Annotated in this window: 33 protein-coding genes, 1 pseudogene and 1 other annotated feature; of the genes and pseudogenes, 21 read left to right on the top strand and 13 right to left on the bottom strand. The window is 47.4% G+C overall.

All coding sequences use genetic code 11. The features are described from left to right. Together SHEWPOL2_RS12200 and SHEWPOL2_RS12205 are read right to left on the bottom strand one after the other, a co-directional pair. Positions 1–2,079, bottom strand: a 2,079-nt coding sequence (locus SHEWPOL2_RS12200) for an FtsX-like permease family protein (protein WP_037428582.1), incomplete at its 3' end; no start/stop codon positions are given. Positions 2,080–2,082: 3 nt separating this feature from the next. Next, the gene (locus tag SHEWPOL2_RS12205) at positions 2,083–2,832 is read right to left on the bottom strand and encodes an ABC transporter ATP-binding protein (protein WP_037428583.1); all 750 of its coding nucleotides are present in this window, start codon (positions 2,830–2,832) and stop codon (positions 2,083–2,085) included. A gap of 52 nt (positions 2,833–2,884) precedes the next feature. Between SHEWPOL2_RS12205 and SHEWPOL2_RS12210 the strand changes: the two genes are divergently transcribed. Together SHEWPOL2_RS12210 and SHEWPOL2_RS12215 are read left to right on the top strand one after the other, a co-directional pair. Beyond that, complete coding sequence (locus tag SHEWPOL2_RS12210) at positions 2,885–3,484, top strand: arylesterase (RefSeq protein ID WP_037428584.1); 600 nt, start codon at positions 2,885–2,887, stop codon at positions 3,482–3,484. Positions 3,485–3,628: 144 nt separating this feature from the next. Further along, positions 3,629–4,696: a DUF3083 family protein gene (locus tag SHEWPOL2_RS12215; RefSeq protein ID WP_037428585.1), complete on the top strand. Its 1,068-nt coding sequence runs from the start codon at positions 3,629–3,631 to the stop codon at positions 4,694–4,696. A 100-nt stretch (positions 4,697–4,796) separates the two neighbouring features. Here SHEWPOL2_RS12215 and SHEWPOL2_RS12220 read toward each other — a convergent pair whose 3' ends face one another. Next, positions 4,797–5,528 (bottom strand): AcvB/VirJ family lysyl-phosphatidylglycerol hydrolase, encoded by a 732-nt coding sequence (locus tag SHEWPOL2_RS12220; protein ID WP_037428586.1) that lies wholly within the window; start codon positions 5,526–5,528, stop codon positions 4,797–4,799. Between the two features lie 7 nt (positions 5,529–5,535). Further along, complete coding sequence (gene mprF, locus SHEWPOL2_RS12225; RefSeq protein ID WP_037428590.1) at positions 5,536–8,088, bottom strand: bifunctional lysylphosphatidylglycerol flippase/synthetase MprF; 2,553 nt, start codon at positions 8,086–8,088, stop codon at positions 5,536–5,538. Positions 8,089–8,484: 396 nt separating this feature from the next. Between mprF and SHEWPOL2_RS12230 the strand changes: the two genes are divergently transcribed. Both SHEWPOL2_RS12230 and SHEWPOL2_RS12235 read left to right on the top strand, forming a co-directional pair. Further along, entirely contained in the window at positions 8,485–11,202 is a 2,718-nt protein-coding gene (locus SHEWPOL2_RS12230) for an SO2930 family diheme c-type cytochrome (RefSeq protein WP_083848328.1), read from the top strand. A 137-nt stretch (positions 11,203–11,339) separates the two neighbouring features. Then, entirely contained in the window at positions 11,340–12,521 is a 1,182-nt protein-coding gene (locus SHEWPOL2_RS12235; protein ID WP_037428591.1) for an SO2930 family diheme c-type cytochrome, read from the top strand. Between the two features lie 443 nt (positions 12,522–12,964). On the opposite strand, the gene SHEWPOL2_RS12240 is transcribed toward SHEWPOL2_RS12235, so the two are convergent. The 3 genes from SHEWPOL2_RS12240 to SHEWPOL2_RS12250 all read right to left on the bottom strand — a co-directional run bounded on the left by SHEWPOL2_RS12240 (position 12,965) and on the right by SHEWPOL2_RS12250 (position 17,789). Then, positions 12,965–13,984 carry an AraC family transcriptional regulator gene (locus SHEWPOL2_RS12240; RefSeq protein WP_037428594.1) on the bottom strand — a complete coding sequence of 340 codons (1,020 nt, stop codon included), beginning with the start codon at positions 13,982–13,984 and terminating at the stop codon, positions 12,965–12,967. A 193-nt stretch (positions 13,985–14,177) separates the two neighbouring features. Continuing rightward, positions 14,178–15,194 (bottom strand): protease SohB, encoded by a 1,017-nt coding sequence (sohB, locus tag SHEWPOL2_RS12245; RefSeq protein WP_037428596.1) that lies wholly within the window; start codon positions 15,192–15,194, stop codon positions 14,178–14,180. A gap of 111 nt (positions 15,195–15,305) precedes the next feature. After that, the gene (locus SHEWPOL2_RS12250) at positions 15,306–17,789 is read right to left on the bottom strand and encodes a VolA/Pla-1 family phospholipase (RefSeq protein ID WP_037428598.1); all 2,484 of its coding nucleotides are present in this window, start codon (positions 17,787–17,789) and stop codon (positions 15,306–15,308) included. 261 nt (positions 17,790–18,050) lie between these two features. Here SHEWPOL2_RS12250 and SHEWPOL2_RS12255 point away from each other — a divergent pair, with 261 nt between their 5' ends. Beyond that, entirely contained in the window at positions 18,051–18,788 is a 738-nt protein-coding gene (locus tag SHEWPOL2_RS12255) for a YciK family oxidoreductase (RefSeq protein ID WP_037428600.1), read from the top strand. Between the two features lie 64 nt (positions 18,789–18,852). Here the strand turns inward: SHEWPOL2_RS12255 and SHEWPOL2_RS12260 are convergent, their stop codons facing one another. From SHEWPOL2_RS12260 to SHEWPOL2_RS12285, 6 genes are all read right to left on the bottom strand, one after another. Further along, positions 18,853–19,815, bottom strand: a complete 963-nt coding sequence (locus tag SHEWPOL2_RS12260; protein WP_037428602.1) for a hypothetical protein — start codon at positions 19,813–19,815, stop codon at positions 18,853–18,855. Between the two features lie 102 nt (positions 19,816–19,917). Beyond that, positions 19,918–20,793 carry a 23S rRNA pseudouridine(2605) synthase RluB gene (gene rluB / locus SHEWPOL2_RS12265; protein ID WP_037428604.1) on the bottom strand — a complete coding sequence of 292 codons (876 nt, stop codon included), beginning with the start codon at positions 20,791–20,793 and terminating at the stop codon, positions 19,918–19,920. Then, a complete protein-coding gene (gene scpB / locus SHEWPOL2_RS12270; protein WP_037419998.1) occupies positions 20,786–21,382 on the bottom strand; it encodes an SMC-Scp complex subunit ScpB in 597 nt (198 codons plus the stop codon). The genes rluB and scpB overlap by 8 nt, the downstream gene beginning before the upstream one ends. A gap of 3 nt (positions 21,383–21,385) precedes the next feature. Then, positions 21,386–22,174, bottom strand: a complete 789-nt coding sequence (locus tag SHEWPOL2_RS12275) for a ScpA family protein (RefSeq protein ID WP_037420001.1) — start codon at positions 22,172–22,174, stop codon at positions 21,386–21,388. Between the two features lie 197 nt (positions 22,175–22,371). Beyond that, entirely contained in the window at positions 22,372–22,992 is a 621-nt protein-coding gene (locus SHEWPOL2_RS12280) for an L-threonylcarbamoyladenylate synthase (protein ID WP_037420004.1), read from the bottom strand. Further along, positions 22,989–23,849 (bottom strand): PHP domain-containing protein, encoded by an 861-nt coding sequence (locus SHEWPOL2_RS12285; RefSeq protein ID WP_037428606.1) that lies wholly within the window; start codon positions 23,847–23,849, stop codon positions 22,989–22,991. Before SHEWPOL2_RS12285 ends, SHEWPOL2_RS12280 begins: the two co-directional genes overlap by 4 nt. Before the next feature lie 210 nt (positions 23,850–24,059). Then, positions 24,060–24,165, top strand: a sequence feature (Trp leader region). 52 nt (positions 24,166–24,217) lie between these two features. Here SHEWPOL2_RS12285 and SHEWPOL2_RS12290 point away from each other — a divergent pair. The 16 genes and pseudogenes from SHEWPOL2_RS12290 to xthA form a co-directional block, all read left to right on the top strand. Continuing rightward, positions 24,218–25,909, top strand: a complete 1,692-nt coding sequence (locus SHEWPOL2_RS12290) for an anthranilate synthase component 1 (protein WP_050991357.1) — start codon at positions 24,218–24,220, stop codon at positions 25,907–25,909. Between the two features lie 10 nt (positions 25,910–25,919). Then, positions 25,920–26,528 carry an aminodeoxychorismate/anthranilate synthase component II gene (locus SHEWPOL2_RS12295; RefSeq protein WP_037428609.1) on the top strand — a complete coding sequence of 203 codons (609 nt, stop codon included), beginning with the start codon at positions 25,920–25,922 and terminating at the stop codon, positions 26,526–26,528. Next, on the top strand, positions 26,528–27,571 hold the full coding sequence (gene trpD / locus SHEWPOL2_RS12300) for an anthranilate phosphoribosyltransferase (RefSeq protein WP_037428611.1): 1,044 nt from the start codon (positions 26,528–26,530) through the stop codon (positions 27,569–27,571). The genes SHEWPOL2_RS12295 and trpD overlap by 1 nt, the downstream gene beginning before the upstream one ends. A gap of 77 nt (positions 27,572–27,648) precedes the next feature. Further along, positions 27,649–29,058 carry a bifunctional indole-3-glycerol-phosphate synthase TrpC/phosphoribosylanthranilate isomerase TrpF gene (gene trpCF, locus SHEWPOL2_RS12305; protein ID WP_231640426.1) on the top strand — a complete coding sequence of 470 codons (1,410 nt, stop codon included), beginning with the start codon at positions 27,649–27,651 and terminating at the stop codon, positions 29,056–29,058. 108 nt (positions 29,059–29,166) lie between these two features. Then, positions 29,167–30,357, top strand: coding sequence for a tryptophan synthase subunit beta (gene trpB / locus SHEWPOL2_RS12310; protein ID WP_037428614.1), 1,191 nt, complete (start codon positions 29,167–29,169; stop codon positions 30,355–30,357). A 5-nt stretch (positions 30,358–30,362) separates the two neighbouring features. Then, positions 30,363–31,199 (top strand): tryptophan synthase subunit alpha, encoded by an 837-nt coding sequence (trpA, locus tag SHEWPOL2_RS12315; RefSeq protein WP_037428615.1) that lies wholly within the window; start codon positions 30,363–30,365, stop codon positions 31,197–31,199. Positions 31,200–31,425: 226 nt separating this feature from the next. Continuing rightward, a complete protein-coding gene (locus SHEWPOL2_RS12320; RefSeq protein ID WP_037428617.1) occupies positions 31,426–31,851 on the top strand; it encodes a hypothetical protein in 426 nt (141 codons plus the stop codon). A 193-nt stretch (positions 31,852–32,044) separates the two neighbouring features. Continuing rightward, a complete protein-coding gene (locus SHEWPOL2_RS12325; RefSeq protein ID WP_037428620.1) occupies positions 32,045–32,329 on the top strand; it encodes a DUF2798 domain-containing protein in 285 nt (94 codons plus the stop codon). A gap of 577 nt (positions 32,330–32,906) precedes the next feature. Further along, positions 32,907–34,403, top strand: a complete 1,497-nt coding sequence (locus SHEWPOL2_RS12330) for a lysine N(6)-hydroxylase/L-ornithine N(5)-oxygenase family protein (protein WP_037428622.1) — start codon at positions 32,907–32,909, stop codon at positions 34,401–34,403. Beyond that, positions 34,403–35,044, top strand: a complete 642-nt coding sequence (locus SHEWPOL2_RS12335; RefSeq protein WP_050991358.1) for a GNAT family N-acetyltransferase — start codon at positions 34,403–34,405, stop codon at positions 35,042–35,044. Before SHEWPOL2_RS12330 ends, SHEWPOL2_RS12335 begins: the two co-directional genes overlap by 1 nt. A gap of 4 nt (positions 35,045–35,048) precedes the next feature. Further along, positions 35,049–36,941, top strand: a complete 1,893-nt coding sequence (locus SHEWPOL2_RS12340; protein ID WP_037428623.1) for an IucA/IucC family siderophore biosynthesis protein — start codon at positions 35,049–35,051, stop codon at positions 36,939–36,941. Positions 36,942–37,025: 84 nt separating this feature from the next. Then, positions 37,026–39,240, top strand: a pseudogene (locus SHEWPOL2_RS12345) (TonB-dependent siderophore receptor). 88 nt (positions 39,241–39,328) lie between these two features. Further along, positions 39,329–40,366 (top strand): siderophore-iron reductase FhuF, encoded by a 1,038-nt coding sequence (gene fhuF, locus SHEWPOL2_RS12350; protein WP_037428625.1) that lies wholly within the window; start codon positions 39,329–39,331, stop codon positions 40,364–40,366. 160 nt (positions 40,367–40,526) lie between these two features. Beyond that, the gene (locus tag SHEWPOL2_RS12355) at positions 40,527–41,072 is read left to right on the top strand and encodes a septation protein A (RefSeq protein WP_037428627.1); all 546 of its coding nucleotides are present in this window, start codon (positions 40,527–40,529) and stop codon (positions 41,070–41,072) included. Further along, positions 41,072–41,371 carry a YciI family protein gene (locus SHEWPOL2_RS12360; protein WP_011072939.1) on the top strand — a complete coding sequence of 100 codons (300 nt, stop codon included), beginning with the start codon at positions 41,072–41,074 and terminating at the stop codon, positions 41,369–41,371. Before SHEWPOL2_RS12355 ends, SHEWPOL2_RS12360 begins: the two co-directional genes overlap by 1 nt. Continuing rightward, positions 41,371–41,911, top strand: a 541-nt coding sequence (gene xthA, locus SHEWPOL2_RS12365; RefSeq protein WP_037428630.1) for an exodeoxyribonuclease III, incomplete at its 3' end; no start/stop codon positions are given. The genes SHEWPOL2_RS12360 and xthA, both read left to right, overlap by 1 nt.

Consider the following 41,911-nt stretch of genomic DNA (forward strand, 5'->3'; position numbering starts at 1 on the left):
GGCGCCAACATCGATAATTGATACCGTAGGAAACTGCTGAATAAGTTCGAGGATCACTGTGTTCTTTGGTGCATCATTCCCTTGCACATCCGGTTTTTTGTCATCGAGGTAAAAGCTTGCCATCGAGGTATAGGCAAAGGGCGCCAACGCTTCTTGGGTGAAGATCATAAAGAAGTTTGGCTGTAATGTTTCCCAGTGCACGGCACGAATACTGGCAACCTTAACCCTTAGCTCTTGGTTATCAATCATATAAGTCAGCGTATCGCCCAGTTTTAGCCCTAAACGATCGGCAACACCGGATTCCACCGACACCTCATCAGCAGCTTGATTAAAATGCCCTTCAATCAACTCGTTGTTGGCAGGCAAGCTATTGCGCCAAGTGAGATTAAGCTCGCGGGAAATCCCTACTCGCCCCTTCTCTCCGGCCTCGGCCTGCTCGTTAGAGATCAAAGTCTCACTATTAATTTGCGTCAGCCGGCCACGAATGACGGGGTAGATATCCGTTGCGGCTATGCCCTTTTGTGCCATAAAGTCGTTTAATGGTTTAGCATCATCGGGGGCGATATTGACCAAGAAATAGTTAGGTGCATTCTCGGGCAGCTGTTTTTGCCACTCGTTCAATAAATCTTGCCGCAGTGCCAAAATGGTCAGTAGCAATACCAAAGCCGCACTAAAGCCCACCAGTTGCACCGCATTTTGCCGCGCGCGGCGGCGTAAACCCGCGAGTGCCAGTTGCAAGGGATTGGTGGTTTTCATGCCGACACTGTGACCAAGGCGGATCATCACAAAACCTAAAATACTGAGCAATACGCCGAGTAGCAGCACAGCCGCGACTACCGTCAGTGTCAGCGCCCAGCTTTGGGAATACAAATATCCCAACAGTGCCATCGCCCCTAAACTTAAGAGTAAATGCAGCCACATGCCGAGCTGCAAGCCTTCGAGTTGCCTTTGTAAGACTCGCAGTGGCGGAATCGCCAGCAGACGCATTAAAGGATAGGCCGAAAACATAAAGGCGCTGATAAGCCCTGTGCTGATCCCAAGCAGTAGCGGCCGTGTCAATGGCGGCGAATAGGCTGCGATTTCAGGGGGCAACAGTTGATTAATGCCTAAATCCAGCAGTGCCCCGCCGATTAACCCCAGCACAATGCCAAACAGCGTTACGAGCAATAAATGGATGCCAAATAGTCGACGAATTTGAGTTGATGAGGCACCAAAGGTTTTAAGCATAGCCACCACATCATAATGACGTTGGCAGTAACGCTGGGCGGCAATCCCTATCGCGGCGCAAGCAAGGGCAATACCGAGCAAGCTTGCCAGCAGTAAAAAACGCTCCGCCCGCTTCACCGCGCCCGCTATCGGTGAGTCGCCAGACTGCACATCGACCCAGCGCTGGGAATTATTCAGCAGCGGTTTAACGCTATTTTCAAAGGCGCTTAAGGCGCTTTCTTCACCGGCAAATTGATACAGATACGTCACTCGGCTGCCGGGTTGGATAACCCCAGTCTTGGCGACATCTTCAATCCGCATTAACACCACGGGGGAAGAAGCGAACGGATTAAAGCCCGCATCGGGTAAGCGGCTGATTTCTTGACTTAAACGAAACTCACTGTTGCCTAATTCCAGTGTTTGCGGGTATCCCAAGAGTCCCCCTAAGCGACTCTCGAACCACACCTCATCGGCGTGGGGCAAGTCTTGGGCTTTTACATCTTGGCCATTGGCCGCTTTAAGTTCGATGTATCCCTTAAGTGGATAACCGGACTCAACCGCACGCACTGTAACTAACTGAAACTTATCCCCCGCATACACCATGGAATTAAATTGCATATTGGTGACATGCTTAAGGCCAAGCTCCTCGGCCTTGGCCAGAATGCTGGCGTCAATTTGAACGGGAGAGTCGATAATACGATCGGCGGCGATAAACTGAGTCGCTTGTCCGTTGATAGCAACTTGCAAACGCTCACTGACCCGCGCAAGACCGCTAACCGACAGTACCGCCAAGGTAATGGCGAGGATAATCAATAACAACTGCCCCTGTTGCAACTCGCGCTTAAACAGGCGCCATGCCAAATTAAGCTCCATGGGTTAGGCCTCCTTGGCGCTTAATTCAAGGTTGTTATTCACATTGTGCGATTGAGCCGAATTCAACTCTTCCTGCAAGTGGCCGTTGTCCATAACCAGTTGCCTTTGGCAACGCTTCGCCAGTTGTAAGTCATGGGTGACGAGGATGAGCGTGGTGTGGCTCTCTTGGTTCAGCTCAAACAACATATCGGCAATTTTATGGCCGTTAACACTGTCCAAATTGCCGGTTGGCTCGTCGGCAAATAGCACTTTAGGTTCACAAATAAAGGCCCTCGCAATCGCAACCCTTTGCTGCTCACCGCCGGATAACTGTTTAGGTAAATGAGTCAAACGGTGGGATAACCCCACGCGCCCCAGCATGGCCTCGGCCTTCTCCTTGGCATTTTTAACCCCGGCAAGCTCGGCCGGTAGCATCACATTTTCAAGGGCGGTTAAGGTATCAACTAACATAAAAGATTGAAAAATAAAGCTCACTTTTTGCTTACGCAGCGCGGCTTTCTGTTCTTCATTGAGCGGTGATAGGGCCTGGCCATCGAGCCAAATCTCCCCCGCCGTTGGGGTGTCGAGCGCGGCGAGTAAGCCAAGTAGCGTCGATTTACCCGAGCCGGAGGGTCCTAATATCGCAACACTTTCGCCCTGCTTGACATCTAAGTTAATGCCCTTGAGGATAGTGAGCGAACCTTCCTGAGTAGTCACCGATTTTTCGAGGTTAACCACATTAATGGCACTATTTTTTGAAACGACGTTAGACATAGGATCCTTCTTATACAAATCGTTCTTGCGTCAATTGCTAAGATGCAAGCCTATGGCAAAGGCCTTGAGCGCCTGCATCCTGTTAAGTCTATTTATAACCACGCCAGTTCAGGCGGCGAAAGTGTTGATCCTCGGCGATAGCTTAGGTGCCAGCTATGGCATGTCGGAACAAGTAGGCTGGGTGGCGCTGCTGCAAAAAAACTTACCCGAGCATGAATTTACCAACGGTTCGGTGAGCGGTGAAACGACAGCGGGCGGTTTGCGTCGTTTGCCTGCGCTGCTCGATTCCGTTGCCCCCGATTTGGTAGTAGTCGAACTCGGTGGTAACGATGGTCTACGTGGATTCCCCCCGACGCAACTCAAAAATAACCTAACCCAAATCATTACCCTAGCTAAAAATAGCGGTGCTAAAGTGCTACTGACCGAAATCATGGTACCGCCTAACTATGGCCCTCGCTATAGCCAAAAGTTCACCCAAGTGTATCAAGAGATTGCAAAAGATGAGGATATTGACCTTATCCCCTTCTTTATGCAGGAGGTTGCTCCCCATCCAGAGTTGATGCAAAGAGACGGTATTCATCCCAATGAAAAGGCCCAAGAGAAGATTGCCACTTGGATGCAACCTTGGATTGAAAAAGCCTTAACTCAATAAAATCGCTGCAATTTTAAGCTAATAAACAGCTTGCTGATGTAAACTTGTATTTAAGCGATAAAAATATGCTCCAACGCAACATTAACGCCTGAGATAAACAGTAAAATTCGTGTTAGCAAATGGTTAACCCAACAAGGAGTCAATATGTCCCTTAGCCATCAGCAAAAAGTGTACATACCCAAGGAAGCTCGTACCAATCAGTACATCACCGCCGAAATTAAAGTCACGGATGAATTACTGGCGCAATACCCCGATTACCATAGCTGTTATCAAACCTTAAGCCGCATTATTTTTAACTTGGCAGAACAACACGATCTCCGTAACGTCCATGTGATCACTAACGATAAACTGCCAGTCGTGCGTTACCATACCGAAGCGTATTGTTTCCAAACCGCTGAACAAATTCTGTTTTTTTACAATCCCGCCTATCACGAGGCACAAAATCTGTTCACTGCGGACAACTACCGCGCCCGCAAACTGCGTATTGTTTTCTTAGCGACTGGCGATGAAATCCGCAGCAACTCAGCTAATTTCCATACCCGTGTACGGGAGCTATTAAACGAATTAATGCCTAAGCTGCCGATTAACGATCTTAAGGTAAAGATCCGCGACCACCAGCATTTATCCTATGATTTATTCGCCAAATCAAAAGGTAATAAAGAAACCTACGGCTATAAACTCAGAGCCATTGCACCAAGATACAAAGCCAGAAAATGTGACCTGCCGGAAAATGTCAGCTCACTCACCTATGTCACCGTCAGCCTGCCGCTGAGTCGCAAACTCAAACAAGGTTTACTACCAGAGTCAGCAACTGACTTTAGCCCGTTATATCAACACCTTGAGGATAATTTCATCAAGGCGGCTACCAATAAGCAATTAACGCGCTTGGCTATGATCGCCAACGGCTTAACTCCCTTAGTGCGTAACAGTAAGTTTGAAAAACTCGACAGCAAGGCCGAAGTGCAGATGATTGGTTTTGACCCGAACGCAACTGAGCAGCAAGTAATTCGCCGCTGGGATGCTGATAACTTAGTCGAAGCCGCGCATTTTACTATTGTCGCGGGTGCGAAGGACTGTGATGACTCAGGCTATGGCCGTTTTATGAATAACGTTGAAGCCGCATTGAAAACCTTTGCCGCCGAGATTGGGCTAGATCCTGAGCGTGAAGATCTCGTGGTGCGCTTCCACCAACACATTAGCTACCAACTCTAGTTATTCGCTGTAGCACGACCTAAAACAAAGGGCGCATCTGCGCCCTTTTTATCTATAATTGCAAAGCATTAGGCTCATACGATGCCCAGCACTAAAGCGCCTAACTGGTCTTCAGCCAACCTTTTATCAGCTTGACTACTTTATCGTAATCGTCATCAAAACTGTGGCCACCGCTTAACTCCATCACAGTGACATTGGGCTGCTTGACCTCTGGGCATAAATGCAGCGGCGCATCGTCCTCTTTACCATAGAGACAAAGCATAGGCACAGTGGTTTGTTTGTTGACTTCGGGTAAGGTTAAGTAACGAGCCGATTGGTTATCCGAGGTGACAATCTCACTCACATGGATTTCAAAATCCGAGGATTGTGAAGGAGAAAGCAGCACAGCGCCCAAGACATTCTGCCGATATTGAGCGGGCATATCATTTAACACAAAGGGAATCACTTCGGCCCCGAAGGAATAACCAATCAAAATCACTTTTTGCGTGCCAAATTCCGCCTGGTACTTATCAATAATCGCTAAGGTATCTTGGGTGACCTCTTTAGGATCTTTTTGTTTCCAATAATATTTCAGCGAGCTCCAGCCGACGACAGGCCAGCCCTGCTGTTGCAAAATGCCCCCTACGGCTTTATCAAGCGTTGCCCAGCCACCGTCACCACTCAAAAAAATCACCAACGGTGGTTTGGCATGGGATGACGCAGCTTTTACCTGAGTTGATGATTCGACAGGCAATAGGGTCAGCCCCAAATTATCGGCAAACTCATCAGCAAAGACGTTAGCAGTGAAACATAAAAGTAAAACGCTCAGTAGCTTGATTAAGGATTTCGTCATCTCGCACCTACTTTTTAAATACGCCAGTTGTACCACGACTCGTTAAGGTCACCAGACTGCCCACCACTACAGGTAAAGAGAGCCCACCATAACAAATCAAATACTTAGCCTCCCACCTGGGATTAAACTTATCCTTATACCTTCTAAGCCCCTGAAAGTTGTAAAATTTATTTCCCTTCTTATAAACCGTTTTGGCAAGCTTAGTCCAAAATGGCACCAAGGCTCTATCAGTCAATCCAGACATGGGCGCCATGCCAAGATTGAACTGCTGATATCCTTGCTGTTTGCCCCATAGCAAGAGTTCTGTAAACAAAAAATCCATAATATTACTGCCCGATAAACTAGGCTCATAGCGCATCAAATCAACCGAAAACTCTATTTTGGCCGCACTGGCCCACACATTGGAAAAAGCTACAAGCTCGTCGTTTAAATACACTAAGGCCATCGGCGTGGCGCACAGGTAAGCAGCAGAAAAATACCCAACTGAAAATCCCTTTTCTCGACCTTGCTTCGCCTTAAGCCAGCTCGAAGAAATAACCTCTAACGTTGGCAATAGGGCCTTCACTTCACTGGCCTCGATAATTTTAAACCGTAACCCTTCCCTTAAAGCCTTCGCATGACTTTGACGCAAGCTACGATACTTACTCGACTGTAAATCAAATTCCGCTAAGGGCACTATGGCCTCCTCGCCGAGTTTATATAGGCTCAACCCTTGTTCTAAAAAGTGGGGTAAATACCTTTGCGTGACTTGATAAAATACTGGCCAACCATCGTAAGCATCGCATAACTCCCTAAACTGCCAGAGTAAATCATCAAATTTATCTGGATTTCCAATCGGATCGCCCATCACAACCCAGCAATGTCCTGCGCGGGTATACATTAAAAATGCATCGTTATCTTCATTAAATAACAATGACTTATCTTGAACTAAAGCAAGAAATCCGTGGCTACTTGGGGCGTTAGCGACGATATCCATAGCGCAGCTTAAAGTATGCTCATCCAATAGACGGGTTTGCGGTCTTCTCATCGCTAACACGTAGCGAAAGGCAAAAATCAACAAGATCACTAGGGCAACCGCCCCACCCCGCAATGCACGGGACACATGGCTATCTTGAGAAAAAGTAAACCAAAGTGAATGATCGTAATCCACATCCTGATAGGCAAAAAATAGCACCCACATCATCAAAAATAATGCCGCCGCCAGCGATAAGGCCCAACCAAAAGAATATTTAATTCCCACAATAGAACCTTGGCGATAAAAAATCTGCTCGCAGGGCAGCATTAATAAATAAATAAGACCAAGTGCGAGGGATATCTGCCACTGAGCGCCCTTTAGTACAATAAACACCATGGCTACCAATAAGAGTTTTTGCGTTAACTCAAACGCTTTTTGATAACGTTTAAATAGACCGTGGGATAATAGCAAGAGTAAAATAGCACTCGCACTCAATATCAAACTTGATAGTTCCACAATTGGTAGCGGCACTATCTCACCTAGCCAATGATATTTATGAATAATGGAAGGGTTAACAACCGATAGCAACAACACTAAGCCAACGCCAAAAACACTAATGCTTAATAATGGTGGCAATAATTGCCTGACAATCTGTAAATTAACATTTAACTTAGAAAACTTATCCTTATTAGTTAATACTAAGGTTGCCACAAAATACATCAGCGCTAAAATAAATGGCACTATGTAATACATTAATCGATAAATAATCACTGAACTTAAAATTTGTTCGGCAGGTAAATATTGCGATAAGGTAACAGTAACTACCGTTTCAAATACGCCAATCCCTCCAGGCACATGGGCAAGCACCCCGATTGCATTGGCTACAAAAAAGATGCTAAGGACCTGTAAATAACTTAATCCATCCACCTCAGGTAGTAGAGAGTAAAATAATGTCCCCACAACGATCCAATCAATACTCGATACTAGAAACTGCTTTAGAGATAAGGAAAAAATCGGTGGTGCCAATTCGAACCCACGAAATTGAATAGACCTTTTCCACATCAGGCTAAATACAAAATAGCTAATGACACCCAGCAACATCAAGATACCAATCACTCGATTAAGAGAGAAAAACCAAGTTGGCAACGGTAAGTCGGAAAGTTGCTCTGCAGGAAAATTAATCAGAGCAAGTCCGCAGATAAAGAAAAGTCCAAGGAAAAATGTCACTGAGCAAGCGAGTACAACCTGGGTAATATTATTGCCACTCAAACCTAATTCAGAATAAAATTTGTAGCGTATAGAAGTGCCGGTCAATAATGAAAAACCTATCGTATTAGAGAAGGTAAATGCCAGGAATGAAACAGGAGCTACCTGTTGATAACTTAAGGGCGATTTTAGTTCTCTAATGGCAAGATAATCATATAATGTTAATAGTAGATAACTGACCAACGTCAATAAAACCGCTAATAAAATTTTTGATGGTGCAAATTGTTTAATCTCTAAAAAAATATCATTTAACTGATAATCCTGCTCTAAGTTATATAGCAGAAACAACGAGACTGTGAATATTATCAAACTAATAATCACACGGATCCGCCTACCCATTTTACTCTCCAAGCGCTGTTTAATCTGCAAATAAAATCAACAATAAGCATTGATAGGACATTAAAATAAAATTAACTTTATTTTATTATTCAATCCTATTTAATCGAACGATTTTTAACATAGTGATTTTGGAGAGGCAATCTAATTAATCATTCGCTTCATGATGTTTTATTCATCTTGTAAACACTTTGTTCTAATCTGGCTTAAATATCACCCGAATAGTTTAAAACAGCCATTAAGTGGTCAGCTTTTTTGGCTTAACCATTCTAAAAAAATGAATAGGTTGCATGTCCTATCCTTCACTGTACACAGCATGATTTTGGCCATATTTCACATTGCCTTTTTCAGCTCCGAGCGCATCCTGTTAACGAAATTATAACAAAAGCAGGAGCACCTATGTTCAACAAAACAATCCACTCACTCTTAGGCAAAGAATCGACAGCCAAACAGCGTCATTTTTTGCCGAGCAACCCCAATCGTAAGGCGAGTTGGCTAATGCCTACAGGCATAGCTCTATTAATGGCATTCAATCTAACAGGTTGTTTTTCTGACGATGATCCCGCACCAGTGGTAACGCCACCCGTGGTGCAGCCACCTGAAACTGGACCCACCTTTCCCGAAGGTGCAATCAAAATCCCCGCTGGCGATAACCTCACGATGCGTATTCAAGAAGCCTTAATTAACGCGCAAAGTGGTGCAGTGATCGTGCTTCCTAAAGGAACCTTTAATATCGACTCAACTTTGCTATTCGATGGCGATGTAGATGGGGATGGCAGTTATGCCAAAAACGTCACTATCATGGGCTACGGGATGAAGGACACTATCCTTAATTTCGCCCAAGCTAACTCGGGAGATGGGATTTTCGTCCAAAACGCTCTCAACATTACCATTCAAGATCTGTCGGTTAATGAGGCAAAAAACAATGGTATCAAACTTAAAAACACTAACGGCATTATCCTGCGCCGCGTTGGTGCAGTATGGGAAGGCGAACTCGATAAAGATAATGGTGCCTATGGTTTGTATCCGGTTGAATGTGAAAACATTCTGATTGAAGACAGTTATGTTCGCGGCAGTGCCGATGCGGGGATTTATGTTGGGCAGTCCCAATATATTGTGGTGCGTCGCAATATCGCCAAAGAAAACGTGGCGGGGATTGAAATCGAAAACTCCAAATATGCCGACGTGTATAACAATGAAGCGATGGGTAATACGGGTGGGATTTTAGTGTTCGACTTGCCGATCAATAACCACAGATACGGCTCTAGCGTGCGGATTTTCAACAACAAAGTGTATGACAACAACACGCCGAACTTCGCCAATGCTTCTGCTAACCCCGCAGGTGTGCATATTGTGCCGCCAGGCACTGGAGTGATCATTTTATCCACCGCAGATGTGGAAATTTTCAATAACCAAATTACCCGTCACGACACCCTAGGAGTGACTGTGAGTAGCTTTTTTATTGCAGAACCCGATATGACCTCCTTTGTCGGCAACTATGGTCAACCTGGTCAAGCGATTGAGGATGGTTGGCGTCCTGTACCACGTAATATTTATTTACACGACAACGTAATTACCGATTATGGTAGCAAGCCAAAAGGTTATTTAATTCAAGATATTATTCGAGCCTATATCATAAATCATGGCACGTTACCCGGCGTACTCTACGACGGCTTAGGGGAAATGCTTGCTAATAACGGCACCGCCGCTTACCTCGGTTTGAAAGAGACGCCCTTTGCCACTGACGGTAGCGATAACGTCTGCGCCAGTGATAACGGCAACGTATCCTATGGCCGGCTCTATGCCAACAGCAATACGGATATCAGCATCGCCGATGTGCAATATGAAAAGACCCAAAACGCCCTACTGAAATGTACTCAAGTGAGTCTGCCTGTGCATACCGTCACCTTTGCAGGCCAAGTATTTGGCTGCGGGGTTGACGATAATACCGCAGGTTGTGATGGCGGCGTATTGGTCGGTGGCGGTGGTACTATCGGTGAAGGCGAAGGCGGTCTAGTAGGCGATGGCGATCAAAGCCTGTGTAAAGCGACTGGCTCAAATGTTAGTTGGGATGCACTGCTGAAAGCAAACTGTCCTAAACTGTCGGATTACAACCTGTTTAGCGATGCCAAAAACCCCACCACAGGCCCGAATTCGGGTGGTGTCCCTTACGATCTCAACACGCAGCTCTTTACTGACTACGCCAGTAAATATCGCTTTGTGTATTTACCTGCGGGACAAAAAGCCAGTTACTCCGAAAAAGAAGCGTTTGATTTCCCTGTGGGGAGCGTTATCGTCAAATCCTTTGCCTTGCCAAGCGATACCAGTAAGCGCGGTATTAGCAACGAGAGCTTGATTGAAACCCGCTTACTCATCCATCGTCCAACGGGCTGGAGCGCACTGCCCTATGTGTGGAATGCAGATAAAACCGATGCCACGTTGGCGAAAGCGGGAGCGATTAGCAGTCAAACGTTGAGCCATAAAGGGGAAAGTCTGACCTTTAACTACATGGTCCCGAGCATGAACCAATGTAAGCAGTGTCACCAGTTTAAAGCTGATAACAATAGCAACGCCGTGTTTGTGCCTATTGGTCCTAAGGCGCGCCATTTGAACCGCAATTTCAGCTATCAAGATGGCAGTATGAACCAACTGCTGAAATGGGAAAGCCTTGGTATTTTGCAAGGATTGCCCAACCTAAGCCAAGTGCCACAAGTGCCCGCCTACCACGATGGTGACGAAGCGACCGTCGCAAGCTTAAGCGATACCGCATTAATGCAAACGGCTAAGGGTTATCTCGACATCAACTGCGCCCATTGCCATAGACCCGAGGGCAACGCCTCTAATACTGGCCTAAAACTCGAGTACTGGCGTGGCTACAGCGATGATGCAGGTTTCTCCCATGGCACCTGTAAATCACCGGTTGCCTATGGCGGTGGAAACTTAGGTTTCGATATAGTCCCAGGCAATGCCGCTGAGTCCATCCTGCACTTTAGAATGCAAAGCACGACTCCGGGCGATCGTATGCCTGAAATTGGCCGAAGCTTAGCCCATGATGAAGGCGTAGCGTTGATCAGCGAATGGATTAAACGTCTACCCGCAGCAAGCTGCTCACGCTAGCGTTAACGTAACAGTGGGTGAAAGCATGCTTGCAATCACCCACTTGCTTACCACTTCAAGACAGAGCGACCCCTGACATTGAAGGCCAACTCGAGGCCTTCTTATTTTCTAATGACATCTTAACGAGCTGATAATCCATGAAAAATCGCCAAACACTTTCGTTGGTGTTGATTATCACTGTGCTGCTCACAGCCTGCGGCGGTAGTGACAGCCAAAGCAGCGATAGCGGCCAAACACCGCCGCCCACGACCCCAACCAATCCAACGATACCAACTAGCCTTTGTGTTAATACTTCAGGGCAAGTTAACTGGCCCGCCTTGATGGCAGAAGACTGCCCAGTGTTAAGTCAATATGGTCTCTTTATCGACCCGACAAACCCAACCATACAACCACAAGCTCCGGGGTTTAGCTATCAGCTCGCTACGCAGCTGTTTTCTAACTATGCCAGCAAATACCGCTTTATCTATTTACCCGCGGGCAGCAGCATACAGTACCAAGCGCAGGAGGCATTTGAGTTTCCAACTGGCGCCGTGCTGGTTAAAACCTTTGCTCTTCCACAGGATACGGCTATCACAGGCATAGCCAACGAAACGCTAATCGAAACGCGGCTATTGATAAAACGCCCCCAAGGTTGGACGAGTCTGGTTTATCAATGGCAACAAGGTGAGGCAAAGCTGCTTACCGCAGGTGCAAGCGTGCATCATACCCTGATTAACCAAGGCCAAAGTCAAAGCTTCGATTACAACATACCGAGCCGCGCCGAGTGCAAAATTTGTCACCAAACCAACCAAGATAACAGCAGCCAAATCATTCCGATTGGCCTTAAAGCCCACTTATTGAATCGCGACATAGTCGACCAAGGACAAAGCGTCAATCAACTCAGCCTGTGGGCCAAACAAGGCAAGCTTGAGCAGTTACCCGAGTTAAGCCAAGTGGCCAAAACCTATGCAATTGACAACCATCAAGCCGATTTAACCGCCCGCGCTAAGGGCTATTTAGATGTAAACTGCGCCCACTGCCATAGCGCTAAAGGCTTTGCCAGTATCTCTGGATTACGCCTCGGTTTTTATATCGATCACACCAGTTATCAATATGGGATCTGCAAGCAGCCTCCGGGATGGGATGGCGGTGCGAAAGGACTTGATTACGATATTGTCCCCGGCAATGCTGAACATTCAATTTTGCTGTATCGCCAAACGCTCTCTGAACCGAAAGATCGCATGCCGCCTATCGGTCGCAATCTTGAGCACCAAGAAGGCGTTGAATTAATTCGTCAATGGATAGATTCACTGGCACCGAGTTTAGGGAATTGTATTTAGGAAAGTGCTGAGTAGTACTAGGGCGTGTTGACGTTTCAGGGTTATTTTTGCAGCAATGTGGCTGGCTTTTATGCAAGGCAAAGTCCGTGCAGTGTAGTTATTCTACATAAACGGACGATAACGCGGCAGAAAAGCCAGCCAAATGCTGCCCGAAGGGTTCGTCTGGCAAGCCCTTGCTCTTACTTTCTGTCATAAGAGCCGCTCGTCATTTGAGTAGAATAACTACACATCATTCCTCGTTTCGCGAGCACGTGCTTTCCTGAACGAACAAAATCTAATCTCGAAACGTCAACACGCCCTAATGTCACTCACATTGCATAGCAATGGAGTGACGTTAAACAAAAATAAATGGGATAAACAAGGATGAAATTGAATATAGGATAGCGCCGTTTCCCTTAAAGTATCGCGTCCGTTTTTAACCAATTAAGCTAGTTCACTATCCTTTAGCCGCAGTTAAGCCGACTAAAATACCCTGGCGGGTGGCCAATCCAATGCTTAAAGGATTGACGGAAATGGCTCACATCGCTGTAACCTAAGGTCTCGGCAATCGCCTCAATATCTAGCTTGTTGGCTAAAATCAACTCGACCGCACGTTGGCAGCGCACCTGATCAACGAGACGCTGATAACTCGATCCCAGCTGAGCAAGTTTACGCCGAAAACTGCGGTCGCTCATATGCAGCTGCGCCGCCATTTCATCCAAATGAAGTACATGGGGAAAATGTGCGCGGATCGCTATCAATACGGTTTCGATAAAGGAGGTGGTAAAAGCTGAAGGCGTTACCTCTGCAAATTTAGGGAAAGGATAGTTTATTGCAAGAGCAAGATAATCAAGGGAAATACTCCATTCGTAATATTCGCAATTAAACTGCACTTTCGCACCCGTTGCCTCCTCTAAAAAACGGCAGTCTCGACCTGACCCAACCAAATTAATTTGACTTAGCGTTATCGCCTCCCCAGTCAGCTCTCTGGCGAGCCCCAATAGTGACCCAATACTGTGTAAAAACTGAAATCCGTATTGTGCTTTATCAATACGACCCGTATTAAGCCAACGAATGCAAACACTGTCATCTGTTAGACGTACCAAAGAATCAGTAAAACTACCAACTAAACTCGGGTGATTAATCACAAACTGTAAGCAGGCCTGCAATGAGCTAAGTTGAGCAAGATGGGGCAACAATACATCTAAGCTACTCACCCGATAACTCAGCCCTAATTTAGTACCAATATCGGGATCTCCACCCTGTAAGCGTAAAAACTCCATCGCATATTCCACCTGCCAGACAAAGACAAACTGGCAATGATTAAGCTCAGTCCGGCCAACACCAATATGACCACAGACTTGCTGTAAGGCTTTTTCGCCTAACTGTGAGGCAATAAAGTCGAGAATATTACGCAGCTCAAATGCGGGATAGGTTTGATCGCCTACCATCAGGTTCGTCTTGTAATCGACGCGCTGTAACATGGAATATCCTTAATGTGATTTGTTCAGCTTTTAATTCCCTAGGTGATTAGTTGTATAAGATCTCGCTTATTTTGAATAGTCTTAAACCAAACTTAATGTTAAAAAAATGTATTATTTCATTTCGCGCCCAAACAAAACAAAAACGCCTGCATATTCGCAGGCGTTTTCATCTGTATTAAGTCAATGCGTCGGCTTACATGGGACGATTTTTCTCAACTAATCGATTAAAAATCGCATTTACCGACAGGGACGCACCATGGGCGATTTTATCGGCTAGTTTCTTGCGCACCTGATAACGCAGCTTATACACGGTACGTTCGCCCGCTAACTGCATTAACACATCATCACTGGTTGAAATCGCATCGATAAGGCCTAATTCAATCGCCTGTTGACCGTACCAATGTTCACCAGTTGCCACCTTTGCCAAATCGAGCTGAGGACGATATTTGGTTACAAAAGCTTTAAACAGCTCATGGGTTTCTTCGAGCTCCTGTTGGAACTTCTGTCTGCCCTCGTCAGTATTTTCGCCAAAGACGGTTAAGGTGCGCTTAAAGTCACCGGCTGTGTGTTGCTCATAATCAATTTCGTGCTTTTTCAGCAAACGGTTGAAGTTAGGCAACTGAGCAACTACCCCGATAGAACCCACGATGGCGAATGGCGCGGCATATATTTTATTGGCGACACAGGCCATCATATAACCACCGCTGGCGGCAACTTTATCCACGCAAATCGTTAATGGGATCTCGGCCTGACGCAGACGATCGAGCTGGCTCGATGCCAATCCATAACCATGCACCATGCCACCGCCACTTTCGACCTTGACAATAACTTCATCACCCTTTTCGGCGATGGTTAAAATTGCGCTGATTTCTTCCCGCAAAGATGCTACTTCGGCGGCATCAATACTGCCTTTAAAATCAATGACAAAGACCTTGCCTTTGTGGTCTTCTTCGGCCGCTTTTTCCTTCGCCTTTTCGTCTGCTTTCAGCTGTTTTTCGTAGGCTTTAAACTGCTTCTTCGTCAGCAGTTCCTCCTTCAAACTGTGCTTTAGTTCTTCCAGTTCTTCTGAAAGGTTAGTGATCCTCAGTTCACCTTTATCCGATTTGTGCTTCACAGTGGACGCGAGGACGACAATAATCACAGCAACAATCGCAACAACGATAGTCACAGCTTTGGCCAAAAACATGCCATATTCGTATAGAAATTCCAAAGTACTCTCCGTTGGGACCTAAGGTGATCCGGTTTAATGCGCGCTATTCTAACAGCCTAAAGCGCCATAAAAAAACCCAGCAAAGGCTGGGTTTTTAGGATTTAACTCGGATTAGTTAGGACAAGTCGCGATCACACTTGGATCGGTGACGTAAATAGTGGCCTCACCTTTACCCGCAGTCGATGCATAGGTGGCTACTTGAGTCTGCATCTCTACCGTTGCCGCAGCTGCCATACCATCTGTAGAACTCTTCTCGCTTGGGTCAACAATAGAACTGTGATGGCCCTTGGCAAAACGCACCACACCAAGCCCTTTCGTCGTAGCATCGACGCAAGGTAAACCCATTGCAGAGATCAGCGGTTCAGTACCTGATAATGGGAAGTTATCGACACTATTAGGTAACACTTGATCCGCTAAGTTACCATTACCATCACCGGCGACTTCAATTAAGTGCACAGGTAATCCTGTTGCTTTTAACATGCCAGCATGGTTAACCGGATCTGCTGAGTCCACCGCCGTTTGCACAGCAAAGGCAAAAGTAGGAATAAATTGCGCGTAAACCGCCTGAACTAAAGCCGCATATTCAGGGCTGCCTGGCTCATATCCTGCCGTATTAGCCTTATCGACTAAAGCTTTGAATGTCGCCGAAGCAGTGACATTATTAAACAGTACGGGACCGAAGGTGGCTGAACCGGCAAAAGCGCCTGCTAAACCACCAGCAGGAGCAACCAAAGAAGCCGCATTAATCACATAAGGGTTAGGTAAGGCTTCACCCGTGGTTGGATTTCTCATCCCCGTGCTGGCATAGGTAGCAAAATCGGTTCCCACAATCGCACCTAAACTTAACCCCTGCGCACTGATCTTAGAGACATCAAATACTTGTGGTTGATTAGCCTGCGCAAGCCCTTGTGCGAAGCCAGTTAAGGCTAAACGCACGCCAAGGTGATCCATGGTTGCCTGACGGAAGTTATCTCGCACAGAAAGTGTGCTTGAGATATTGACAAAGACTAACGGGTTACCATTTTTAAAGGCATCCGGAGTACCAATCACATTGCCAAAAGAGGGATCGGTTGCCGAAACTTCGTAAATACCATCCCCATTGGCATCAAATGAACGAGCACCATGTAAAGGCATATCGATAGCTACCGTTGCCACGCCCATGGCCGCATAAGAACCCGCATAAGCTAAAGACATTTCCTTACCGCCACCTAAACCATGCAGCGCAATCGTGGTTGGCCAGCCTGATGTTGGTGGTGTAAAGGTTAAGCCTTGCTGCTGATAGAAGGCCGCGAGTTTAGTGGCATTAGGCATAGAAATCAGTACAGGTACCGTTTCATAACCTTTAATCGCAGGGATTGGGTTAAATTTGGTCAAATGTTTGGTTTTATCAACCGCAGTACCATCGTCTAATAGCCAGGTTTTACCTGCCATTAGCGAAGGATTAGCTAATGCATCAGCAGGGTTAGCAATACCATTAGCGACAGCCTGCATACCAAAGTTTGTTTGACTTAAGGTGCCCGCTTGCAGCGCTAATAGCACAGAAACGGGGCTATCGCCTTGGGCTTTCCAACTCCCATTTATTAGTGGTTTACCTTCTGCAGATAAACAACTGACAGAAGAACAATCACCGTAAATTGGCAATTTAATTTTTGCAGTATAGACATCCGCTAAATTTGAAACCACGTAAGCCATACCATCTGCTGGTTTTAATCCCGCAGCCTGAGCCACAGTTAACCCAGTAGGAGTAGGCATTTGTGCAAAACTAGGTGCATAGGGAGCGCCTCTTGCCATCAACAGTTTTGTGGTTTCATAAACATTTGCGACTGATTGAGTAGTGAACAAGCCAGAGTAGGTAATGGTTGAAGTATCAACATTATGTGCAGCTGCTATCCCCTTCTCATAACTATTGATTAAGGTTTGCAACATCAGTTGATCTGGCGTTTCTAGAGGCAGCGTATTGATATCCATCTTCAACGTACCATAGGTTGTTGAAGGGGCAATGCCGCGTCCCTCTGAATCCTGAATTAACTTAGTGGTCGCATAAATATAAGACTGACCCGCTTTAAGCGGTTTTAGTGGAATAATGACGACTTTATTGCCTGAGGCAGTAGAAACAAAGTCCACACCAAATTGTAATTCAGCCCCTACTTTACAAGCTGATACTGACGGTTTGGCTTTACACTCAGGATCAGAGGACAAAGCGCCCCCCACGGTAGCCTCAAACATTCTTACCGCGCCAGGCTGGGCAACAGATGCCGCCATCAGGGTGAGCTGGGTGCCATCATGATCTTTTGCTAAATCGATATCAATTGAAATGGGCGACGTAGTTGACCATCCATCTAATGCACCGAGTGCAATCTGAGGATCGGTATAATTACCAGAACTTTCACCCGGTATAGATAAAGTACCATCCTTAGTGCCGCTGAACAGGAGGTCATTTGGCAAAGGAACTTTAGAGTTAGCAGGGTCGAATACCATACGGGATTCAGGGATGAGCGGCTCCGTCTTATCCTTGAGTTCGTTATAACTGTCCTCGCCACATCCTGTGAGGCCCAGTGCTGATGCAATCGCAACACACAAAATGAGTCTTTTCATTTTTTTTCCCCAAATCTTGTTGTAATAGTTTTGTTTTCCCCAAGAAATTAGTCACAATAGCGCAAAAGCTATGACTAATAGGGCTTATGTTAGCCCCTAACTCATTTCAAGTTAACGTAAAAATATTGAGTTAGCCACAAGTTTGTCACAAAGATTTTAGCTATTTATAACAAAGTTTCATTCATTTGTTTGAAACATGCGTTTAGCAGTTCAGCGACTCTAGAAGTGGCGGGCATTTTCGCCAAGAGGAATAAAAGGCTCATGTTGGAATATCAAGCAGCAAAAGATTTACTTAAAGGTAAAACTATTTTAGTCACTGGTGCAGGAGCAGGCATTGGTCGCGCGGCGGCTATCGAATTTGCCAAGCATGGCGCCACGGTGATTTTACTCGGTAAAACCGTTAAAAAACTCGAAGCCGTTTACGATGTTATCGAGCAAGCGGGTTATCCGATGCCAGCCATTGTGCCACTGGATTTAAAAGGTGCGACCGAACAAAACTACCGTGATATGGCCGACACGATCAGCGAACAGTTCGGCCATTTAGATGGTTTACTGCATAATGCCAGTTTACTCGGCGCCCTAGGTCCGTTTGAACACATCGATATTCCTTCACTTGAAGATGTACTTAAAGTCAATGTCACCGCACAAGTGATGCTAACCAAGGCATTACTGCCAGTGCTACGCCAAGCACCAAGTGCCTCGATTATTTTCACCTCCAGCAGTGTTGGTCGTCAGGGCCGCGCCTACTGGGGGCCCTATGCCTTCTCGAAATTTGCCACCGAAGGCATGATGCAGGTACTCGCCCACGAATGTGATGGCACTTCAGTCCGCGTGAACAGTATTAACCCAGGCGCAACGCGCACCGAAATGCGTGCTAAAGCATACCCTGCCGAAAATCCATTCGATTTAAAAACGGCCGAAGAAATCATGCCGACTTACTTGTATTTAATGGGACAGGACTCTAGCGATATTAACGGTCAGCAATTCAATGCCCAGTAAGTAAGGCTCACTAAACGCTGTGGTATAAAAGTAAAGGGAACCGAATGGTTCCCTTTACTTTTACTCAGTCGCTGAGTCTAATTTTAGCAAAGTAAATCATTGTTTTAGACTTCTCTTGCAAGTTATCACTTTGGACTTGAATATTATCGGGAACCGATACCTGCTCGTGACTTGAATAATAACTCACCCAAAGATGATCACCTTTCAGAACAATGCCAGCATAACTAGTATCGCCCTGCGAAGGTAACGTGAGCCTCTCATGAATAGCGCCCGTATCTTGATTTATTTCAATAAGTGCAGTGCGAATGTTCCCTTCATAAAGACGTACAACCGCCATCAAACGGGATTGATAGACAAACAGCACTGGCCCACCGATGCGTTTATCGAGTGTTTGCCAAGTCCATTGCTTGAAAGGTGGCAAGCTGTGACCCAGTAAACCTAAAAACTCGTCACTCCACACGGGATCGCGCCTTAATAAACAAAAACAACTCCCTTGGTGAAATACAAGCGAACTTTCATTTACATAACCTTGGTCGTTAAAAACAGGCATCCAAGGTTTAAAGAGCTGTCCATCGTCACTTTTGTAGAAACGGGTATCTCCATCAGGCCCCGCCCGATATCCCACACCATAAAGTGCATCTTGATGCTCAGTTAAACGCCATAACCAGTAACCTTTATCAGCTACCGCCTGCGGTTCGGACCAATTTACGCCATCCTTTGAGCGCCAAAGATAGGATTGTAAACCTGATTTATTGTGCAAAGTACCACCACCCAATAGCAACAACTCACCTCGAAATTCAATTAATTTGCCATCCCGTAAATCAGCATGAGCCGAAGTCAGCAGCGCCACACTTTGCCAATTTTCCCCGGCATCATGGGAGCAAAGAATACGTAAAGCGCCATCAGGAGATACGTGAGCAGAGCCTTCTCGAAATACACAAAATAATGCCCCTTGGTATAACACCAGATCGGTAAAAGCATTATGCTCACCTTGCGCCCAAATTCGCTTGACCGATATTAATTCCATGGTTCATCTCCTCGTCATCTTTAGGCTTGTTATAGCATAACCATAGGCTACAGAAAGCAAAAAAGGCCGCAAGCGGCCTTTTAACTGGGTAACATAAACCGATTAACTACGTTGACGCGTTGGCTTCGATTTACCCGTTGAGGTGACTTTATGCTTACGTACAGCGCGGCGAATTTTGGCACTCTTCACCTGCGCACGGGCCACACTGTGTTTATCTGCAGCCAGCATAGTGCGAGTTTCAGGTTCAAGGCCCGCTAATTGGCGCAGGTAGTTAACTTGCTCAATTGGCAATTCAATCCAACCACCACGGGGTAAAGATTTAGGTAATTCCACCATACCATAGCGCACACGGATAAGACGGCTAACTTGCACCTCTTGGGATTCCCATAAACGGCGCACTTCACGGTTACGGCCTTCACGTAAACACACGTGCCACCATTGGTTCATACCCTCACCACCCGCGGCTTTAATGGCATCAAACTGCGCCATACCGTCTTCTAACATCACGCCGGTACGCAGACGTTGTACCGCAGCCTCTGGTACTTCACCAAAGGTACGAACCGCGTATTCGCGTTCAACTTCGTTAGACGGGTGCATCAAACGGTTTGCCAGTTCACCATCAGAGGTAAACAGCAATAGGCCTGAAGTGTTGATATCCAGACGGCCTACCGCAACCCAGCGCGAATCACGCACTTTAGGCAAGCGATCAAACACAGTTGGACGACCTTCAGGGTCTTTACGGCTACAAATCTCACCTTCGGGTTTGTGATAGGCCAGCACGCGGCAAATCACATCATCGGCAGACTTGAGCGATATGGCTCGACCATCGATACGTACTTTTGCATCAGCTTCGATACGATCGCCAAGATTGGCAATCACGCCATCAATACTAACTCGGCCTGCAGCAATCCATGCCTCCATCTCACGACGGGAGCCATGGCCTGCACGGGCCAAGACTTTCTGCAATTTTTCACTCATTAGTATCTTGCTCTTCTGACTGTTCAGGCGTTACTTTCAAACCCGAAAATACCGCCTGCAATGACTCAGTATCCGTAAGCGCGGGTAAATCCGCGAGGGTATCTAAGCCAAAATAGGCTAAAAATTCTAAGGTCGTGGCGTAGAGTGCGGGTCGCCCCGGGACTTCTTTATGGCCAACGACTTTAATCCAATGTCTATCTGACAAACTTTTGATGATGTGGCTACTAATGGCCACACCACGCACCTGCTCAATATCGCCACGGGTCACAGGTTGACGATAGGCGATCACCGCCAGAGTCTCTAATGTTGCCCGCGAATACTTAGGTGCTTTTTCCTGCCACAGGGGTTGCAAAAACGGACTCAGGACTTCCAAGGTCTGGAAGCGATAACCTCCAGCCACTTTCACAAGTTGAACACCCCGTTCCTGATAATCCTGTTGCAACTCGTCCAATGCGGCTTTGATTTTGTCTCTGGAAACACTGAAATCCGCCAACACGGTTTCTTTCAACATTTTCACCGACAAGGGTTTCCCCAATACAAACAGACTCGCTTCAATAAGCTGTTTTAATTGAATTGGATTTATCTGCATCAATTAATAGGCCTTTACATAAATAGTTGAAAACGGCTCTGTTTGGTACAATTCCACTAATAATTCTTTGACCAATTCCATTAGCGCTAAAAAGGTCACCACCACACCGGCGCGGCCTTCTTCGACACTGAATAAACGCTCAAAGGGCGTAAACGTCTCGCTATTAAGCATGGCTAAAATTTGGCTCATGCGCTCGCGGGTCGATAACTGTTCACGCTTAACATGATGATCTTCATTGGCATCGATACGTTTAAGCACCTCGCCAAAGGCGCGGGCGATTTCAAATAACGATACATCAGGCGGAATCACCAAAGGTTTGATATTCGGTGAAGGTGCCGCGATTGCTTGAAACACATCGCGTTCAAGCCGAGGTAAATCATCAATTTTTTGCGAGGCTTCCTTGATTACCTCATAGGCCTTCAATTGACGGATCAACTGGGCCCGTGGATCTTCTTCCACCTCATCTTCCGCCACCATACGCGGCAGCAGCAGACGGGATTTAATCTCAGCCAGTGTAGCCGCCATGACCAAATAATCCGAGGCCAGTTCAATACGCGCCTGAGTGAGCATCGCGATATATTCTAAATATTGCGCGGTGATCTGAGAAATGGGTAAATCGACAACATCTAATTTTTGCTTACGGATCAGATACAAAAGTAAGTCTAGCGGCCCTTCAAAGGACTCCAAGAACACTTCCAACGCCTCAGGTGGAATAAACAAATCCTGCGGCATTTCGGTCATCGCCTGACCACGAACAACGGCTAAGGGTAAACTTTGTTGCGTGCCCTGCATCCGCTATCCCCATGTAAAACAATCACCTTGAAACCGCCATTCCCAAGCAAACAGTATCAGTCTCATTAAATCGAGTTGACTCGCTTCTTCGCAAACGCGCGATTATACCCGTAATTTAATGGCGATAAAACTGCCAAATGACGGTTTTATCGGGCTAACATACGCTGCCATACACTATCGCTGAGACAAACCTGATTTTACAGAAACGGAGTCACATCCCCAGCGCCTTCACGCAGGACTTCGAACCCATCTTCCGACATATCGATGACAGTGGTTGGCTTTTCACCTAAATAACCACCATGAATAATCACATCCACTTGATGCTCTAACAGGTCGCGAATATGTTCAGGGTCCGACTCGGCAAATTCTGCGTTTGGCATCACTAAACTGGTCGACATCAACGGCGCATCTAACGCCTCGAGCAGTGCTAAGGCAATCACATTGTCTGGCACGCGGATACCAATGGTTTTTTTCTTGTCATTTTGCAGACGACGGGGCACTTCCTTACTCGCCTTAAAAATGAAAGTGTACGGCCCTGGCGTGCAACTTTTTAGGATGCGATAGGCCTGATTATCCACCTTGGCGTAGGTCGCTAATTCAGATAAGTCACGGCACATTAACGAGAAATTATGATCGTGTTCGATTTGACGAATGCGAGTAATGCGCGTCATTGCGTCTTTCTCACCGATCATGCAACCGAGGGCATAACCCGAATCGGTTGGATACACAATTACGCCGCCGGACTTCAGCACAGCCACGGCTTGACTAATCAAACGTGTCTGTGGATTTACTTCGTGTACATAAAAAAATTGACTCATGGTCGTTCCATCCAAGATCCCGACTGCCAGACCCAATCAATACCTTGAGGCTGGTAGAGATTTTTACCTAATTCAATCCAATTGCTTGGAAAGTGAAAATCACTTCCTATCGATGCAAGCAACTGATTTTGGACACTCAGCGCCACTAAATTGGCCCTATCATCCACCGTTTGCTGGCCGAGCACCACTTCCATGGCATCCCCGCCTGCTTCTTTAAATTCTCGCACTAAACGCTTTAACCACTTGGCAGACAGCTTATAACCACTCGGATGTGCCAATACCGCGAGCCCGCCCGCGTTGTGGATCACCTTAATTGCGCTGGCCATATCGCCCCAATTATTGGGCACATAACCCGTCTTACCACGGGCTAAGTAACGCTTAAATACACTGGGCATATCCACCGCATAACCGTGATCGGCAAGCCAACGAGCATAGTGACCACGGCTTAACGCTGCGCCTGCCGCAATTGCTTTTGCGCCTTCATAGGCGCCTTCGATCCCGGCTTTAGCCAATCGATGGCCGATTTCTTCGGCACGAAGCTCACGTAAGTCACGCTGGTTTTCTAAAAACGTTAATAACTCTGTGTGGGTTTCATCAAAATTGAGCGCCACAATGTGAATATCGTAACTATTCCATCGGGTTGAAATCTCAACCCCAGAAATCAGCTTTAACGGTTCGGTCTGCGCTTGATTGAAGGCGCGGGCTTCACTTAAGCCTGCAACCGTATCGTGATCCGTTATCGCAAATAACTGCACGCCCTTTTCAAGGGCTCTGGCGACCAGCTCGGACGGCGTGAGATGACCGTCAGATGCGGTCGTGTGGCTGTGCAAGTCAGCCAAGATGCTTTGAGTATTCATGCCGTTATTGTACGTTAATTTAAGATGAAATGTGCATTTATCTCACACTTTATCCAGCAGGAACCGCATTTGACACAGTGAGTTAGCCACATGAATCCATCATTTTGAAAAATATTCAATTGACTTTCGCCTCAGGCTCATGTTTTCTATAGCTCAACTAACGAATTATTGAGACCCTTTTGAATGACCCATACTAACGCTTCTTTCAACATCATTTGGTGGTGGCACTTCCCAACGTAGCGGGTGGTGTGAAGCTCTGTGCTCATTTGAAAGTAACAGAATCAACAAAAGCCCGCAGAAATGCGGGCTTTTTTGTTGGTGCGAAAAATGTCTGCAACGCGGTAAACGGATAAAAGCGAGATAACAGCATGACCCTAAAGACATTTAATCAGGTTACCCAAGCCGACGGAGGGAATTTCCCCTCACCTCCGCAGACATTTGCACGTTCACATACGATCAAGGCCACCTTGGCATACCATAGCGATCCGCTGCGTTTGTACCAACACATCACTCAAGATGCGCCCCATACCATGTTGTTGGAATCAGCAGAAATAAACAGCAAGGAAAATCTTAAGAGCATGGTGATGACCCATGCGGCGCTGATGATCCGCTGCGACGGGTATTGTTTACGCTTTAGCGCACTGAGCGACAATGGTGCCAGTTTACTTGCCCCCATCGAGCAATTTTTTAGTGCTCGCTCAAGCCAAACTCAATGCCAACGCGATGGCCACAACTTAGTGGTCACGCTACAAAAAGACACTGAGCTTAAGGACGAAGATGCCCGCTTAAAGTCCACCTCGCCACTTGATGGTTTACGCTTGTTTGTTAAACATATCGACTGTGGTCAGACGCCAGCATTCGAAGACTTATTTTTAGGTGGCGTACTTTCCTACGATTTGATTGATACAGTGGAGCCACTGCCTAAAGCACCAAATGGTGCAAATGATTGCCCTGATTATTTATTTTATCTTGCCGAAACCTTAATTCTTATTGATCACAAGCAGAAACAAGCCGAAATCATCACCCACAATTTTAGTGAAGGTTCTGCAAAACTGGTTGAAGTGACCCAAGCCTTAGCCAAACGAGCTAGCCACATTAGCGCTGACTGCCAAACCTTAGCCAATGATATAGAACCTGCGCCCGCGCTGGTTGGGATAACAGCGACTGAGCAAGTCAATATCAGTGATGAGGCCTTTAAACAAACCGTTATCGATTTAAAAGAACACATTATTGCGGGCGATATCTTCCAAGTGGTGCCCTCACGCAGTTTTAGCCTGCCCTGCCCAAATACCTTAGGGGCTTACCGCGCACTACGTCTAACCAATCCCAGCCCTTATATGTTTTATTTCAGGGGTCATGACTTCACCCTGTTTGGCGCCTCACCCGAGAGCGCACTGAAATATGAAGCCAGCAACAATCAGGTCGAAGTCTACCCGATTGCAGGCACCCGTAAGCGCGGCAAAACCGCCAGCGGCGAGATTGATTTCGACCTCGATAGCCGTATCGAACTCGAATTGCGCTTAGATAAAAAAGAGCTCTCCGAGCACTTAATGTTGGTTGATTTAGCCCGTAATGATATCGCTCGAATCAGCCAAAGTGGCAGTCGTAAAGTAGCCGAGTTACTTAAAGTCGACCGTTATTCCCACGTAATGCACTTAGTCAGCCGCGTTACTGGCCAATTACGCCAAGACTTAGATGCGCTCCACGCCTACCAAGCCTGTATGAATATGGGCACCCTGGTTGGCGCCCCGAAAGTGCGCGCCTCGCAATTGGTGCGTCAGGCGGAAAAGACCCGCCGAGGCAGCTATGGCGGCGCCGTAGGTTACCTCAACGCCCTTGGGGATATGGACACCTGTATCGTTATCCGCTCCGCCTTTGTGAAAGACGGTGTTGCTCATATCCAAGCAGGAGCTGGCGTGGTATTTGACTCAGATCCTCAAAGTGAAGCCGATGAAACCCGCCAAAAGGCGCAGGCAGTGATTTCAGCCATCAAAATGGGCGCAGGCTTGGATGAAAGCCATCAAGCAACTGCGACCACTACGACTGAACAACCAAGATAAGGAGCCTAAGATGAAACTCTATTTACTCGATAACTTTGACTCCTTCACCTACAACTTAGTCGACCAATTTAGAAGCCTTGGCTGTGAAGTGGTGATCTACCGTAACGATGTTGCCGCCGACTATATTGCCGACAAGGTGTTGGCGGAAACCGAGCCTAGCGCCTTAGTCTTATCGCCAGGCCCAGGTGCGCCCCATGAAGCGGGCTCTATGATGGCGCTAATAGACAAAGTCGCGGGCAAAGTGCCTATGCTGGGGATCTGCCTGGGTCATCAAGCCATGGTGGAATATTACGGTGGCAAAGTGGAGCGCGCGCCTTTTGTCGTGCACGGCAAAGCCAGTCCCACCTTCCATAATGGTGAAGGCGTGTTTGCTAACTTACCTTCGCCCTTACCTGTCGCCCGCTACCACAGCTTAGTAGCCACAAAAGTACCTGATTGTCTTGATGTTATTGCCACCACAGAAGATATGCCTATGGCGATTTTGCATGCCGAGCACAGGGCAGTCGGTTTTCAGTTTCATCCAGAATCCATCTTAACGACCTTGGGCAGCACATTGTTAACCCAAACCTTAAGCTTTTTGACTCAAGACATCGCCCACAATACCGCAGGAGCGCAATAATGAATGCAACATCGATTCAGCCCCTGCTCGATATCTTGTTTCAGGGCAAGGCGTTAACACGCGAGCAAACCGCCAGACTCTTTAGCACCCTTATCCAAGGTGAAATGAATGAGGCCGTGATGGCGGCGATGTTAATGGCGCTTAAAATTCGCGGCGAAACCATAGCTGAAATCAGTGGCGCCGCCGATGCGATGCGCGCCGCCGCTAAGCCTTTCCCTTATTCGGAATCAAGCCGCAGCCAAGGGATTATCGATATCGTCGGCACCGGAGGCGATGGTTTTAATACCATTAATATCTCCACCACAGCCGCCTTTGTCGCCGCAGCTGCTGGCGCCAAGGTCGCAAAACACGGTAATCGTTCCGTCTCGAGCAAATCGGGCTCGTCAGATTTACTCGCCCAATTTGGCATCGATTTAACTATGTCACCCGAGCTGGCGGGCCGCTGCCTCGAATCACTCAATCTGTGCTTCCTGTTTGCGCCCCACTACCATGGCGGTGTCAAACATGCTGTGCCTGTGCGCCAAGCCCTGAAAACTCGCACCTTATTCAATGTGTTAGGGCCATTGATTAACCCAGCGCGCCCAGAATTTATGTTGCTTGGGGTATATAGCCCAGAGCTAGTGACGCCTATCGCCCGCGTACTGCAGGCCCTTGGCACGCAAAGGGCCATGGTAGTACATGGCAGTGGTTTAGATGAAGTAGCGCTCCATGGCAGCACACAGGTCGCCGAACTCAAAGACGGTGAGATTATTGAATATCAATTAACACCGGCGGATTTTGGTGTGCCTCAAGCCCACATTACTGAGCTTGAAGGGGGCGAGCCTGCACAGAACGCCCAAATCACGCAATCGATTTTGCAAGGACAAGGCAGCGATGCCCACACCCATGCGGTTGCCATCAATGCGGGTTGTGCCTTATATCTGTGTGGCCTATCGGACTCAGTCAAAGCCGGCACCGCCCTTGCGCTCAATACCATAAAAAGCGGCAAAGCCTTTGAATTACTGAATCAACTCGCTAAAGTCAGCAGCGAAGCACAGGAATAATGACCATGGCACAGGTTCAACAACCCGACGCGCATCGCTCGGAAGATAATCAAGCATCGCAGGATGTAAGGGGTAGCATGCAAACCAGTACCGCAAAAGCCAACGTTTTAACCCGTATCGTCGATACTAAGGCCGCCCATATCGCCGCCCTTAAGTTGCGTTTTCCTGAAGACAGCTTAACCCCAAAAATCTCGGACCGTAGTCTATTTGCCGCCTTAAAAGCCCCGAAGGCGGGTTATATTTTAGAGTGCAAAAAAGCCAGTCCATCCAAAGGCTTAATCCGTAGAGACTTTGATGTCGAAGCCATCGCCTCGATTTATGCCAAGTATGCTGCGGGGATTTCGGTCTTAACCGATGAGCAATTTTTCCAAGGGGACATGGGCTATATCCCGAAAGTGCGGGCCAAAGTGAGCCAACCGATTCTGTGTAAAGACTTTTTTGTTGATGAATATCAAATCAAGTTGGCCGCACATCAGGGCGCCGATGCGATTCTACTGATGCTTTCTGTGCTCGATGATAAGCGATATCAGCAACTTGCCAGCGAAGCGGCCAAGTATCAACTCGATGTATTGACCGAAGTCAGTAATGAGGAAGAACTAAGACGAGCCATCGCCTTAAATGCACCAATTATTGGCATAAATAACCGTAACTTGCGAGATTTAAGTACCGATTTAGCCACCACAGAAGCCCTTGCGCCACACATCGGCAGCGATCGCGTGGTGATCAGCGAATCGGGCATTTACACTAACGATCAAGTACGCCGCTTAAGTCCATTGGTCGATGGCTTCTTGGTCGGTAGCTCGATTATGGCCGAAGAAGACATTGATTTAGCCTGTCGTAAATTGATCTTCGGTCACAATAAAGTCTGCGGTCTCACCCGACTTGAGGATATTCAAGCAGCAGCCACTGCGGGCGCAGTTTATGCTGGACTCATTTTTGCTGAAAAATCACCACGAGCACTCACAAAAGATGCCGCCAAACAGTTAGTCGAGCAATACCGTGCCGCCAACTTGCCCGCCATTGAGTTTGTTGGCGTATGTGTGAATAGCACGCCTGAGTTCATGGTGAGTATCGCCCAAGAATGTGGCTTAGCCGCGCTGCAACTGCACGGCAGCGAAACTGAGTTGGAAATTGCCGAGCTAAGCCAATTGCTGCAACAGGCCGGACTGAACACCCAAATTTGGAAGGCGATCAGTGTCGATGCTCAAAGCTGCGAACTTGCTGCTATGCCAAGAGGGGTGCAGCGTTATCTCTTTGATAGCAAGAATGACGCAGGTTTTGGTGGCACGGGGCAAGTCTTTGATTGGCAACTCCCCATTGCCCATAAAGCCGAGGCCATGCTCGCGGGTGGCCTCAATGCGGACAATGCTGCCCGTGCCAATGCTCAAGGGTTTTACGGTTTAGATTTTAACTCTGGCCTCGAAACCGCCCCTGGCATTAAGTCGGCAGAGAAGATCCAAGCGGCATTTAGTCAATTACGACTCTAGACCCACTTTTATAAAAAACTGTGCAAAGCACAGGCTAGCAAGAATTGAAACTCGATGGCGTTAACCTAAACCGCCATCGAAACAAATAAATAGGATAAGGAACAAGGTATGTCACAGTTAAAGCTTAACCCTTATTTCGGCGAATACGGTGGTATGTATGTACCGCAGATTTTAGTCCCCGCCCTCAAGCAACTTGAGGGTGCTTTTGTCGACGCACAAACCGATGAGTCCTTCCAAGCCGAGTTTACCGACTTACTGAAAAACTACGCGGGTCGCCCCACAGCGCTCACCTTAACCCGAAATTTAAGCCCCAATCCCATGGTTAAAATCTACCTCAAGCGGGAAGATTTACTCCACGGCGGCGCCCATAAAACCAACCAGGTATTAGGCCAAGCGTTACTGGCTAAGCGTATGGGTAAAAAAGAAATCATTGCCGAAACGGGTGCAGGCCAACACGGTGTTGCCACCGCCCTTGCCTGTGCACTGCTGGGATTAAAATGCAAAGTGTATATGGGCGCGAAAGACGTTGCCCGCCAATCACCTAACGTATTTAGAATGCGGCTGATGGGCGCCGAGGTTATCCCTGTAACCTCTGGTTCTGCCACCTTAAAAGACGCCTGTAACGAGGCGATGCGCGACTGGTCTGGTAGCTACGAAAAAGCCCACTATCTGCTCGGCACAGCTGCTGGACCACATCCGTTCCCGACCATAGTGCGTGAATTCCAACGTATTATTGGTGAAGAAACCAAAAAACAAATACTTGAGCGCGAAGGTCGCCTGCCCGATGCGGTCATCGCCTGTGTCGGCGGCGGCTCCAATGCTATCGGGATGTTTGCCGACTTTATTGATGAAGCCAATGTTGAGCTGATTGGCGTCGAGCCTGCGGGTAAAGGTATTGATACCCATATGCACGGCGCGCCGCTAAAACATGGTAAAACCGGGATTTTCTTTGGTATGAAAGCCCCATTGATGCAGGACAACGAAGGCCAAATCGAAGAGTCTTACTCGATTTCAGCAGGATTAGACTTTCCCTCGGTCGGCCCACAGCATGCCCATTTGAACGCCATCGGCCGTGCCCGCTATGAATCGGCCACCGATGATGAAGCCCTAGAAGCCTTCCAATTACTGGCTCGCAGCGAAGGGATTATTCCGGCGCTCGAATCGGCCCACGCCCTAGCCTATGCAATGCGTCTGGCGAAAGAGTGCACCAAAGAGACCATTTTGGTTGTCAACCTCTCAGGCCGAGGCGATAAGGATATTTTCACTGTGTCAGACATTTTAAACGGTAAAGAGGAATAACTAAGATGAGCAGCATTTCAAACCAAACTATCCCTCATCAAGCTGGCCGTTATCACGCCGCTTTTAGCCGTTTAAAAGCCGAAGGCCGCGGCGCCTTTGTGCCCTTTGTTACTTTGGGTGATCCTAGTCCTGAGCTGTCACTGAAAATTATCGACACCTTAGTGCAAAACGGTGCCGATGCGCTGGAGTTAGGCTTTCCCTTCTCTGATCCGCTCGCCGATGGCCCCGTGATCCAAGGCGCAAATCTCAGAGCCTTAGCCGCGGGTACAACACCAACAGCCTGCTTTGAATTGCTGGCCAAGATCCGCGCTAAATACCCTGAACTTCCAATTGGGTTATTGCTGTATGCGAACCTCGTATTCGCCAATGGCATAGATGCTTTTTATGCCAAAGCGCAGCAAGCGGGCGTGGATTCAGTGTTAATTGCCGATGTGCCAGTTGAAGAAGCCGCACTATTTATTCAAGCGGCCAAAGCCCATGGCATTGCGCCAATTTTTATTGCGCCGCCCAATGCCGACAGTGACACCCTTGCGAAGGTCAGCCAAAGTGGTGAAGGCTATACCTATCTATTGTCCCGCGCTGGCGTAACAGGTACAGACACTAAGGCAGGTACGCCCGTTGAAGAAATTTTAGCTAAGCTGCAAGCATTTAATGCGCCGCCACCGCTATTAGGCTTTGGGATTGCAGAGCCTGCTCAAGTGAGCGCCGCCATTCAAGCAGGCGCCGCGGGTGCAATTTCTGGCTCGGCCGTGGTGAAAATTATCGAAACCTATCAACAGGATGAAGTGAAACTGCTCGCAGCATTAGGCGATTTTACCCGCGCGATGAAAGCGGCAACCTAATCTATTCATCTGAATAACATCCCGATTTAGGGCCAAATCAGCAGAGTTGGCCCTTTTTTATATATTCCCCATAGCAGTAACAACCATGGCTAGCACAGAATCAACAGCATCTTAAAACTGTCAAACCCAAGGCTTATATTAGGATCTATGTCTCATGCGTTTACGAGATAAATGTTAATATAGCGCAAATAATATCGACGCTTTTGTTATGGTAAATGGACTTTATATGCAGTATCGGATCTATATTCTCGACGTCACACCTTGGGGCTGTGGTTTTCAAGGTGAAGTCGCTGCCCAATGGGATAATGGCGCTCCAGTGTGGTTTTACTATCAAGGCAATGATCAACAAGCTAAGCAACGTTTCCCCGTCAATCAATGGGTGACGGTTGAACTGTTTGGCCGTTTAGCCAAGGCAAATTTGCAAACCGACATTATTGAACATCGCCAAAGTCTGCAATTCCCCAAACATAATTGTCACTTTGAGGCCTCGGGACAAATTGTTGAAATCACCCAAACGCCTGATGATACTGTATATTTACTGCAATCAAGTTTCCCCCTACCCTTTGATAATGAACTTGGTACCTCACCAATTTCTCGCGGTCATTGGGTCAACGTTACCGGGGAATTATGGGCAACCAATTGGCAAACCTAGGCGATAAAACGATTAGTTCTGATTATTCACCCAATGCAAAACGACCAGTATCGGTCTGTATCACCATAGCTTTTGCCGTGTTTTGCTCCTAAAATGGCGAACGGATTGCGCTTTGGGTTTACATAAATACATGTAAATCTTAAGCACTAATCAGCAAGCTCTTTCGCCTAAGTCACACCCTGTTGAGGTTTCCATGTCCAGCTTACACTCTGTACCAACAAATAAAAGCCGCACTATTTTTGGTACACCAAAGTTACCCGCAAAATACGCCACAGTTGTGATGCCATTTTTTCTTTCTATTTTAATGAGTTGCATCGTTTCTGGGATCAGTACTTTTAATGGTGTCGGCGCATCTGCACAATTTGTTGAGCTCTGGTTGAGCGCATGGTTTATCTCTTGGGTGGTGGCATTCCCGACTCTGCTGATGGTATTGCCCCTAGTGCGTAAACTTACCGCCGCTTTTGTGCAATTACCTTAGGCCTTTGCTTCTCCCCCTGCTTTTGACTCAACAAAAAGCCATTTTTAAGATGGCTTTTACGTTTGCTTATCCGATCTTTTATGGCTTACTAGCAGTGTTTATTGACGAACTAATTCGGATTTACAGTCGATTTACACTCAGCAGTTATTCATACTTTCGTTGCCTCCTAAAAAGCCACTAAAAACAATTAGTGCAAAATCCCACCAACCAAAAAACAACTTAATTAACTGTTTTTAAATAAATATTATTTTTGTTGATATATTTAGACACCTCTTAGACCTTCCTTCTTCCCCATTGATCAACTCACCGACAAACCGTATTTCAGCCTTTTATTTAACAGTCAAAAGTACGACTCATCCTACAAGTAACAAATGAGAATGATTTGCATTTGTAATTTTTATAATGCTAATTTATTCCTCGTTGCACTGAGCGAGTAATAGCAAAACAAGCGGTAAAGCTCCTGTTCGGCAGCACAAAAGAATGATTCATAAAGCAACAGTAGAGAGGTCCACTCATCTACTCATCCATCAGTCGATGGTGGCTGCAACCGTTTTAATAGGAATTCAAGGAGGCGTAAGTGACTACCCCAAAAAAGGAAACTGATCGTACGATTTACGATCTACTCGGCATTGGCATAGGCCCATTTAATCTAGGACTGGCGGCTCTGTGTGAACCTCTTAATAACTTCAACTGTTTATTTTTAGATGCTAAAACCGAGTTTGATTGGCACCCGGGTATGCTGATCAACTCCTCTCGATTACAAACACCTTTTATGTCCGATTTGGTCACTATGGCCGATCCGACAAGTCGTTTTAGTTATCTTAACTTTGCCAAACAAACAGGCCGACTCTATTCCTTTTATATCCGTGAAAACTTCTTTCTCCCAAGGCATGAATATAACCAATATTGCCAATGGGTTAGCAAACAACTCTCCAACCTAAAATTCGGTTTTAAGGTCACACAATTAGATTACAACGCCGGTGAAGGCATCTACCATGTTACGGGAGTAGATAGACGCAGTGGTAAACCCCACACTTATCTCTGCCGCAAACTGGTATTAGGTACTGGCACGACTCCCTATCTACCCGATAATTGCCCAATTCAAGACCCGCGTGTCATGCACAGCGCCAGCTATATCCGGCAAAAAGCCTACTTGCAAAGCCAAAGTGCTATCACAGTGATTGGCAGTGGCCAAAGTGCTGCGGAAATCTTTTACGATCTTCTACAAGATATTGAAATATATGGTTATCAATTAAATTGGATGACCCGCTCGCCACGCTTTTATCCGCTGGAATACACCAAACTCACCCTAGAGATGACCTCGCCAGATTATGTTGATTATTTCCACGAGCTGTCGCCGGAAAAACGCCATCACTTAATCGCAGAGCAAAAGTCACTCTACAAGGGGATCAATGCCGAGCTAATCAACGATATTTATGACCTCCTTTACCAAAAGCGTTTAGTCAGCGATATCCAATGCCAGCTGCTGACTAACGTGGCACTGACAGCAATCGACACCTCGGGCGACAAGCTGACACTCAAGTTCAACCACCTCGAGCAAGAATATGCCTTCGAGCAACTGACAGGTGCCGTCGTCTTAGGCACTGGCTATCAATATCGTTTACCTGATTTTATTCAAGGAATTAAATCACAAATCGAATTTGATGATCGTGGCCAACTCGCCATCCAGCGTGACTATGGCATCGATGTCAGAGGCGATATTTTTATCCAAAATGCGGGCCTACATACCCATGGCATTAGTTCACCCGATTTGGGTATGGGCTGCTATCGCAATGCCATCATTCTGCAAGCGGTTTTAGGTTACGCCCCCTATCCGATTGAAACGCGGATCGCCTTCCAAACCTTTGACCCCAACAACATCAACGACGCGAAAAACCAACCCGTCGAAAGCAACACTCACTCAGCGGTTGCGTCTTCTAAGCCTTGTCAGGAGTTAAATCCGTCAGCCAAGCCCACGCAACAACCCAGTAATGAGCCACAAACCGTGCTACGGATAAGCCCTTCTGGTGGCAGTACATCGGCCTTAATGGCACCGAATAAGGAGGCACTGTAATGGCCAGCCAATGGAGCCAACGCTGTTTAGATTTGCTCTCAAAACAGATTGTAATCAATGAGTTTGTGCTTAAACCACTGAACCTTGAGCAAGACATTGCCATGCTGCAATCATGGCTTAACCAAGACTATGCCAAGTTTTGGGGTATGCAGGGGATGAGTCTTGATGCACTTGCTCAAGCGATGGCGCCAAGCGAGCACAAGCTCTCGCTGATCGGTGAATGGCAAACCAAACCGCTGTTTATGGTGGAGTTATACGATCCCTCCCATGACGAAATTGGCCTGCACTATCAGGTTAAGCCGCTCGATTGCGGTATGCATTTAATCCTTGCGCCGATTGAAGGCAAACCCGTTCATGGCTTATCCCGCCAAGTGATGGAGGCTATCGCCCAACTTGTCCTTGAAACCCTCGCGTTTACGCGACTGGTAGTCGAGCCAGATCAGCAAAATCACAAAATTCACCGCTTAAATTGCCAGATTGGGATCCGCTACCAAAAAGCCATCCAACTCAGTACCAAAGCTGCGTTTTTAGGTTTTTGCAGTGCCCAAAGCCGCCAGACGGCAACTCAAGCCGCCCCCCAATTGCCGAGTAAAAATCGTCCTGTTACCCAGTCACTTTTAACCTTATCACTTTGTAGGTGAACCGATGAACTTAGCCACTAACGCCTTATTACTCAAACGATGCGCCCAAACCGAGTTGCCGAATATCGAGGCCTTACCCTCTTACGCCCATGTGCCCGTCCATTTAACGCCCCAACATTGGCAGGCAGCCAATCGCCATTTAGTGAAAAAAATCCTCTGTGAGTTTACCCATGAGAAGCTCATCACCCCACAGATTTACGCCCAAGGCGCAAAGGTAAATCACTATGAGCTCAGGTTAAATGACTGCACGTATTACTTTAGCGCGCGCCATTATCAGCTCGACCACCTTGATATCGCGACAGATTCTATCCGAGTCACCAGTGCGGGCACTGAAAGACCCCTCGATGCCATGAGGCTGATAATCAGCTTAAAAAATGTGCTTGGCATCAGTGAAACCCTGTTGCCCACTTATCTTGAAGAAATCACCAGCACCCTCTACAGCAAGGCCTACAAGTTGGCCCATCAAGCCATCCCCGCCGCTACACTCGCTAAGGCCGATTATCAAACTATTGAGGCGGGCATGACCGAGGGGCATCCGGTGTTTATTGCCAACAATGGCCGCATTGGTTTTGATATGCAGGACTATTACCAATTTGCCCCCGAGAGTGCCAGCGCGCTTCAGCTAGTGTGGATTGCGGTGCGTAAGGACAAAACCACCTTCTCCTCCCTCGAAGGATTAGACCATGATACCTTGCTAAAACAGGAGCTTGGTGAACAGTTCACCGAGTTTCAACAACACTTAAGCGCACTGGGGCAAGCGGCCAATAGCTTTTATTTTATGCCCGTTCATCCGTGGCAATGGCGCGAAAAGATTGCCCGCACCTTTGCCGGCGAAATCGCCCTCGGCGACATTATTTACCTTGGCCAAAGCCAAGATTGCTACCAAGTTCAGCAATCGATCCGCACCTTCTTTAACTTAAGTGCGCCGCAAAAATGCTACGTCAAAACCGCGCTTTCTATCTTAAACATGGGCTTTATGCGCGGGCTTTCGCCGCTGTATATGAGCTGCACCCCGCAGATCAACGCTTGGGTAGCCAACCTTATCGAAAGCGACAGCTATTTTGCCGAGCAAGGTTTTGTGATCCTCAAAGAAATCGCCGCGATTGGTTATCACCACAGGTATTACGAAGAGGCACTCACCCAAGATAGCGCCTATAAGAAAATGCTGTCGGCGCTATGGCGTGAGAGCCCACTACCGCATATTGAGCCGCAGCAAACCCTGATGACCATGGCAGCGCTATTACACATAGATCATCAAGAACAGGCACTGATTACTACGCTAATTGAGCACTCAGGCTTAAGCGCCAAGGAGTGGGTCAAGCGCTATCTCAAGCTCTACTTATCGCCGCTACTGCACGCCTTCTTTGCCTATGATCTGGTGTTTATGCCCCATGGCGAGAACCTGATTTTAGTGCTCGATGCCGGTATCCCAGTCAAAATATTGATGAAGGATATCGGCGAAGAAGTCGCAGTACTCAACGGTAGCGAGCCACTACCTAAAGAGGTGCAACGCCTTGCGGTCGAGCTTGAAGAAGATATGAAGCTCAACTATATCTTACTCGATATTTTTGACTGTATTTTCCGTTACTTAGCGCCAATTCTGGATAAGCAAACCGCAGTGAGCGAAGCGCTATTTTGGGAGTTGGTGGCAGACAATGTACGCGACTATCAAGCCCAGCATCCGCACTTGGCGGACAAATTTGCACAATACGATCTCTTTAAAGACAGCTTCGTCCGCACTTGCCTGAATCGCATTCAGCTCAATAACAACCAGCAGATGATTGACCTTGCCGACCGAGAAAAAAATCTGCGCTTTGCGGGCGGACTTGATAATCCGCTAGCCGCCTTCAGGCAAAGCCATGCCTTTGGCTCAGCAAATAAGAAGCTAAAACCCTAAAGCATTTTCAACCTTGAGTGGGCCTGCGCCCACCCTGGGCACTCATCTGTGCCCAAAAACAACCTAGTCAATCAAACCGCCAAAATGGAATTTAAGATCATTATTATGAAAACCTTCGCCCTCAACCGACTCGCTGCTCACTGCCAACTCGCCATCACACGCCCAGAGCTTATCCTCTGCTCAGCCATACTCAGCACGCCCTATGCTTATGCAGATACTAGCGATACCCAGAAAAAACTCCACCAAAGACATTGAAATCATTAATGTCGTTGGTGCTAAGGATCTCCACGATAAGCGCTACAAAACCCCAGCGATGAACACGGCAACAGGCCTAGATTTGTCTTATTTAGATACGCCGCAATCCGTCACCTCGGTCACTCGCCAAATGATGCAAGATCAGCAGTTAAACAGTGTGATTGAAGCCATGACCAGCGTGGCTGGTATCAATGCCCGGCCAATGGACAACGACAGATACAGCATCAGTTCGCGGGGGATTGCGGTCACTAGCATTCTTTACGATGGCGTGCCCACCACCTATGACACTCGTTTTAACTACGGCGATAACCTTATCGATACCGCCATCTACGAGCGGGTGGAGATTGTCCGTGGCGCCACAGGGTTGATGACAGGTGCGGGTAACCCCTCGGCCGCGATTAACCTTATTCGTAAACGCCCAACGCAAGAATTTATGGGCAGCACCTCAGTGAGTGTCGGCTCATGGAACAATCTGCGCGGCATGGTCGATTTATCCAGCGGTTTAAATGACAGTGGCAGTATTCGTGGCCGTGTTGTCGCCGCCTATCAGGATAAAGAATCCTTCCAAGACAGATACCAGCAGCAACGCACCACCATCTATGGCATTGTTGAAACCGATATTAGCGACAGCACACTGCTGACCTTAGGAGTCGATTATCAAGACACCACGCCCGAAGGCACTATGTCCGGCGGGCTGCCGCTGTTCCACAGTGATGGCAGCCGTACAAATTACGATCGCGCTACCTCCACGGCCCCCGATTGGGCCTCGGCGCATACCCAAGGGCTCAATACCTTCGCCAGCCTTGAACATCGTTTTGATAACGGTTGGGAGCTAAAAGGCACCTACAGTTATGGCGATAACTCACTGGAATATAATGTGCTGTGGGCTACGGGTTATCCAGATCCTGTGACCAATCTTGGTGCAACCGCAGGTTCCATCGCCTATATTGACGGTAGCCGAACCCAACATAACCTAGACCTACGGGCGCAGGGAATGTTTGCCCTGTTTGGCCAAGAACATCAGCTCACTTTTGGCTGGACGGGTCAGCGCCAAGAGTTTGCCAACCCTTACTATTATCCTACGGCCGCAGTGCCGCCCTTGGGAGATTTTCGCGATCCCAACTTCCAATATCCAAAACCTCAGTGGAAGGAGACTCACACCACGGGCTCCTTCGGCGAAACCGAGCAAAGCGCCGCCTATGTGGCCACGCAGCTTAATCTGACCGATGCCTTGGCATTGCTCGCAGGGCTGCGCCTTAATCAGTGGCAAACCGACCAAGATAACTTTGGCAGCATGTATGACTTTAAGGTCGACAATGAGCTCACCACCTATTTTGGCTTGACCTACGCTCTGGGCGAGCAATACTCGCTTTACGCCAGTTATACGGATATTTTCGCGCCGCAAACCTTGCAGCGCATCGATGCCAGTTACATCGACCCCGTCAAAGGCAAAAACTACGAAGCGGGCATTAAAGCCAGCTTAATGGATGAAAGCTTAGATATGTCGTTGTCGGTATTTGAAATTCGCCAAGACAATGTTGGTGAACGCACCGGAGATGTACTGCCAGGCACCACTATCCCAGTGTATCGAGAGGTTAACGGCACTAAAACCCAAGGCTTTGAGTTTGAATCCACAGGCAAAATCACCGATGACTGGAATATCTACTTCGGCTACACCCAATTCAGTACCGATGATCCTAAGGGCAATCGCATCAACACCACTTCCCCTCGCCAGCAGCTAAAACTCTTTACCACTTATACCTTTAGCGGTGATTGGAACAAGTTGCAGCTTGGCGCTGGGGTAAATTGGCAAAGCCGAGTTTATCAAACCGTGAACTCGCCCTTAGGCAGAGTCGAGGTTGAGCAAGACTCCTACGCATTAGCAAGCTTAATGGCAAGTTATGCCTTTACCGAGCAGCTAAAGCTAAGCGCCAATGTGCACAACGCCTTAGATAAAACCTATTACAGCCAAGTGGGGCAATATAGCCAGTTCCAATATGGCACCCCGCGCAGCATGAGCGTGAATTTGGATTATCGCTTCTAACAGGCTGTCGATAACCAGCTGTTCATCAATGAAAACTGCGGTGAGTAGGCTCACCGCAGTTTAATCAATTCAAGCCAAAGGAGTGATTATGGCGCGCCAAAGGGAAACGCTACCGACCTTAGCCAAGCTTTCCAGAGGAACTCAACCTGAACATACCAAGCAGTGTCATCACAAACCCTCACAGAGTCTAGGCACTGTGGTCGGCGCGCAAACAACCGACTTAACAGCGTTAAGCCAAGTAGATTTAACTGAAGTAGCTCAGGAGTTTAATCAACGACTGGCGCTGCGTGCCCCATTTTATGCCCAGCATTTTGTGGCAACCACTAAGCCCCAAGGACTCAATATTGATACTTGGAGTCAGCCAGCCGTGTATCAATCGCTATTACTGGATTTTGCCAAGGCCTATCCACCTTTGGGGAAAACCTCATCTTCCAGCCCGTCAGAAAATATTCCCGAGCAAATATTGCTCAGCCATAGCTGCAACTCCAAAGCCCTGCACTCGCTATGGGGACAGTGGTATTTCGGTCTGTTAGTGCCCCCCATGTTGGAATGGATTATTAACGCGCCGCACTCACTCGCGAGCACCATTGAGCAGATTGAGCTGATTGATATAGTGCCTGAACATTTTTATCTTCGGCCCCACAATTCGGGCAGAGTCGCAGGTTTTGAGTTTCAATTAACACCCACTCCTAAGGTGAAAACCGCCATAGTGAAAGCCGCCATAGTTAAATCCACGGTCGTAACGCCACCCCGCGAGCGACAACTTATTAAGTGGATTCAAAGCCATCTAATCCCTAGCGTTGAGCGATTAACCGGTCTAAGCCCAACTCCCGCAAAGCTGTATTGGAGCCATTTAGGCTACCTTATTCACTGGTATTTAGGCGAAATGGCATTGCCAGAAATTGAATTTGAGCACCTCAAGGCGCTGCTATTTAACACAACATCCTTTGACGATGGCGAGGTTAATCCACTCTATAACAGCATTAATCTGCTACCCGCCCCAGTTGCTGACGTGGGCAATATTCGCCGCGTGTGCTGCTTAAGGTATCAACTCACGAATAGTCATCGCTGCGGCGATTGCCCGTTAGCTACGCGCGCCCAAGCAAAATGTGCTGCTCACGCTTAGCCTTATCGGTCGCAGCTCGCAGACTTGATGGACTATATGGATTACAACAGCCGTTGCCGCCGCTTTCATGCAACAGTTAGCAATCGGTCACCTTTCACGGCTTTTTCCCTCTAGCCCCCCGTGCTACACTCAAGCCCACGTCTTCTTAACACGATTATTTATGAAACAACTGCTTGATTTTTTGCCACTCGTTATCTTTTTTGCCGTCTATAAATTTTTCGATATTTATATCGCCAGTGGCGCCTTAATCGCAGCCACCGCACTGCAATTAGTCGTGACCTATGCGCTGTATAAAAAATTGGAGAAGATGCACCTGATTACCTTCGCTATGGTGACAGTGTTTGGCACCCTCACCTTAGTGTTCCATGATGATGCCTTTATCAAGTGGAAAGTCACTATTATTTATGCGTTATTTGCCCTAGCCCTTGGCGTGAGCCAACTACTCGACAAGTCGATTTTAAAGTCCATGTTGGGTAAAGAGATGAAGGTGGCCGATAAGATTTGGGCACATGTAACTTGGTACTGGGTAAGCTTTTTTGCCATCTGTGGCCTAGTCAATATCTATGTCGCCTTTAGTCTGCCATTAGAAACTTGGGTGAATTTTAAAGTGTTTGGCCTCACCGCCTTAACCCTGATTAATACCGTAATCACCGTCTTTTACCTTTATAAACATCTTCCCGAAGATCAACGCAAGGAACTCAAATAATGTGGTATATGATTTCAGCTCAAGATGTTGAGAACAGCTTAGAAAAACGTTTAGCAGCACGCCCTGCACATTTAGCACGCTTACAGGAACTGGCCGATGAAGGTCGCCTGCTCGTTGCCGGTCCACACCCGGCTATCGATAGCGAAAATCCAGGTGATGCAGGGTTTAGCGGCTCATTAGTGGTTGCAGATTTCGATTCGTTAGCCACAGCTCAAGCCTGGGCAGATGCAGATCCTTACTTCGCGGCGGGCGTATATCAAAGCGTTGTGGTTAAACCCTTCAAACGAGTTCTGCCTTAATGAAAATCGTTTCTTTCAATATCAATGGATTGCGTTCTCGCCTGCATCAATTGCAAGCGTTAATCGACAGCCATCAGCCCGATATTATCGGTCTGCAAGAAACCAAAGTGCACGATGAAGCCTTCCCGCTCGCCGAAGTTGAGGCCATGGGTTATCACGTGCATTACCACGGTGGCAAGGCACACTATGGCGTTGCCATGCTCTCCAAAGTCGCCCCACTTAAGGTGCAAAAGGGCTTTGCAACCGATGAAGAAGATGCCCAGCGCCGCATGATTATCGGCACCTTTGCTCAGGCAAATGGCCGTCCGTTAACTGTGTTGAATGGTTATTTCCCTCAGGGCGAAAGCATCGACCATCCGACAAAGTACCCTGCTAAGCGTAAGTTTTATCAGGACTTAATGACGCATTTGCACGCAAATCATAGCAATGATGAAGACATCGCCATCATTGGTGATATCAATATTTCGCCCATCGATTTGGATATCGGCATTGGTGAAGTCAACCGCAAACGTTGGCTAAAAACCGGAAAATGCAGCTTCC

This window comes from Shewanella sp. POL2 (genome assembly GCF_000282755.1).
Classification (GTDB): Bacteria; Pseudomonadota; Gammaproteobacteria; order Enterobacterales; family Shewanellaceae; genus Shewanella; species Shewanella xiamenensis.

Bases quoted from the DNA above. Each gene is read 5' to 3' on its own strand.
- SHEWPOL2_RS12205 (WP_037428583.1), bottom strand. From the start codon at position 2,832: ATGTCTAACGTCGTTTCAAAAAATAGTGCCATTAATGTGGTTAACCTC.
- SHEWPOL2_RS12210 (WP_037428584.1), top strand. From the start codon at position 2,885: ATGGCAAAGGCCTTGAGCGCCTGCATCCTGTTAAGTCTATTTATAACC.
- SHEWPOL2_RS12215 (WP_037428585.1), top strand. From the start codon at position 3,629: ATGTCCCTTAGCCATCAGCAAAAAGTGTACATACCCAAGGAAGCTCGT.
- SHEWPOL2_RS12220 (WP_037428586.1), bottom strand. From the start codon at position 5,528: ATGACGAAATCCTTAATCAAGCTACTGAGCGTTTTACTTTTATGTTTC.
- mprF (WP_037428590.1), bottom strand. From the start codon at position 8,088: ATGGGTAGGCGGATCCGTGTGATTATTAGTTTGATAATATTCACAGTC.
- SHEWPOL2_RS12230 (WP_083848328.1), top strand. From the start codon at position 8,485: ATGTTCAACAAAACAATCCACTCACTCTTAGGCAAAGAATCGACAGCC.
- SHEWPOL2_RS12235 (WP_037428591.1), top strand. From the start codon at position 11,340: ATGAAAAATCGCCAAACACTTTCGTTGGTGTTGATTATCACTGTGCTG.
- SHEWPOL2_RS12240 (WP_037428594.1), bottom strand. From the start codon at position 13,984: ATGTTACAGCGCGTCGATTACAAGACGAACCTGATGGTAGGCGATCAA.
- SHEWPOL2_RS12250 (WP_037428598.1), bottom strand. From the start codon at position 17,789: ATGAAAAGACTCATTTTGTGTGTTGCGATTGCATCAGCACTGGGCCTC.
- SHEWPOL2_RS12255 (WP_037428600.1), top strand. From the start codon at position 18,051: ATGTTGGAATATCAAGCAGCAAAAGATTTACTTAAAGGTAAAACTATT.
- SHEWPOL2_RS12260 (WP_037428602.1), bottom strand. From the start codon at position 19,815: ATGGAATTAATATCGGTCAAGCGAATTTGGGCGCAAGGTGAGCATAAT.
- rluB (WP_037428604.1), bottom strand. From the start codon at position 20,793: ATGAGTGAAAAATTGCAGAAAGTCTTGGCCCGTGCAGGCCATGGCTCC.
- scpB (WP_037419998.1), bottom strand. From the start codon at position 21,382: ATGCAGATAAATCCAATTCAATTAAAACAGCTTATTGAAGCGAGTCTG.
- SHEWPOL2_RS12275 (WP_037420001.1), bottom strand. From the start codon at position 22,174: ATGCAGGGCACGCAACAAAGTTTACCCTTAGCCGTTGTTCGTGGTCAG.
- SHEWPOL2_RS12280 (WP_037420004.1), bottom strand. From the start codon at position 22,992: ATGAGTCAATTTTTTTATGTACACGAAGTAAATCCACAGACACGTTTG.
- SHEWPOL2_RS12285 (WP_037428606.1), bottom strand. From the start codon at position 23,849: ATGAATACTCAAAGCATCTTGGCTGACTTGCACAGCCACACGACCGCA.
- SHEWPOL2_RS12290 (WP_050991357.1), top strand. From the start codon at position 24,218: ATGACCCTAAAGACATTTAATCAGGTTACCCAAGCCGACGGAGGGAAT.
- SHEWPOL2_RS12295 (WP_037428609.1), top strand. From the start codon at position 25,920: ATGAAACTCTATTTACTCGATAACTTTGACTCCTTCACCTACAACTTA.
- trpD (WP_037428611.1), top strand. From the start codon at position 26,528: ATGAATGCAACATCGATTCAGCCCCTGCTCGATATCTTGTTTCAGGGC.
- trpCF (WP_231640426.1), top strand. From the start codon at position 27,649: ATGCAAACCAGTACCGCAAAAGCCAACGTTTTAACCCGTATCGTCGAT.
- trpB (WP_037428614.1), top strand. From the start codon at position 29,167: ATGTCACAGTTAAAGCTTAACCCTTATTTCGGCGAATACGGTGGTATG.
- trpA (WP_037428615.1), top strand. From the start codon at position 30,363: ATGAGCAGCATTTCAAACCAAACTATCCCTCATCAAGCTGGCCGTTAT.
- SHEWPOL2_RS12320 (WP_037428617.1), top strand. From the start codon at position 31,426: ATGCAGTATCGGATCTATATTCTCGACGTCACACCTTGGGGCTGTGGT.
- SHEWPOL2_RS12325 (WP_037428620.1), top strand. From the start codon at position 32,045: ATGTCCAGCTTACACTCTGTACCAACAAATAAAAGCCGCACTATTTTT.
- SHEWPOL2_RS12335 (WP_050991358.1), top strand. From the start codon at position 34,403: ATGGCCAGCCAATGGAGCCAACGCTGTTTAGATTTGCTCTCAAAACAG.
- SHEWPOL2_RS12340 (WP_037428623.1), top strand. From the start codon at position 35,049: ATGAACTTAGCCACTAACGCCTTATTACTCAAACGATGCGCCCAAACC.
- fhuF (WP_037428625.1), top strand. From the start codon at position 39,329: ATGGCGCGCCAAAGGGAAACGCTACCGACCTTAGCCAAGCTTTCCAGA.
- SHEWPOL2_RS12355 (WP_037428627.1), top strand. From the start codon at position 40,527: ATGAAACAACTGCTTGATTTTTTGCCACTCGTTATCTTTTTTGCCGTC.
- SHEWPOL2_RS12360 (WP_011072939.1), top strand. From the start codon at position 41,072: ATGTGGTATATGATTTCAGCTCAAGATGTTGAGAACAGCTTAGAAAAA.